45 protein-coding genes (1 of these 45 only partly in view) are annotated in these 48,648 nt (G+C 62.8%); 10 read left to right on the forward strand and 35 right to left on the reverse strand.

Annotated features, from left to right (window positions below; genetic code table 11):
• From JQ600_RS19450 to JQ600_RS19515, 14 genes are all read right to left on the reverse strand, one after another.
• Positions 1-713 carry the 5' end (the start) of a tannase/feruloyl esterase family alpha/beta hydrolase gene (locus JQ600_RS19450; RefSeq protein ID WP_212386468.1) on the reverse strand. 1,117 nt of this gene lie to the left of the window's left edge, so 713 of the gene's 1,830 nt are visible here — the first part of the coding sequence; the start codon lies at positions 711-713; its stop codon lies beyond the left edge, outside the window.
• 37 nt (positions 714-750) lie between these two features.
• Positions 751-1,491: an ABC transporter ATP-binding protein gene (locus JQ600_RS19455; protein WP_212268774.1), complete on the reverse strand. Its 741-nt coding sequence runs from the start codon at positions 1,489-1,491 to the stop codon at positions 751-753.
• A 22-nt stretch (positions 1,492-1,513) separates the two neighbouring features.
• Positions 1,514-2,257 carry an ABC transporter ATP-binding protein gene (locus JQ600_RS19460; RefSeq protein ID WP_212268773.1) on the reverse strand — a complete coding sequence of 248 codons (744 nt, stop codon included), beginning with the start codon at positions 2,255-2,257 and terminating at the stop codon, positions 1,514-1,516.
• Positions 2,254-3,252: a branched-chain amino acid ABC transporter permease gene (locus JQ600_RS19465; protein WP_212268772.1), complete on the reverse strand. Its 999-nt coding sequence runs from the start codon at positions 3,250-3,252 to the stop codon at positions 2,254-2,256. The genes JQ600_RS19460 and JQ600_RS19465 overlap by 4 nt, the downstream gene beginning before the upstream one ends.
• Positions 3,249-4,124: a branched-chain amino acid ABC transporter permease gene (locus JQ600_RS19470; RefSeq protein WP_212268771.1), complete on the reverse strand. Its 876-nt coding sequence runs from the start codon at positions 4,122-4,124 to the stop codon at positions 3,249-3,251. The genes JQ600_RS19465 and JQ600_RS19470 overlap by 4 nt, the downstream gene beginning before the upstream one ends.
• Before the next feature lie 169 nt (positions 4,125-4,293).
• A complete protein-coding gene (locus JQ600_RS19475; RefSeq protein ID WP_212268770.1) occupies positions 4,294-5,433 on the reverse strand; it encodes an ABC transporter substrate-binding protein in 1,140 nt (379 codons plus the stop codon).
• Between the two features lie 56 nt (positions 5,434-5,489).
• Positions 5,490-6,371 carry a shikimate dehydrogenase gene (locus tag JQ600_RS19480; protein WP_312010897.1) on the reverse strand — a complete coding sequence of 294 codons (882 nt, stop codon included), beginning with the start codon at positions 6,369-6,371 and terminating at the stop codon, positions 5,490-5,492.
• Between the two features lie 121 nt (positions 6,372-6,492).
• Positions 6,493-7,431, reverse strand: a complete 939-nt coding sequence (locus tag JQ600_RS19485; protein ID WP_212268768.1) for a LysR family transcriptional regulator — start codon at positions 7,429-7,431, stop codon at positions 6,493-6,495.
• Between the two features lie 87 nt (positions 7,432-7,518).
• Entirely contained in the window at positions 7,519-8,328 is an 810-nt protein-coding gene (locus tag JQ600_RS19490; protein WP_212386467.1) for a sugar phosphate isomerase/epimerase, read from the reverse strand.
• Complete coding sequence (locus tag JQ600_RS19495) at positions 8,328-8,981, reverse strand: hypothetical protein (RefSeq protein ID WP_212386466.1); 654 nt, start codon at positions 8,979-8,981, stop codon at positions 8,328-8,330. The genes JQ600_RS19490 and JQ600_RS19495 overlap by 1 nt, the downstream gene beginning before the upstream one ends.
• A 3-nt stretch (positions 8,982-8,984) precedes the next feature.
• Entirely contained in the window at positions 8,985-9,470 is a 486-nt protein-coding gene (gene aroQ / locus JQ600_RS19500) for a type II 3-dehydroquinate dehydratase (RefSeq protein WP_212268765.1), read from the reverse strand.
• Between the two features lie 33 nt (positions 9,471-9,503).
• Positions 9,504-10,784 (reverse strand): TRAP transporter large permease subunit, encoded by a 1,281-nt coding sequence (locus JQ600_RS19505; RefSeq protein WP_212268764.1) that lies wholly within the window; start codon positions 10,782-10,784, stop codon positions 9,504-9,506.
• A gap of 22 nt (positions 10,785-10,806) precedes the next feature.
• Positions 10,807-11,313 carry a TRAP transporter small permease gene (locus JQ600_RS19510; RefSeq protein WP_212035857.1) on the reverse strand — a complete coding sequence of 169 codons (507 nt, stop codon included), beginning with the start codon at positions 11,311-11,313 and terminating at the stop codon, positions 10,807-10,809.
• 73 nt (positions 11,314-11,386) lie between these two features.
• A complete protein-coding gene (locus JQ600_RS19515; protein ID WP_212268763.1) occupies positions 11,387-12,403 on the reverse strand; it encodes a TRAP transporter substrate-binding protein in 1,017 nt (338 codons plus the stop codon).
• A 249-nt stretch (positions 12,404-12,652) separates the two neighbouring features.
• Between JQ600_RS19515 and JQ600_RS19520 the strand changes: the two genes are divergently transcribed.
• Positions 12,653-13,309 (forward strand): GntR family transcriptional regulator, encoded by a 657-nt coding sequence (locus JQ600_RS19520; protein WP_249133691.1) that lies wholly within the window; start codon positions 12,653-12,655, stop codon positions 13,307-13,309.
• A gap of 19 nt (positions 13,310-13,328) precedes the next feature.
• Entirely contained in the window at positions 13,329-15,056 is a 1,728-nt protein-coding gene (locus tag JQ600_RS19525; protein WP_312010896.1) for an FAD-dependent oxidoreductase, read from the forward strand.
• On the opposite strand, the gene JQ600_RS19530 is transcribed toward JQ600_RS19525, so the two are convergent.
• The 4 genes from JQ600_RS19530 to pcaF all read right to left on the reverse strand — a co-directional run bounded on the left by JQ600_RS19530 (position 15,049) and on the right by pcaF (position 18,601).
• Positions 15,049-15,942, reverse strand: a complete 894-nt coding sequence (locus JQ600_RS19530) for a dioxygenase (RefSeq protein WP_212386465.1) — start codon at positions 15,940-15,942, stop codon at positions 15,049-15,051. The genes JQ600_RS19525 and JQ600_RS19530 overlap by 8 nt on opposite strands.
• A 33-nt stretch (positions 15,943-15,975) precedes the next feature.
• Positions 15,976-16,587, reverse strand: a complete 612-nt coding sequence (pcaG, locus tag JQ600_RS19535) for a protocatechuate 3,4-dioxygenase subunit alpha (RefSeq protein ID WP_212386464.1) — start codon at positions 16,585-16,587, stop codon at positions 15,976-15,978.
• Positions 16,588-17,289 (reverse strand): protocatechuate 3,4-dioxygenase subunit beta, encoded by a 702-nt coding sequence (gene pcaH / locus JQ600_RS19540; protein WP_212386463.1) that lies wholly within the window; start codon positions 17,287-17,289, stop codon positions 16,588-16,590.
• Positions 17,290-17,392: 103 nt separating this feature from the next.
• Entirely contained in the window at positions 17,393-18,601 is a 1,209-nt protein-coding gene (gene pcaF, locus JQ600_RS19545) for a 3-oxoadipyl-CoA thiolase (RefSeq protein ID WP_212386462.1), read from the reverse strand.
• A 337-nt stretch (positions 18,602-18,938) separates the two neighbouring features.
• Here pcaF and mutS point away from each other — a divergent pair, with 337 nt between their 5' ends.
• Together mutS and JQ600_RS19555 are read left to right on the forward strand one after the other, a co-directional pair.
• The gene (gene mutS / locus JQ600_RS19550) at positions 18,939-21,680 is read left to right on the forward strand and encodes a DNA mismatch repair protein MutS (protein ID WP_212386461.1); all 2,742 of its coding nucleotides are present in this window, start codon (positions 18,939-18,941) and stop codon (positions 21,678-21,680) included.
• Positions 21,677-21,970, forward strand: a complete 294-nt coding sequence (locus JQ600_RS19555) for a hypothetical protein (RefSeq protein WP_212386460.1) — start codon at positions 21,677-21,679, stop codon at positions 21,968-21,970. Before mutS ends, JQ600_RS19555 begins: the two co-directional genes overlap by 4 nt.
• Here JQ600_RS19555 and JQ600_RS19560 read toward each other — a convergent pair.
• The 7 genes from JQ600_RS19560 to JQ600_RS19590 form a co-directional block, all read right to left on the reverse strand.
• Positions 21,967-22,683, reverse strand: a complete 717-nt coding sequence (locus tag JQ600_RS19560) for a GrlR family regulatory protein (RefSeq protein WP_212386459.1) — start codon at positions 22,681-22,683, stop codon at positions 21,967-21,969. The genes JQ600_RS19555 and JQ600_RS19560 overlap by 4 nt on opposite strands.
• A 98-nt stretch (positions 22,684-22,781) precedes the next feature.
• Positions 22,782-23,714, reverse strand: coding sequence for a type I pantothenate kinase (gene coaA, locus JQ600_RS19565; protein WP_212268756.1), 933 nt, complete (start codon positions 23,712-23,714; stop codon positions 22,782-22,784).
• Positions 23,715-23,799: 85 nt separating this feature from the next.
• On the reverse strand, positions 23,800-24,594 hold the full coding sequence (locus JQ600_RS19570) for a hypothetical protein (RefSeq protein WP_212386458.1): 795 nt from the start codon (positions 24,592-24,594) through the stop codon (positions 23,800-23,802).
• A 187-nt stretch (positions 24,595-24,781) separates the two neighbouring features.
• A complete protein-coding gene (locus tag JQ600_RS19575; protein WP_192736401.1) occupies positions 24,782-25,291 on the reverse strand; it encodes an OsmC family protein in 510 nt (169 codons plus the stop codon).
• Between the two features lie 55 nt (positions 25,292-25,346).
• On the reverse strand, positions 25,347-26,132 hold the full coding sequence (locus JQ600_RS19580; RefSeq protein ID WP_212386457.1) for an ABC transporter ATP-binding protein: 786 nt from the start codon (positions 26,130-26,132) through the stop codon (positions 25,347-25,349).
• The gene (locus tag JQ600_RS19585; protein WP_212268753.1) at positions 26,132-26,983 is read right to left on the reverse strand and encodes an ABC transporter permease; all 852 of its coding nucleotides are present in this window, start codon (positions 26,981-26,983) and stop codon (positions 26,132-26,134) included. Before JQ600_RS19585 ends, JQ600_RS19580 begins: the two co-directional genes overlap by 1 nt.
• A gap of 191 nt (positions 26,984-27,174) precedes the next feature.
• Positions 27,175-28,149, reverse strand: coding sequence for an aliphatic sulfonate ABC transporter substrate-binding protein (locus tag JQ600_RS19590; protein ID WP_212490037.1), 975 nt, complete (start codon positions 28,147-28,149; stop codon positions 27,175-27,177).
• A gap of 199 nt (positions 28,150-28,348) precedes the next feature.
• On the opposite strand from JQ600_RS19590, the gene JQ600_RS19595 reads away from it, so the two are divergent.
• Positions 28,349-31,144, forward strand: a complete 2,796-nt coding sequence (locus JQ600_RS19595) for a [protein-PII] uridylyltransferase (protein WP_212490038.1) — start codon at positions 28,349-28,351, stop codon at positions 31,142-31,144.
• Positions 31,145-31,159: 15 nt separating this feature from the next.
• Here JQ600_RS19595 and JQ600_RS19600 read toward each other — a convergent pair whose 3' ends face one another.
• From JQ600_RS19600 to JQ600_RS19620, 4 genes are all read right to left on the reverse strand, one after another.
• A complete protein-coding gene (locus JQ600_RS19600) occupies positions 31,160-31,564 on the reverse strand; it encodes a nuclear transport factor 2 family protein (protein ID WP_192736396.1) in 405 nt (134 codons plus the stop codon).
• 203 nt (positions 31,565-31,767) lie between these two features.
• Positions 31,768-32,295 carry a methylated-DNA--[protein]-cysteine S-methyltransferase gene (locus tag JQ600_RS19605; protein WP_212386453.1) on the reverse strand — a complete coding sequence of 176 codons (528 nt, stop codon included), beginning with the start codon at positions 32,293-32,295 and terminating at the stop codon, positions 31,768-31,770.
• A complete protein-coding gene (locus tag JQ600_RS37405; protein WP_312010895.1) occupies positions 32,276-33,856 on the reverse strand; it encodes an AlkA N-terminal domain-containing protein in 1,581 nt (526 codons plus the stop codon). The genes JQ600_RS19605 and JQ600_RS37405 overlap by 20 nt, the downstream gene beginning before the upstream one ends.
• Positions 33,835-34,308: a PaaI family thioesterase gene (locus JQ600_RS19620; RefSeq protein ID WP_212268749.1), complete on the reverse strand. Its 474-nt coding sequence runs from the start codon at positions 34,306-34,308 to the stop codon at positions 33,835-33,837. Before JQ600_RS19620 ends, JQ600_RS37405 begins: the two co-directional genes overlap by 22 nt.
• A 175-nt stretch (positions 34,309-34,483) precedes the next feature.
• On the opposite strand from JQ600_RS19620, the gene JQ600_RS19625 reads away from it, so the two are divergent.
• Both JQ600_RS19625 and JQ600_RS19630 read left to right on the forward strand, forming a co-directional pair.
• On the forward strand, positions 34,484-34,846 hold the full coding sequence (locus JQ600_RS19625) for a DUF1304 domain-containing protein (RefSeq protein WP_212268748.1): 363 nt from the start codon (positions 34,484-34,486) through the stop codon (positions 34,844-34,846).
• Positions 34,847-35,195: 349 nt separating this feature from the next.
• The gene (locus JQ600_RS19630; protein ID WP_212268747.1) at positions 35,196-36,422 is read left to right on the forward strand and encodes an ABC transporter substrate-binding protein; all 1,227 of its coding nucleotides are present in this window, start codon (positions 35,196-35,198) and stop codon (positions 36,420-36,422) included.
• A gap of 63 nt (positions 36,423-36,485) precedes the next feature.
• Here JQ600_RS19630 and JQ600_RS19635 read toward each other — a convergent pair whose 3' ends face one another.
• Positions 36,486-36,911 carry a DUF1330 domain-containing protein gene (locus JQ600_RS19635; protein WP_212386693.1) on the reverse strand — a complete coding sequence of 142 codons (426 nt, stop codon included), beginning with the start codon at positions 36,909-36,911 and terminating at the stop codon, positions 36,486-36,488.
• Between the two features lie 139 nt (positions 36,912-37,050).
• Here JQ600_RS19635 and JQ600_RS19640 point away from each other — a divergent pair, with 139 nt between their 5' ends.
• Positions 37,051-39,309, forward strand: coding sequence for a penicillin-binding protein 1A (locus JQ600_RS19640; RefSeq protein WP_212386452.1), 2,259 nt, complete (start codon positions 37,051-37,053; stop codon positions 39,307-39,309).
• A 77-nt stretch (positions 39,310-39,386) separates the two neighbouring features.
• On the opposite strand, the gene JQ600_RS19645 is transcribed toward JQ600_RS19640, so the two are convergent.
• The 4 genes from JQ600_RS19645 to JQ600_RS19660 form a co-directional block, all read right to left on the reverse strand.
• On the reverse strand, positions 39,387-40,238 hold the full coding sequence (locus JQ600_RS19645; protein WP_212386451.1) for a M48 family metallopeptidase: 852 nt from the start codon (positions 40,236-40,238) through the stop codon (positions 39,387-39,389).
• A 197-nt stretch (positions 40,239-40,435) separates the two neighbouring features.
• On the reverse strand, positions 40,436-41,785 hold the full coding sequence (locus JQ600_RS19650; RefSeq protein WP_212386450.1) for a polyhydroxyalkanoate depolymerase: 1,350 nt from the start codon (positions 41,783-41,785) through the stop codon (positions 40,436-40,438).
• A gap of 126 nt (positions 41,786-41,911) precedes the next feature.
• Positions 41,912-42,730, reverse strand: a complete 819-nt coding sequence (locus JQ600_RS19655) for an ABC transporter permease (RefSeq protein WP_212268743.1) — start codon at positions 42,728-42,730, stop codon at positions 41,912-41,914.
• A complete protein-coding gene (locus JQ600_RS19660; RefSeq protein WP_212268742.1) occupies positions 42,727-43,518 on the reverse strand; it encodes an ABC transporter ATP-binding protein in 792 nt (263 codons plus the stop codon). The genes JQ600_RS19655 and JQ600_RS19660 overlap by 4 nt, the downstream gene beginning before the upstream one ends.
• A gap of 268 nt (positions 43,519-43,786) precedes the next feature.
• On the opposite strand from JQ600_RS19660, the gene JQ600_RS19665 reads away from it, so the two are divergent.
• Both JQ600_RS19665 and JQ600_RS19670 read left to right on the forward strand, forming a co-directional pair.
• Entirely contained in the window at positions 43,787-45,136 is a 1,350-nt protein-coding gene (locus tag JQ600_RS19665; protein ID WP_212386449.1) for an ActS/PrrB/RegB family redox-sensitive histidine kinase, read from the forward strand.
• Between the two features lie 85 nt (positions 45,137-45,221).
• Positions 45,222-45,776, forward strand: coding sequence for an ActR/PrrA/RegA family redox response regulator transcription factor (locus tag JQ600_RS19670; protein ID WP_192736382.1), 555 nt, complete (start codon positions 45,222-45,224; stop codon positions 45,774-45,776).
• A 31-nt stretch (positions 45,777-45,807) separates the two neighbouring features.
• On the opposite strand, the gene JQ600_RS19675 is transcribed toward JQ600_RS19670, so the two are convergent.
• On the reverse strand, positions 45,808-47,814 hold the full coding sequence (locus JQ600_RS19675; RefSeq protein ID WP_312010894.1) for an EAL domain-containing protein: 2,007 nt from the start codon (positions 47,812-47,814) through the stop codon (positions 45,808-45,810).
• Between the last annotated feature and the right edge of the window lie 834 nt (positions 47,815-48,648).

The raw sequence follows: 48,648 nt of genomic DNA on the forward strand, positions 1-48,648 counted from the left end.
GCGATCAAATAGCCATCGTAGAGTTCAGGGTACTCCTGGAAGACCTTCATGCCCTGCCGGCCGCCCTGGGAATGGCCGTCGTAGTAAGTGTATTTGGGCGCCTTGCCATAATAGAGGCTGGCCAGCGCCTTGGTCTTGTTGGCCTGCTCCACCATCGCGCGCACCGAGAAGTCGCGCAGCGACTCGGTATTGAGCTTGCCGTCGGAGAGGAATGTGAACGAGCCGTCCTGGTACCAGGGCTGCCCGGCATCGGTGGTGCCCGACGCATAGCCGATATTGGCGTTGACGATGGCCGGAACCTTGCTGCCGATCTGATCGGCATAGCGATGTCCGCCGCCGACCCATCCCCCGCCGCCATAATTGCGGATGCGCTCGTTCCAGTTGGCAGGCGCCGGTAGCCAGACCTCGATGCCGATGCCCTCGGAGTACGAGCGCGCGGTCTTGTCCTTTTCCGCGGTGGCGCCGGGGCCCACCAGCAGTTTCACCAGGCAGAGGTCCGCCGCCGCCGTCACCGGCTGCGGCGCATCGGGCGCCTTTAGTTCCTCGCCCTTCTTCACCTGGCGAACCGCCACGACCGTGGTGTCGGCGTCGGGCTTGAAGGCCGTCTTGATGCCATCGTCGCATGGAAGTTGCTGCGCCAAGGCCGGCGTTATCTGGCTGCAGGCGGCCAGCAGCAGGACCGCCCAAATGCGCTTGCCCGGTGTGATCGACATCGTTTTCGCTCCCCGTGATTTTTGTGTCGTTATCGCTTTATGCGGATGGCTGATCGATCGCGCCGCCGAGAAAGAGCTGGCCGACGCGGGGATTGCTGAGCACCTTGTCGGCCCTGTCCACCAGACGGGTCTGGCCGAGCTCGAGCACGATGCCGTAATCGGAGATCTCGAGCGCCGAGCGCGCGTTCTGTTCGATCAGCAGGATGGAAACGCCGCGATCGCGCAATTCCTGCAAAATGCCGAAAGTCTGCCGGATCAACAGCGGCGAGAGCCCGATCGACGGCTCGTCGACCAGCATCAGTTGCGGATTGAGCAACAGCCCGCGCGCGATTTCGAGTTGCTTCTGTTCGCCGCCCGACAGCGTCGACGCCTGTTGCGTCGCCTTCCGGCGCAGCACGGGGAATTGATCGAGCGCCGCTTCAATGCGTGCCGGCAAGTCCGGAATATCGCGCCCCGCGACCACCGCGCCGAGCTCGATATTGTGGCGCACCGACAATTCCGGGAAGATATTGCGGCCCTGCGGCACGTAGCAGATGCCTGATGTCAGCAGTTCGCGCTGGCTGAGGCCGGTGACGTCGCGGCCCTTGAACACGATCTTGCCTTCGCGCAGTTTCAGCAGGCCGAAGATCGCCTTGAACACGGTGGATTTTCCGGCGCCGTTCGGCCCGATCACCGTGGTGATGGTGCCTGCCGGCACCGAAAAACTTGTGCCGTTGAGGATGGTCATCTTGCCGTAGCCGCCGACCAGGCCTTTAACGTCGAGGATGGGTTCGCTCATCTGTGTTCCCTCACCCACCGGTTCAGTGGCCGAGATACGCGTCGATGACGGCGCTGTTGGCACGGATTTCAGCGGGCGTCCCGATCGCCAGCACCTTGCCTTCCGCCATCACCACCACGCGCGAGCACAGCGACATCACGAATTCCATGTTGTGCTCGATCACGACGAAGGTGGCGCGCTTCTCGCGGTTGATCTCGGCCAGCCGCGCTTTCAAATCGCCGAGCATCGTCAGATTGACGCCGCCGGCCGGCTCGTCGAGCAGCACCAGACGGGGGCCACCCATGAAGGCCATGGCGGCATCGAGCAGTTTCTGCTGGCCGTAGGACAATCCGCCGGCCAGTTCACCGGCGAGATGGCCGAGCTTGAAAAACTCGATCATCTGATCGGCCGCCTGGCTGAGGCCTGCATCGGATGGACCCAGCAGCCGCGACAGCATGTTGCCCTGGTGCTCCTGGCCGGCGAGGATGAGATTTTCCCGCACCGACAGTTTTGGAAACACCTGAAGCAATTGGAACGTGCGGCTGACGCCGAGCCGGTTCAAATCCGACGGCCGAAACCCGGTGACGACCTTGCCATCGACCTTCACCTCGCCGGCGCTCGGCTGCAACTGGCCGAGAATGCAATTGAACAAGGTCGACTTGCCGCAACCGTTCGGACCGATCAGGCCGAGGATTTCGCCTTCCTGCACGTCGAAGCTGACGCCATCGACCGCATTGATGCCGCCGAAGTTCTTCTTGATGTTGCTGATCTCGAGAACCGCGGTCATGGCGCCGGCTCCAGTCCTGATTTCGCAACCGCGCGCAGTGCGGAGGCGGCCTTGGTGCGGCGCTCGGTCAGATAGCGATCGAGAATGCCGAGAATGCCGGTCGGCGAATAGATCAGCAGCAGGATCACGGCAACCGCGTAGAGCATTAGATAATAACCCTGGGTGAAGCGCAGCCATTCCGGCAGCAGCACCGCGATCATCGCGCCCAGGAACGGGCCGAAGAAGAAGCCCGAACCGCCGACGATCACCATCATCAAGAGATCGAGCGAAAGCGACAGATTGAAAGGAACGGGATCAATGTACTGCGTCAGTGGCGCATACAGCGTGCCGGCGACGCCGCCGAGCGCCGAGCCGATCGCAAACGCCATCAAGGTGTAGCGCCTTGTATCGATGCCGAGCGAGAGCGCCCGCACCGGGTTTTCGCGCAAGGCCACGAAGGCGCGTCCCCAGGGCGAACGGATCAGCCACCAGGTCGCGAACGACACCAGGGCGAGCGAGCCAAGGCAGACATAATAGAATGGCAACGGCCGGTTGGTCGGATATCCCAGAATCGTCGGGCGCGGAATGTTGCTGATGCCGTAGATGCCGTTGGTGAGCCAGCTCTCGTTGCGGAACACCAGGAAGGCGAGCGTGGAAAACGCCAGCGTCACGAAGGCAAGATAATGATGCTGCACCCGCAGCGCCGGATAGCCGAGGATCCAGCCGATAGCGAAACAGAGGACGATGGCAACGCCGAGCCCCGCGATCAGCGGCATTCCGTTCGCGGTCATGATCGCCGCGGAATAGGCGCCGATGCCGACGAAGGCGCCCTGCGCCAGCGAGACCTGGCCGGCATAGCCCAGCGTCAGATTGAGCCCCATCGCGGCGATGGTCATGACAGCCCATTGGCTCAGGATGAACAGGCCGTAGCGATTGAGGTACATCGGCGCGATGATCAGGGCCGCGATCACGACCAGACCGAGCGCGACACGCCAATATCGATTGAGCAGGCTCATACCGTACGCTCCTCGGCGCGGCCCAGCAGTCCCTGCGGACGGAGCAGGATGATCAGGATCAAGAGCACCATCGGCACGGCCGCGCGATACTGGGTCGAAACATAGGCCGCCGCGAGATTGTCGACGACGCCGATCAGCAAGCCGCCGGCGATCGCGCCGCGCACCTGGTTGAACCCGCCGACGATTGCTGCGATGAACGCCGCCTGCCCCAGCACTTCGCCACTGGAAAATTTGGCGAGATAGATCGGCGTGATCAGCAGCGAGGCCAGCGCTACCAGAAAAGCGTTGATCAGGAACGTCAGCAGGATCATCCGCTCGACGGGAATGCCGATGATGCGGGCGACGGTCGGATTTTGTGCGGTGGCCTGCATCTGATGGCCAATGGACGTGCGGTTCAACAGCATGGTCAATCCGACCACCGCGGCGATGGCGAGCGCGAGCACGCCGACGCTTTGCAACGCGACCTGGCGGCCGAGGATCGAGATATCACCAGCCGGCACGATGGAGGGAAACGGCGAGGCTTCGGCGCTGAAGAACTGTTTCACGGCTTCCTTGATGCCGATCGCCAGCGCCATGGTCGCGATTGCCAGCGGCAACACGCCGTGGCGTAGCATCGGGTCGACCAGCAGCATCTTGAAGCCGAGGCCGAGCAGCAGCATCGACAGCAGCATGCCGATGACGATCGCGAGCCAGAACGGCGCGCCGACGTGCATCGCCGCCAGCATCAGGAACGCCGGCAGCATGACGAATTCGCCCTGCGCGAAGTTGATGGTCTGTGACGTCTGCCACAGCAGCGTGAAGCCGACCGCGACGATGGCATAGATCGCGCCCGTCGCCAGTCCCGCTATCAGAAGATCTAGCAGATTGGACATGCCTTTACCCTGACCTTTGCTCATCCTGAGGAGAGCGCTCCTGCGCGCGCCTCTAAGGATGGCCGCGATACCACCTTGCTATCCACCCTTCGAGACGCTTGCGGAGTTTATCATCGGGCCGCGCTTCCCGCGGACCCGGTGGCAAGCGCCTCAGGATGAGGCCCGTACCTTAGTTGAGCTTCGGCAGCACCTGCTTGATGACCTGCTTGCCATCGACGATCTCGACCAGGAAACCCTGGCGATCGATGTCGCCGTTCTTGTCGAAGGTCGCATCCATCAGGATGCCGGGCTCGCTGGCCGCCTTGATGGTGAGGCCATGGAGGTTATCGGCGAACGCCTTGGAATCGACCTTGCCCATCTTCTCGGTGGTGGCCTTGATCATGTAGATCGCCAGATAGCCCTTGAGGCCATTATGGTCAGGGACGTAATTGTACTTCTTGACGAACTTTTCCTTGAACGCCTTGATCAGGTCGACCGGGGCATCGGTGGTGAGGCCGACATGGCCGCGGGCACCGTTCGCCGCATCGCCCGCCAGTTCGACCACCTTCTGGCCGACCAGCGTGGTTTCGCCGATCAGGGGCACGGTGACGCCCTGACGCTTCAGCTCTTTCAGGATGCGGGCGCTTTCCTCTTCGTTCAGATAGATGAAGACCGCGTCGGGCGCGGCGGCCTTGATCTTGCTGACGTCGGCGGCGAAATCGGCCTGACCTGCTTCGGTGGAAAGATCGGCGGCGACCTTGACGCCGAGCTTGGCGAATTCCTTGGTGATGACGTCACGTCCGCCGCGGCCGAAATCATTATTCACCCAAACGATCGCAACCGATTTCGCCTTCACCTCGTCGTTGATGTATTTGGCGACCTTCGGCATCGAGGACTGCTGGCCGAACGAGGTGCGGAACAGGAATTTGTTGCCGCCCTGCGTCAGTTCGGCGGCTTCGCCGCCCATGATCTGGGCGATGCCGGCTTCGGCCGCGAGCGGCGCCGTGACCTTGACCGATCCGGAATAGCCGGGGCCGAGCAGGACGTAGGGCTCGCCGTCGAGCGCCTTCTGGACCTGGGCGCGCGCCACGCCGGGGTTGGATTGCGAATCGGCGTGGGTGACTTCCAGCTTGCGGCCGAGCACGCCGCCCTTGGCGTTGACTTCCTCGATCGCAAGATCGATGCCGTTCTTCCAGTTGGTGCCGACCGTGGCGCCGCCGCCGGACAGTTCGGCCACATTGGCGAGCTTGATGGGAGCACCGGACTGCGCCAACGCCGCCGCAGCCGTCATGGTCGCGAGCAGGATACCTGCCAAAATTCCTGATTTCATTTCCATCCCCTATTGTCTTGATCTTTTGATCTTGTCGACGCGAGCCTGGTGACCGGCTACGCGTCCGATGTCGCAGAGTAGCGCCTTGCCATCACGCCGTCGAATGCATTTCCCATTTCGACGATGGACGGCTTCATTCCCGTAAATAACTCGAAGGCGTCCGCGGCCTGGTGGATCGCGAGATCGCGCCCGGTCATGATTTCAGCACCCTTGGCTTTGGCCGCGGTCAGCAGCGGCGTCCAGAGCGGCGAATAGACCGCGTCGGCCACCCAGATGTCGCGGCGCAACAGCGCCTCCGGCACCGGCGTGCCGCGATCCGGCAGCATGCCGATCGGCGTTCCGTTGACCACGCCGACGGCACCGCGCAGCGCGTCTTCCACGGTTTGCGCAATCCGCACCGGTTGGCGGCCGCGCAACTGCGCCGCAATCTGTTCGGCCTTGGCGCGGTCGGTATCGAAGATGTTGAGTTCGGCGACACCGAGCGCCGCGAGCGCATGCGCAATCGCCTTGCCGACGCCGCCGGCGCCGATCAGGGCAACGGGGCCATGACCCGATGCCTTCACAAGATTGGCGACCGCACGCTCGAACCCCGTGGCGTCGGTATTGTATCCGACCAGCCGGCTGCCACTGACGACAACCGTATTGACCGCGCCGATCGCGCGCGCGGCCGGCGACAAATCATCGAGCAGCGGAATCACGGCTTCCTTGTAGGGAAACGTCACGTTGACCCCGGCAAAACCGATGCGTTTGATGCTGTCGAGCAACGTGCGCAATTCAGCCGAGCCCTGGCCCGCGACCTCGATCAGTTGATAATGACACCGGATACCCAGGGCAGCGGCCGCCTCCTCGTGCATCGCCGGCGACGCCGAATGCGCAATCGGGGCTCCGATCAAGCCGGTGAGAAACTTTTGACCGATCGAAGCTGGGCGTTTGGACACGTCGCTATGGTCTCGCAGTATCAACATGGATCGCGCGGCTTAGAGCACCAAAACCGCGCAAACGATACCGCCTTCGCCAGATAACACAATTACCCATTTATTCCACAAACATAACTTGATGTTATTTTTTCCGGCCGCGCGATGCCGCCGTCGCCGGACTTTTCCGGCTGGGCTCCAGCGCCCGCATTTCCGACCGCAGGCATTCGATGAAATGCTCGACATGCAGCGAAAGCGAGGCGCCTCTTTTCACCGCGATATACGTGTCGAACCTCGTGGGCTCCACGATCCGAAGCATTTCCACGCCGGGATAACCGCCATGCGCGACGGTAAACTGATCAATGACGGCAATTCCAAGCCCCGCCTTGACCAACGCGCAGACGGTGGTGCCGAACCGCGCCCGGATCGTGATGTCGTAGGACAATTTATTGCGCGCGAAGATCTCGGCCATGATGCGCCCGTAGGGGTCGTTGGGGTCGATGCCGATCAGGGGGTAGCGGATGATCTCCGCGGCGGTGACCTGTTTTCGACCCGCCAGTTCGTGTCCCTGCGGCACGATGCAGAACAATTCACCTGACGCCAGCGGCATGAAATCGAGGCCGGGGTGGTCGAGCCGATAGCTCATGGCGACGCAATCGCCCTTGCCGAGCAACAAATAGTCGATCGCCTCCTCGATCTTGAGGATGTTGATGTCGATGTGCAGATCGGGGTAGCGCCGACGGATGCGCTCGATCGCGCGCGGCACCATGATCTGGGAAATACTCGGCACCGAGCCGATGCGCAGTTCCGACAGCGTGCCGCGTCCGATCTTTGAAATGATTTCGGTGAGGTCGTCGACCTTCTTGTAGACGCCGTTGATCTGCTCGAAAATATTATGCGCTTCGGAGGTCGGGAAGTAGCGCCCGTTCTGGCGCTGGAAGAAGCGGATGCCGAGCGAGCGCTCGGTATATTTCACCAGCCGGCTGATGCCCGGTGCCGACACGTTGAGCAGTTTTGCCGCCCCGCCGATCGTGCCGGTGATCATCACGGCCCTGATAACCTCGACCTGGCGCAGCGTCATCATGTGCAGCAACTCCGAAGGTGAACCTGAGAGATACTCCCATGTTCGATCGGCGCAAATGACCTTATCAACGCCTTCTCAGGGTCGTTCTCAGAGTTTGGCCGCTGCGATCACGGCCTTGGCAGCATCCAGCGCGCGCTGGGCGCGATCCTTTGCTCCCATGGTCTTGGCAAGCTCGGCGGTCGGGACTTCGAGGCTGACGGTGATATCCGCCGGCATGGCGCGCGCCAGCGAGACGAGGTCGATGCCGCCCTCCCCGGGAAACATCCGCTCATGGCGGGCGGCATGGATCAGTTCGTCGTTCGTGGTAGGCCGCTCGGCCGGCCCGTCGCATAACTGCCAATAATGCAGCCGGTGGACGGGCACGCGCGCAAGTTCGGCGGTGGAACTCCTCGACCGGTCGAAATGCAGCGCATCGACCAGGATGCCGGCATTGGCCTGCCCCATCGGCGCGACGATGCTGTTGGCCGTCGCCAGATCCGGGACATAGGTCCAGGGCATGAATTCGAGATCGGCCGTCAGCCCATATGGGGCGGCGGCCTCGCAAAACCTCGCAAAGCTATCCCTGAACCGGGCGAGATCAGGATCGTAACCCGCGACCAGGATGTGCTTGGCGCCGAGCCGCGCACCGGTCTCGAAGAAGGCGGAGAAGCCGGCAATCCCGGTTTCGGGCCTGAGCGCGACCACTTCGAGGTCGGCTACCTTGATGCCGGTCGCGTCCAGCCGGGCCAGCGTTTCGTTCAGGCTCGCTTTGTCATCCAGCGGATAGGCGATGCCGCCGGGCATCGCGGGCAGCAGGCGAATTCCGACGGCGTCATAGCCGCAGCTAGCGGCAATTTCGATCAGCGCAGGAGGCGCCAGGTCGAGGACGGTCAGCGCGGCGAGCGAGAACGACGGCATTATTCAAAGTCTGCGATACGGGCGTCGAGTGCGAACATGCCCTGATAGACCTCCGGCTCACCGCCACTGAACAAGTCCGGCGCCATTTCAGTTGCTCGACGCAATGCGCCACCAAGCGCCGTCTCGTCAAGCGCCTCGATGATCAGGAGGCCGGCAAAGATGCCCTCATCCTTCCGCATGCCCTTCTCGACCGTCGGCACCGAGGTGCGGGCCAGATCGGTCACCCCGATCTGCACCGCGGCAATGCCGTCGAGCGCGACGAGCGCGTCGGCGAGTTGCCGGGGATTCTCCGGCAGACGTTCGATGCGCAGTGCGGCGATGGTCGATCCCTCGCCGCGACCCGCGCGGGCGGTCATGACGCCGCCGCCGCGAATGAAATTGCCGAGCCGGGGCATGGTGCGTTGCGACCACGGCGTCGGGGCGTTGAGCCGCGCCAGATAAGCCGGGCCGTCGAGCACCTCGGGGGCTTCAAGTTCGTAGAGAATGAAGAACCTGGCGATGTCAGTTCGCGCGGCGCGGAACACGCGAACGCCCAAAAATCCCTTGGTCGTCACACGCTCGGTGGTGTGCTCCCGCGTCAACCAGTGCCGGTAGTCGGTGAGATGGTCGGGCTCGACATCGCTCCAGATTGCCAGAAAGCCTGCGCCGCGCATGCGCTATCTCCCCTTGAGGCCATGCAACGAGGCGGGAACGGCATCCGGCAGCTTGCCCAGCTTTTGAACGGCCGCCAGCATCGCCGCGATGTATCCGTAAGGACCGAGACCACAGATCACGGCGGTGGACGCGCTCGACGTGATCGAATGCCGGTGCAATTCGTCCCGCGCATGAATATTGGAGATGTGGACCTCGATCTTCGGGCCTTCGAATATTTTCAGCGCGTCGATCAGCGCGATCGAGGTGAACGAATAGGCCGCCGGGTTCATGATGATCGCATCATAATTGCCGTGCGCCGACTGGATCCAGTTGACCAGTTCGCCTTCGAGATTGGACTGGTGAAACGAGACCGTGACCCCGAGATACTTTGCTACTTCCTCACAGCTTGCCTGGATCTCCTTGAGCGTGGTCGGGCCGTAGATGTGAGGCTCCCGAATTCCGAGGAAATTCAGATTGGGTCCGTTCAGGATCATGATCTTGATGGCCATCGAGGCTCCCTCTTTTCGCTTGATATGCCGCTTCTAGCCGGCAAGCCACTTGGCCGGGACCGTCACCAATGCCGGGAACAGCACCAACAGAAACAGCACGATAAGCTGGGCGATCATAAACGGCCAGACGCCCTTGATGATATCTTCCATGCTGATCCTGGAGACGCCGCAAACGACGTTCAGCACGATACCGACCGGCGGCGTAATGAGGCCGATGGAATTGTTGATGATGAACATCACGCCGAAATAGACCGGGTCGATGCCGGCCGCCTTGATGATCGGCATCAGGATCGGCGTCAGGATCAGGATCGTCGGCGTCATATCGAGCGCCGTGCCGACGATGACCACGATGACCATGATCGCGAACATCAAAAGCGTCTTGTTGGCCATGAAGGGCTTCAGGAGGTCGACCACCTGGGCTGAAATCTCCGACACCGTGATCAGCCAGGAAGAGACCAGCGCCGCCGCCACCAGGAACATCACGATACTGGTGGTCAGGGCGGCGGAGACGAAGACGCCGTACAGCTGCGAGAATTTCAGCTCGCGATAAATGCAGGTGGTCACGAACAGCGAATAAACCGCGACAACAACGCCGGCCTCGGTCGGCGTAAAGATGCCGAAACGCAAGCCGACGATGATTATCGCCGGCAACATCAGCGCCCAGAAGCCGTCGATCACGGCGTGGGCAACTTCCTTGAACGATGCCCGCGGCGGCGGCGTCAGGTTTTCCTTGTGGACCACCCACCACCAGGCGACGCACAAGCCGGCACCAATCATCAGCCCGGGAAAGATACCGGCGAGAAACAGCTTGGAGATAGAAACGCCGGCGGCGACGCCGAAGATGACGAAGCCGATGCTGGGAGGAATGACGGGACCGATCACGCCGCTCGCAGCCACAAGTCCTGCCGCGTAGATCTTCTTGTGTCCGGCCGCCACCATCATCGGCACCAGCACGGCTGCGAGCGCGGCGGCATCGGCCGCGGCCGATCCCGATAGCGATGAGAGGATACAGGCCGCGAGGATCGTCACATAGCCAAGGCCGCCGCGGAAATGTCCGACCGCAACGAGGGCGACATTGACGATGCGCCTGGCCAGCCCTCCCTTGTTCATGATCTCGCCGGCGAGCATGAAGAAGGGAATGGCCATCAGCGGGAAACTGTCGGCGCCATTGATGATGTTCTGCGCCACGATCTGGGAATCGAACATGTTGATCGTGCTCATCAGCGCGACCCCGCAGATGAGTAGCGCAAAGGCGATCGGCATGCCGAGCGCCATGGCGCCGAGCAACGAGAAGGTGAAGACCGCGATGGTCATGTGCGGCGCCCCCGCGATGCCATCAGATGTCCTCCTCCTTGACGGCGACCAGCTCGGATTCGCTGGCCTGGCCGGAGACGACGCGGAACAAATCATAGAGCAGCATGATCCCGACCGAGACGCCGAAGATCACGCCGACGAAATAGAAGATGCCGAGCGACAGACCGGTCGCCGGCGCGCGATCGTCGATGTTGATGATGGTCTGGCGCCAGCTACCCGCCAGCAGCAGCCAGTCGGCATACAGCATCAGGCAGTAGCTGATGACGAAGCAGATGCGTTTTCCCAGGGGTCCCAGCATCCGCACCAGCGTATCGACGCCCAGATGCGAATGCTCGCGCACGGCGACGATGGCGCCCAGAAACGTCAGCCAGACCAGCATCCAGCGTGACAGTTCCTCCGAAATCGTGATGCCGGAATTGAAGCCGTAGCGCAGCACGACATTGCCGAACACCAGCACCACCATGACCGCGAGGCACAGCGCGATCACGCCCTTGAGCAACGCGCAATAGAGGTCGAGTATCCGTCCCATCGGCGCCGTCTGGAGCTGGAGTTCGTGCAGGGCCGCTGGATACCGGCCCTGCTTCGCCGATATCAGCGGCGCGTCACTTGACCTCTTTGCGGACGCGATCAAGCTCCGCGTTGAACAACTTGACCGTATCAGGCTTGAGGGCCGCAGAAATCTTGTCGACCACCGGCTGGACGGCTTTGCGCATGCGCTCCAGCTCTTCCGGCGCCACCGCGTTGTACGTCATGCCCTTGGCCTGCAATTCGGAGAGCGCCTTCTCGGTCTGCAGCCGCGTCTGTTCCTTCTGGTAGGCGCGGCTTTCGTTGTAGGCTTCCTGCATCATCTTCTGTTCGGCCGGCGACAGCTTGTCCCAGAAAATCTTGCTGACGATGATGATGTTCTCGGTGAAGGTGTGGCCGGTGGCGGAGACGTATTTCTGGACCTCAAAGAACTTGTTGGACAGGATCACGGTGTAGGGATTTTCCTGGCCATCGACCGTGCGCGTTTCCAGCGCCGAGTAGAGCTCACCGAACGCCATCGGGATCGGGTTGGCCTTGAAGGCGCTGAAGGACTCCAGATAGACCGGGTTGGGGATCACGCGCAGCTTGAGGCCGGCGAAATCTTCCAGCTTGGCGATCGGATGCTTGCTGTTGGTGACGTTGCGGAAGCCGAGCCCCCAATAACCGAGCCCGACCAGTCCGCGCTGCGGCAGCGCGTCGATCATCGCCTTGCCGAATGCGCCCTGGACCAGCGCATCGGCCTGGTCGGTGGTGTTGACGATGAACGGGAAGTCGAGCAGGCCGAATTCGGGAATGACGGTCGCGAGCGAGGTCGTGGACGCCGACAGCATCTCCTGCGTACCGCCGCGCAGCGCCGATTGCTGCTGCAGCTCGTTGCCGAGCTGGGATGAGGCGAACTCGCGGACTTTCAACTTGCCGCCGCTCTTGGCGAGCAGGATTTCCGCGAATTTTTGCACGCCGAAGCTGACGGGATGATCGGTGTTGTTGAGGTGTCCCCAGCGGATGGTCCGCTCCTGGACCTCCTGCGCGGATGCGGTGCCGACCAAAAGCGCCCCGCCGAACACGGCTGCGGACAGAACTGCAAACAGCTTCATCTCATCCTCCCCTAGCGATCCGGTGCCCAGCCGCGGCTTGTTGCTGCGATTTTTGGTGTCTGGCCGGTCCTTTTCGGTGGAAACCATATAACGAAATGATTGTCAAATGATAGTCATGGAAATATATGATGTTATGTAATTCACCATGTGATTTTAGTTTGCGGCAAGGGGCCGCCATTCGCGGCTATGCTCGCCGGCGAGTCGCGTCAGCCTTTGCAGGCCCAAAAAGCGGGATAGACATTGACGATCATGGAGCAGCAGCAGACCCCGATGTCGGCCGGCGACAGCGGCTATCACCGCATTCGCTCCGACATCATCTTCGGCGTGCTCAACCCGTCGGGACGGCTCAAGCTCGACTCGATGAAGGAGGATTACGGCCTCAGCGTTTCGACGCTGCGCGAGATCCTCAACCGGCTGGCCTCGGAAGGCTTTGTCGTTGCCGAAGGTCAGCGCGGCTTCGAGGTAGCTCCCGTCTCGATCCAGAATTTGCGCGAACTGGCGCAGCTGCGAATCCTGCTCGAACATCATGCGATGACCGAATCGTTCCGGGCCGGCGACATGGAGTGGGAAGGCCGCGTGGTGTCAGCGCATCACAAGCTGGCGGCGACCGAGCGCGCTATCCTCACCGCGGGCGACGATCCCGAACTTCGCAAGCGCTATGACGGTGAATTCCACCAGGCCCTGATCTCGAGCTGCGGCTCGCGGGAGTTGATGCAGACTCACTCGGTCGTGTTCGACAAGTACTTCCGCTACGCCCTGCAGTACCGCGGCAGCGCCACCATCGCGCAGCACCAGGCGCTGCTCGATTGCGCGCTGAAGCGCGACGTCGAGGGCGCGAAATTGATCCTGACCGATCATATCAACAGCTGCGTGGCGCACGCGCTGTCGATCGGGACGCTGAAATGAGCCGTTCGGTCGAGTTGTTGTGACCGGCCGCCAAACAGATAATCGCCGGTGGGATGCCGAGATCGATCTATTGGTGATCGGCGCCGGTGCCGCGGGCATGACGGCAACTCTGGTCGGTGCGCTCGAAGGCCTCCAGGTCATTCTTTGCGAAAAGTCCGGCATGGTCGGCGGCACCACCGCGACCTCGGCCGGAACGGTCTGGATACCAGGCAGCCGGCAAAGCGGGGCGGCCGGCGTGCCCGACAGCGTCGCATCAGCCAAAACCTATCTCACCGCGATATTGGGCGATGACGCCAACGATGCGCGGCTCGCCGCCTTTCTCGCGACCGGGCCCGCGATGCTCGATTATTTCCAGCAGAAATCCAGCGTGGTTTTCGTGCCGCCACCGGTTCATCCCGACTATCACGCCCAGCCCGGGGCCGCGCTTGGCGGCCGGGCGCTCGGCGTCGTGCCGTTCGACGGACGAAAGCTCGGCGATGACTTTGCGCGGGTGCGGCCACCGCGCCGTGAATTCATGGTGCTCGGCGGCATGATGGTCGGCAAGACGGATATTCCGTCCTTGCTGCACCCGTTTCGCTCCTGGGCTAATTTTTCGAACGCGACGCGCCTGCTGACGCGGCAGGCGCTGGACCGGATCAAGCATCCGCGCGGCACCCGCCTGATCATGGGCAACGCGCTGGTGGCGCGGCTGCTCTACAGTTTAAAGCAACAGGCCATCGACATCCGTTACCAGACGCAGCTCAGCGAGCTGATCGAGGACGACGGCAGAATCATCGGCGCGGTGTTCACGACAAACGATCGCGACATCAGCATTCGCGCGCGACGGGGCGTCGTGCTGGCGGCCGGCGGCATTGGCTGGAGCAGCGAGTTGCGCAACCGACTGTTTCCGGACGACACCCAGCGCTATTCGATGTCGCCGGATAGCAACACCGGCGACGGCATTCTCGCCGGCGAACGCGCGCACGGCACTCTCGCGCAGGACATCAGGAGCCCGGCATTGTGGATGCCGAGTTCGGTGATGCCGCAGGACGACGGCCACCTCTCGGTGTTTCCCCACATCATGCTCGATCGCGCCAAGCCCGGGTTGATGGCGGTCAACAGATCAGGCGTACGCTTCGTCAACGAAGCCAATTCGTATCATGACTTCGTCGAGGGGATGCTGCGGGCGCATCAAACGGTGCCCAGCATCCCGTCCTATTTGATCTGCGACCGGAGTTTCGTCGGGGATTACGGCCTTGGCCTGATCCATCCCGGGACCCGCGACCTCACGCGCTTCCTGAAGTCGGGCTATCTGTTCCAGGGCGACAGCATCGCGAAACTGGCGCAGGCCATCGGCGTTGATGGCGGCGCGCTGGCCGGCACCATCGAACGGTACAATCGCTTTGCCGAGACCGGTGTCGACGAGGATTTCGGCCGCGGCACCAGCGACCTCAACCGTTTCAACGGTGATCCCACGAACAAGCCAAATCCCTGCCTGCGCAAGATCGGCCCCGGTCCGTATTTCGCAGTCGCAGTCTGGCCTTCCGACCTCGCCAGCAGCGCGGGCCTGCGCACGGACAGCAACGGCCGGGTGCTGACATCTACAGGACAGCCGATTCCCGGCCTCTACGCCGCTGGCGCCGACGCCGCCTCGATTTTCCGCGGCACCTATCCCGGTCCGGGAACCATGATCGGCCCGGCCATGGTGTTTGCATGGCGCGCGGCGATGGATATCGCGGGCAAGTCGAACGAGCTGGGTGCTACTTGATCGGCGGCCGCGGCAGCACGGCCTCACCTGCTTCCATCCGGTAGACATAGTCGAGCGAATACCAGGGCGAGCCGACATCGGTTGCAGTCGGATGCGCCTCGTCATGCCGCACGAACTCGCCGATCAGCGCCTTGGTCACACCGAACTGCACGTCGCTGTCGATATGCGGATCGGCGGGATCATAGACCTGGGAAATCAGCACCTTGAATCCCGGCTTGAAGATCAGCGCATGCAGATGCGCCGGCCGGTAGGGATGCCGGTCCTGCGCCTTCAAGAGCCGCCCGACCACGCCATCGGTCGGAATGGGATAGCCGACCATCATCACCGAACGAAACGCGAAGCGCCCGTCGGCGTCTGACGTGAACTTGCCGCGCAAATTCATCTCGGCCTGTTCAGGATCCTGGTTCTCGTACAGCCCGACCGGCGAGGCGTGCCAGATATCCACCTCGGCGCCGGCAATCGGATGGCCGGCGTGGTCAACGACGCGGGCGGTGACGAACAGCGCCGCGCCCGGCGTGTCGGACCGGACGATCGAGCCGCCGTTTGCAACGCGCGGAGAATTCAGCCGCCAGAACGGCCCGAGCAGCGATTGCGCCGTCTCGGTGTTGCCCTGATCGCCATTGTTGAGCAGGCACACCAGCGAGGAAACGCCGAGCGAGCCGGCTATCAGCACGACTTCATTGTGGGTGTCGGTCGATTGCTTGCCGAGTTCAGCCAGAATGGCAGTGGCTTCGCGGAATTCGGCTTCGGTCAGCCTGACGTCACGGACAAACCCATGCAGATGCTTGACCAGCGACAGCATGATCTCGCGCAGCCGCGGATCGGAGGTCCGCTCCATCACGGCAGACGCTGCAACCGTGACATCCTGCTCGCGCCCGATGATCATTCCGCGCTCCTTGCGGCCGCGACGGCGCCGCGCTTAGACGTCGAAGAACACGGTCTCGTCATCGCCCTGCAAATGGACGTCGAGCCGATAGACTGCGCTGGGATTGCAATTCGCACGCTGGGCGATCAGCGTGGCGCGGCGGTCGATCGGTACCAGCGCCAGCACGGGATCGGCGGCATTGGCCGCCTCGCCGTCGAAATAGATCCGCGTGTAGAGATGCAGCAGCATGCCGCGCGCGAACACCGCGAGCACGAGATGCGGCGCCTGCGGCTTGCCATCGGGATCAGGCACCGTGCCCGGCTTGATGGTGTCGAAGGCATAGCCACCGTCGGCATCGGTGCCGCAGCGGCCGAATCCCTTGAAGGATGAATTGGGCAACGCCCGCTTGTCCTGCGGATCGGAGAAGCGGCCTTGCGCGTCGGCCTGCCAGATCTCCAGCATGCAATCCACCATCGGCTTGCCGTCGCCGTCGAACACCCGGCCCTCGACGCGGACGCGTTCGCCTGACGTATCCGCCGTCACGAGATTGTTCGAGAAAGCGTCGTTCCAGTCATACTTGCCGTTCGATGTCAGGCCGTAGGCGAAATACGGGCCGACGGTCTGTGACGGGGTAACGCCTTCCGGCTTGTTCTGGGCCTTGGACACTTACTTGGTCTCCATCGGCGTGGCGTTGCGCCCGCGCAGCACAATGTTGAAGCGGTAGCACAGCGCCCAATCCGGCTTGGTGTTTTCCAGGTCGAAGTCGGACACCATCCGGTTACGCGCCTTCTCGTCGGTCACCGAATTGAAGATCGGATCGAACGGGAATAGCGGATCGCCGGGGAAATACATCTGCGTCACCAGCCGCGAGACGAAGGAATGCCCGAATACCGAGAAATGGATATGGGCCGGGCGCCAGGCGTTGTGATGGTTGCCCCAGGGATAGGCGCCGGGCTTGATGGTGACGAAGCGGTAATAGCCTTCGCCGTCCGATTGGGTGCGGCCGGCGCCGGTGAAATTCGGATCGAGCGGCGCCGGATGCTGATCGACGACATGGATATAGCGGCCGCAGGCATTGGCCTGCCACAGCTCGACCAGCGTATTGGGCACCCCGCGGCCGTCTTCATCCAGCACATGGCCGTGCACGATGATGCGCTCGCCGAGCGGCTCGCCCTTGCCCTGGAGCGTGAGGTCGTTGTCGTTTTCGCGCACCGTCTCGTGGCCGTAGACCGGTCCGGTCAGTTCCGACAGCGTATGCCGCATCGGGATCAGCGGCTTGGTGGGCGAGCGCTTCACCGTGCTCTTGTAACCGGGCGACAGCCGCGGCGGATGCGCCGTCAAGCTTTGCAGCGGATAGGATAATGTCATGACGAATTCCTCCCTGGCCTAGCCGGTGAACCTGCCGCCCAGATCATTATATGACATAACTAATTCGGGGAAGGGTGTTTTTGCACCCTCCCAACCCATTGCATCAATTGATCTTTTCGATCGCCATCGCGACGCCCTGACCAACGCCGACGCACATAGTTGCCAAGGCAAGCTTGCCGCCGCGCTTCTCCATGCCGTGCACCGCCGTCATCGCCAGCCGCGCGCCGCTCATGCCGAGCGGATGGCCGAGCGCGATGGCGCCGCCATGCGGATTGACGAAATCGGCATCGTCCTTGACGCCGAGTTGCCTGAGCACGGCGATGCCCTGCGAAGCGAAAGCTTCATTGAGTTCGATCAGATCGAAATCGCTGATCTTGATGCCGAGCCGCTCCATCAGCTTGCGGGTCGCCGGCACCGGGCCGATGCCCATGATGCGCGGCGGTACCGCGGCCGAAGCTAACCCAAGGATGCGCGCCCGCGGCGTCAGCCCGTGCTTCTTCACGGCGGCTTCGGAGGCGAGGATCATCGCGGCGGCGCCGTCATTGACGCCGGACGCATTGCCGGCCGTCACCGTGCCGGGATTGCGCACGATCGGCTTCAGTTTTGTCAGACCTTCGAGCGTGGTTTCCGGACGCGGATGTTCGTCCTTGTCGACGGTGATCGGACCGGCCTTGCCGCCGGGCACGGAAACCGGGGTGATTTCTTCAGCGAAATAGCCGGCGGCGATCGCAGCGCCCGCACGCTGCTGCGAGCGGATTGCCATCGCGTCCTGGTCGGCGCGCGACACCTGGAATTCCTCTGCAACGTTCTCGCCGGTCTCCGGCATCGCGTCGACGCCGTATTGCGCCTTCATCAAGGGATTGATGAAGCGCCAGCCGATGGTCGTGTCGAAAATATCGGCAGAGCGTGAAAACGCTTCCGGCGCCTTGCCCATCACGAACGGCGCCCGGGTCATCGATTCGACGCCGCCGGCAATGGCGAGATCGATCTCGCCTGCGCGGATCGCGCGGCCGCCGGCACCGACCGCATCGAGGCCCGAGGCGCAGAGACGATTCAGCGTCTGGCCGGGAACCGAGTCCGGCATACCCGCGAGCAGCAGCGCCATGCGCGCCACATTGCGGTTGTCCTCGCCGGCCTGATTGGCGCAGCCGAAAAACACCTCATCGACCGCTTTCCAGTCGAGATTGGGATGCTTGGCCATCAGCGCCTTGATCGGGACGGCTGCCAGATCGTCGGCGCGCACCTTGGCGAGCGAACCGCCAAAACGGCCGATCGGTGTCCGTACGGCATCGCAAATGAACACATCACGCATTGAATCTCTCCCTGAACGCCGCGTTTGGGCCGTTGACCCCACTGAATTGATGGCGAGTTTTAGGAGCGGTGCCGCGAGAGGTCAATTGACACTCGTCGTCCCGGCGAACTCAGATGCGCAATTGCGCATCGGGGGACCTATACTCTGCGGCGGAAATTGTTGGAAAATGGCGTCTGCCACCATTTTCCCACCGAGAGGCCGCGGCGTATGGGTCCCCCGATGCGCAATTGCGCATCTGAGGTCGCGCTTCGCTTGCCCGGGACGACGGGGGAAAACGTGGATTCTCGGGGCAAAGCGATAGGATCGGACGGCAGAATTTTGTAGTTTGCGCCCCGCAATGACGATCCAGCAAAACATCCCCGCACCCCCGCCTCCCGAGGCAACTCCGGCCGCCGACGCGCCCGCGCGCGTCACGCCGATGATGGAACAATACCTTGAGATCAAGGCCGGCCATCCCGGGCTGCTGCTGTTCTACCGGATGGGCGATTTCTATGAGCTGTTCTTCGAGGACGCCGAGATCGCTTCCAGGACGCTCGGCATCGTGTTGACAAAACGCGGCAAGCATCAGGGCATGGATATCCCGATGTGCGGCGTGCCGGTGGAGCGCTCCGAGGATTATCTGCATCGCCTGATCAATGCCGGTCATCGCGTCGCGGTGTGCGAGCAGACCGAGAATCCCGCCGCCGCACGCGCGCGCGGCAACAAGAGCGTGGTGAGCCGCGGCGTGGTGCGGCTCGTCACACCGGGCACGCTGACCGAAGACACCCTGCTCGACGCCAAGACCAATAATTACCTGCTGGCGATCGCGCGGGCGCGGGGATCAAGCGGCGGCGACCGCATTGGCCTTGCCTGGATCGATATCTCGACCTCCGAATTCATGGTCACGGAATGCTCGACCGCCGAGGTCGCAGCCACCTTGGCGCGGATCAATCCGAATGAAGTCATCGTCACCGACGCGCTCTACGGCGATGCTGATCTCGGCGCCCTGCTGCGCGAACTGCCGGCGGTGACGCCGCTGACCCGCGACGTCTTCGACGGCGCTACCGCGGAACGACGGCTGTGTGATTATTTCGCGGTCGCCACCATGGACGGCCTTTCCGCCATGTCGCGGCTGGAAGCGACCGCGGCGGCCGCCGCCGTGACCTATATCGACCGCACGCAAGTTGGAAAGCGTCCGCCGCTGTCGCCGCCGTCGCGCGAAGCCGCCGGCACCACCATGGCGATCGATCCGGCGACGCGGGCCAATCTTGAATTGACGCGTACGCTGGCGGGCGAGCGGCGCGGCTCGCTGCTCGATGCAATCGACTGCACGGTCACCGCGGCGGGATCACGGCTGCTGGCGCAGCGCCTTGCGGCCCCGCTGACCGACAGCGCCGCCATCGCGCGGCGTCTGGACGCCATCGCCACCTTCGTCGCCGACAGTTTTGCGCGCGAGGATATCCGCACCACGCTGCGCGCGGCGCCCGACATGTCGCGCGCGCTGGCGCGATTGTCGGTGGGCCGCGGCGGCCCGCGCGATCTGGCTGGGCTGCGCGACGGCATCCTCGCCGCGGACCAGGCGCTGGCGCGACTGGCGCAACTGGATGCGCCGCCGGCCGAGATATCAGCCGTAATGGAGGCGCTGCGCCGACCCTCGCGCGATCTTGCGCGTGAATTCGAACGGGCGCTCGCCGAACAATTGCCGCTGATCAAGCGTGACGGCGGCTTCGTCCGCGAAGGCTATGAGCCCGCGCTCGACGAGAGCCGCAATCTGCGCGATGCCTCGCGTCTCGTCGTGGCCGCGATGCAGGCCCGCTATGCCGACGACACCGGCATCAAGGGCCTGAAAATCCGTCACAACAATGTGCTGGGCTATTTCGTCGAGGTGACGGCGCAGCACGGTGACAAGCTGATGACCGCGCCCTTGAACGCGACCTTCATCCATCGCCAGACGCTGGCGGGCCAGGTGCGCTTCACCACCTCCGAGCTCGGCGAGATCGAAGCCAAGATCGCCAATGCCGGCGACCGCGCGCTCAACCTGGAATTGGAAATCTTCGAACGGCTGTCGGTCATCGCGCTTGCCGCCAGCGACGATCTGCGCGCCGCGGCGCACGCGTTTGCGCTGCTCGATGTCGCAACCGCGCTGGCAAAACTTGCGGTCGACGACAATTACGTGCGGCCCGAGGTCGATGGCTCGCTCGGTTTTGCCGTCGAGGGCGGCCGCCATCCCGTGGTGGAAGCCGCGCTGAGGCGCGACGGCCAGCCGTTCATCGCCAATGCCTGCGATCTTTCGCCCGGGCCGGGCCAAAAATCCGGCCAGATCTGGCTGATCACCGGCCCGAACATGGCGGGTAAATCGACCTTCCTGCGCCAGAACGCACTGATCGCCCTGCTGGCGCAGATCGGCAGCTACGTGCCGGCCTCGCGCGCGCGGATCGGCGTCGTCGACCGGTTGTTCAGCCGCGTCGGCGCCGCCGACGATCTGGCACGCGGGCGTTCGACCTTCATGGTGGAAATGGTTGAGACCGCCGTGATTTTGAATCAGGCCAGCGAGCGCTCGCTTGTGATCCTCGACGAAATCGGCCGCGGCACCGCGACCTTCGACGGCCTGTCGATCGCATGGGCCGCGATCGAGCACCTGCACGAAAGCAACCGCTGCCGTGCGCTGTTCGCGACGCATTATCATGAGCTGACCGCGCTCTCAGCCAAGCTGCCGCGGATGTTCAACGCCACGGTGCGCGTCAAGGAATGGCAGGGCGACGTCGTGTTCCTGCACGAGGTGCTACCGGGCTCGGCGGATCGTTCCTATGGCATCCAGGTCGCGAAACTCGCCGGCCTGCCGCCGGCCGTGATCGCGCGCGCCAAATCGGTGCTGGCAAAGCTCGAGGCGCAGGACCGCGGCCAGACCGCGCGCGCCTTGGCCGATGATCTCCCGCTGTTCGCGGTGCCCTCGCGCGCCGCAGCCGAACCCGCACCGCCGAGCGAGGCTGAGCAATTGCTCGCCGCCGTGAAGGCGCTGCATCCGGATGAGATGTCGCCGCGCGAAGCGCTGGATGCGCTCTATCGGCTCACGACGCTGGCGAAAGAACGCAAGGCTTGAGGCGCGCCGCGAAAGCGTTCGCATGGATTGCGCTGGTGTACGGCGCGCCGCCCGCGCTGCTGTTGATCTCCGCGCTGTTTGAAGGCGGCTGGCGGATAATCGTGTTTCTCGGATTGATCGCGCTGCCGCTGTTGCCGCTGATCCTGATGCAGGATTCACGCAACTGGCGGACGCCACCGCCCGGCGTGCCGCTGGCGGTGGCATTGGTCTCGCTGGTGGCGACAACGCTGCTGTATTTGCGCCTGTTTGGCGTCATTCAGTGGAGACTGCCCTGGGGCGCAGCGGGCTAGCGGCCCAATTCGGCGAACGGCTGGATCAACTTCAGCGTGGCGGCGAGGCGGATGCTGCGCTTGCCGGCCAATGCGGTTGCCTCCATTTCAGCACCGTTGGCGTCGCAGCGCCCTGAGAAACCGATGCCGACTTCATAACCGCCGAACAGCGGATGCTCGGCCTTCGCCGGGGTATGTTCCTGATTGACGAACTCGCCCTTCCAGCTGCCGTTCGCCGAACTATAGGCCCCGAGATAATAGAAAAACGCGTCGCCGCCGAGAATGCGACCGTCATGCAGCAGCATCACCCCGGTATGCCCGCCGGCCAGGCCGTCCAGCATCCGGATGTCGATCGAGTAGAGTCCGCTGACGATACCGCCGTCGCCGACCATACCGGGCGGCGGAACGTCGTCATTGCCGAGCGGCGTCATGACGGCGCGAAACACCGAGCCGGCGTCCTCCACCACTTCACCCGCGAAGCGATAGGCCTGGCCCTCTGCCCTGCCGCGTATGCTGAGCGTGACCTGGTCGGAACTGACCAGCGACCTCGGGCGTGGCGACGCGCTGTGACGCCGGGTCCTGAGCCTGGCGACGATGACGCCGTCCACGATCTGGTAGCTGCCGAAATGGGCGAATGCCGTATTGCCGCCGAGCATCGTTCCGGCATTGGCGTACAGCACGCTGCGGCCGGAGCCCTCGTTGATGTCGTATTCGACCTTGTACAATCCCTCCACCGCACGCCCCAGTTCTGCTCTGCCAGCAACCTAGCGGGTCTGCCGGTGGCGGTAACCATCAATCTTCAGTTCAGCGACGAAATGCCTGATACCGCCGCCTATGTCTCTCGCAACCAGACCTCACCAACTGAGTGATCGGAACGCTTGCGGAGCACGACATCGGCACGTGTGCGGGTAGGCAGAATGTTCTCACGGAGATTTGCGCGATGATGCTCACGCCACAGCCTGTTCGCGACCTCGCGCGCATCGCTTGGTGGCAGATCCCTGTAGTGGTGGAAATATGAGGCGGGCTGCTGGAAGGCGGTCCGCTGCAAACTGAGAAAGCGCTCGACGTACCACGACTGGATATCGACCTCGTCAGCGTCCAGGTAGATCGAAAAGTCGAAGAAGTCAGAGACGACCATGGGCGCCGTGCCGCGCGCATGCAGCACGTTGAGGCCCTCAAACATCAAGATGTCCGGATGCCGAACGACCTGATGCTCCGAAGGCACGATATCCCCGATCAGATGCGAGTACCCTGGCAGTTCAAGATCGCCCCTGCCCGCTTTCACCGCCGACAGGAACCGCAGCATTCTCGGCAGGTCGTAACTCTCAGGAAAGCCCTTCCGCCGCATCAGCCCTCGTTCCTCCAGAACCCGGTTGGCATGCAGGAACCCGTCAGTGGTAACGAGTTCGACCCGGCGATGGTCCGGCCACCGCGCCAAAAGCGCGCAAAGCACGCGGGCAAACGTGCTCTTGCCAACGGCAACACTGCCCGCCAACGCGACGATATAAGGCGCGCTGTGCGGTGCACGACCCAGGAACGCACTCTTGACATGTGCAAGGCTACGCGCCGCGGTGAAATGAAGGTTCAGCAGCCGAGCTAGCGGCAAGTATATGTCGGCGACTTCGTCTGACGTGATCGGCTCGTTCAGGCCGCGAAGTGCCGTGAGGTCCGCTTCGGAGAGCGTCAGCGGTGTGTTGAAGCGTAACGCTGCCCACTCGCTTCGTCCGAAGGTCATATATGCCGAAAGCTCCTCGGATTGGCTCATCGGTTCCGCTCTCGGCAAAGGTGGACGCACTCACCAATTTGGCCGCAGTAAATCCATGTTGCAACTCGGATTACAGAAGGGATCGTCACCGCACAGCCTTCCGCCGTCCCTTCCACCACAGCGCCAGATTCCACGAGACGCAGGTCGCGAGCCCGAGGCTCAGTCCGATCACCGAGCCGAACTGCAACGCGGCGACGTGCAGGACCGCAATCGCAAGGCCCAAACCGATCAAGCCCCAGGCGCTGTTGGCGAGCACGGCTGCGGTCGGTGGGCCGCCGATGCGCGGGTGCAGGATCAGCATCATCGAGGTGAACACGATCGGAAACAGCGCGATGATGCCGCTGATTTTTGGGCCGACCCAACCTGACGTCGTGACCACGGTAGCGACCAGGGTTGCAACCAGCGAGGCGCGCAGGGGAATGTCGTACCAGCGCCGCGTTACCGGCGGCATCTTGACGTGACGGTAGCGCGCGAGCAGCGGCACGCAGACTGCAAAGGCGATGGCATTGACGACCAGGCCACTGGCCAGCGTCCAGGGCACCGAGCGAATGATCGAGGCAAGTGCGATCCACACCGCGACCGCGGAAAGGCAACTGACGACCGCGCTCCGGCGCTGCGCCAGCACGACATAGGTCAGCCCCATAAAGATCGTCGCGGCGTTGATCGGCAGGCTCGCCAGCGCACCTTCGGCGATAAAGGCCGCGTCATGATCGAGCGCGAGAAATACGTAGGACGGCCCCGCCGAAATCGGCAATGTCGCGATCAGCGCGCCGATCACCGGGCCTGACTTCTCGGTGATGATGGACGCCGTCACCACGAACGCCGCTGTTATCACCATGCGCAGGACGAGCGTCAGGAGGAAGATGGATTCGGGAGACATTTAAAGCCGGGCCGCTTTCTTACCCTCCCCTGGAGGGGGAGGGTCGGCTCACATGGAGCGTAGCGAAGTGTGAGACGGGGTGGGGTGACGGTCTCTCAACTTGGCGACCGCTCGCGTGGAGAGACCGTCACCCCACCCCCGCCGCTTCGCGTCGACCCTCCCCCTCCAGGGGAGGGTGAAACGAGGCTCACACCCGCTTCATCGACACCGCGACCTTCGGGCCGTTGCGGATGGTTTGATAAACCACGCAATAGCGCTCGGTGAGCTTTAGCAGGAGATCGAGCTTGTCCTGCGGGGCGTCGGTCTCGACGTCGAAGCGCAGGCGGATTTCGGCGAAACCGACCGGGGCTTCCTTGTCGACGCCGAGCGTGCCGCGAAAATCCAGATCGCCCTCGGCGATGACGTGGCCGGACTTGAGCGGAATTTCGACTGCGGTCGCGACCGACTTCAGCGTCACGCCGGCGCAGGCGACCAGCGCCTCCAGCAGCATGTCGCCGGAACATAGTTCGAGCCCGGAACCGCCGGTGGCGGGATGCAGGCCTGCAACGGCCAGCGCACGGCCGGTTTCGACCTTGCAGGTAAGGCCTTCATTGTCGATCGAGCCCTTGGCTTTGAGCGTAATGACGGCGGCTGAGGGATCGGACTTGTAGCGCTCCTTGATCGGGGCCTGCATCGCACGAAGTTCGGCGGCGTCCATTTTTTTCTCCCGGCTGTTTTTGTACGTCCGGATTTAATGCCTTATGGAGCCGATGTCACCACCACATCGCCTCGCCGGTGGTCGATTTGGCATCGGCGTCAGGCACATTGCGGTCGAGCGAACGATCCAGCGCGGTCAGCACGCGGCGCTTGAAATTGTCAAAGTGCGGCGAATTGCGGTCGCGCGGCCGCGCCAGATTGATTTTGATCTCCTCGAATAGCCGCCCCGGCCGCGGCCGCATCACAAGCACGCGATCCGCCAGCACCACGGCCTCATCGACGTCATGCGTCACCAGCATGAGCGTGGGACGGGTATCGTTCCAGAGATCGAGCAGATGGTCCTGCAGGTCCCGCCGCGTGAAGGCATCGAGCGCCGAAAACGGCTCGTCCAGCAGCAGCACTTCCGGCTGCGGCACCAGCGCGCGCGCGATCGCGACCCGCTGCGCCTGCCCGCCGGACAGTTCGCGCGGCCAGGCATTGGCCTTGTCGGTGAGGCCGACCCGCGCCAATGCACGCGCGACCTTTTCGCGCCTGATGGCGGCAGGCAGGTCGGAGAGACCGAAACCGATATTGTCAGCGACGCTGAGCCACGGCAGCAGCCGCGGCTCCTGGAAGATGATGCCGATCTTGGCGTGCGGGGCAGTAATTGCAATGTCGTCCAGCGTCACCGTGCCCGTGGTGGCGCGGTCGAGGCCGGCGATGGCCCGCAGCAAGGTGGATTTGCCGCAACCGGAGCCGCCTATGATGGCGATGATCTCGCCGAGTTGGATGTCGGCAGAAAACCGCTCCAGCGCGTGGACGCCGTTCGGATAGGTCTTTCCGACACGATCGAGCGCGAGCATCAGGCCGCTCCGCTCTTGCCGCCGAACGCATCCTGCCAGCGCAGCAATGGCGCGGTGGCGATCTCGATCAGCCAGTCGGTGGTCTTGCCCAGTATGGCGAAGATCACGATCGCGGCGACGATCTGCGCCGGCTTGCCGAGTTGCTGGCCGTCGATCAAGAGATAGCCGAGCCCTTCGGAAGCGCCCATGAATTCGGCCGCGACGACGAACATCCATCCCAAACCAAGGCCGACGCGCAGCGCCACGACATAGGCCGGCAGCACCGCGGGCAACAGGATGCGGCGGATCATCGCCGGGCCACTGAGCCGGAACGTGCGGCCGACCTCGACGATCTTGCGGTCGACCGAGAGGATCGCGCCCATCACGCCGAGATAGACCGGAAAGAACACCCCGACCGCGATCAGCGCAACCTTCGAGGTTTCGAAAATACCGAGCCACAGGATGAACAGCGGCACCCAGGCGATCGACGGTATAGCGCGCAACGCCTGCACCGTCGGATCGAGCAGCCGCCGCGCCAGTCCCCAATAGCCGGAGATCGCGCCGAACAACGTGCCGGCGACGACACCGATGACAAAACCCGAAGCGACCCGGCTCAGCGTCGCGATGATATGGCGCGAGAGCTCGCCGCTCCTGGCGAGTTCCACCATGGTGGCGAAGATTTTGGTCGGCGGCGGCACCAGCCGGCCGTTGGAAAAGCCTGCCCAGACCGCGATTTCCCAGGCCAGCGCGAGTCCCACCGGCAGCAGCAGCCCCAGCGCCGGCCCCGCATAACGCCGCAGGCGCGCCGACGACGCTTTTGGCGTCATCGCATCGGTCCGTTCCAGCGCTGGCAGTTCAACGGTCATGGCCATAGCAAGAACGCGTCTTTCGAGGGATTGCAAGGTGGCGGATGGGAGGGCGTGAACTCATGTCCCCGTCGTCCCGGCGAAGGCCGGGACCCATACGCCGCGGCGGAAATTGTCGAAAAAGGAAACAACGACCGGCGCGCACAAACAATGTCCGCTGGTGGTTATGGGCCCCGGCCTTCGCCGGGGCGACGATGCTAATTCGTCGGCAGCGGGACCTGATCGTCGATCAGCGCATCCAGCGTCGCCTTGACGTCGACGGTGGCGGCAACGACCCCGGCCTGCTGCAAAGCGAGGCCAGCGGCGAGGATGGATTCGCGCTGCGGTGCGCCGATGCGGCTGTGGGTCAGTTCGGTGCGCTCCTTGAGCTGCTTGTCGACGACCGCGTCCGGCAGCTTGGTGATGCCGATGAAAGTTTTCTTCAGGTCGTCGTAATTGGCCAGCGAGTATTTGCGCGCCTCTTCGTATACCGCGAGCACGCGGCGAACCGCGTCCGGATGGTCCTTCAGGAACTGCTCGCGCACATTGAGGATGCCCCAGGTGTTGGCGTCGGGCTTGCGGAAGAACAGTTTGGCGCCCTCCTCGACTTCGGCCTGCGCCATCATCGGATCGAGCCCCGCCCAGGCGTCGACGTCGCCGCGGATCAGTGCGGTCTTGCCGTCGGCGTGCTGCAGCAGCACCGGGGTGATGTCTTTTTCGGAGAGGCCCGCGCCGAGCAGCGCACGCACCAGGAAGATGTGCGGATCGGTGCCGCGCGTCACCGCGACGCGCTTGCCCTTGAGGTCGGCAATGCTGGCGATCTTGGAATCCTTTGATGTCACCAGCGCGGTCCATTCGGGGCGCGAATAGACATAGATCGACTTGATCGGATTACCGTTGATCTTGGCGACCAAAGCGGCCGAGCCCGCGCTCGATCCGAAGTCGATCGATCCGGCGTTGAGGAATTCGAGCGCCTTGTTGGAACCGGCCGACTGCACCCAGACGACGTTGATGCCGTCCTTGGCGAACTCCTTTTCCAGCAGGCCCTTCTGCTTGAGGATCATCGACACCGGGTTGTAGGTCGCCCAGTCGATGCGAATTTCCTTGAGCGGGTCGGCGGCGAAGGCCGCACCGGGCAGCAAGGTCGAGGCTGCGATAACAGCAGCAAACGCGCGCCGTGAAATCCTGGACATTCCCTGGTCTCCTCTTATCCCAAAAAAAACTGTCTTTTATTTCAATGAGTTAAACCGCAAGGTCAACCAGAAAATAGCTGCCGCGAAAGCTGCGCCCTGGGAACAGGTTTGCCCAAAGCAACGCGAATCCAGCATAGAACTACTGTTGCCTCACAATCATCCGTGACAGCGTCTGCGCCGTCCGATATCGGGATAGATCATGGACAGCGTTGTGACCGAGGACCGCCCTGTGGCGGATGATCGTTTTGATACCGCGCGGATCACCGCCGCGATCGATGCGCTCGCCGAAAAAAATGCCGGGCGCGAGGACGTGTTTCGCTCGGCGATGGCGCAATTGCTCAAGGCCGAGATGATCGCGGCGCGAAAAACCGCGCAAGCCGTGCTGCTGAAGGACCGCCACGGCCGCCGCTGCGCGGAGCGATTGTGTTTCGTGCAGGATGAAATCATCCGCATTCTCTATTCCGCCGCCACGCGGCACCTCTATCGCTCGCATGTCCGATCGGGCGAAGAGCGCATGTCTGTCGTCGCCACCGGCGGTTATGGCCGCGGCCTGATGGCGCCGGAATCCGATATCGATCTGCTGTTCATCCTGCCCTACAAGCAGACCGCCTGGGGCGAGCAGGTCGCCGAAGCCATTCTCTATTGCCTGTGGGACATGGGACTGAAGGTCGGCCACGCCACGCGTTCGGTCGATGAATCGGTCCGGCAGGCGCGCGGCGACATGACGATCCGCACCGCCATCCTCGAAACCCGGTTCCTGACCGGCGACCAGCCGCTCTACGACGAACTGGTCGCGCGCTTCGACAAGAACGTGGTGCAGGGCACCGCGGCTGAATTCGTCACCGCCAAGCTCGCCGAGCGCGAAGAACGCCATCGCCGCGGCGGGCAGTCGCGCTATCTGGTCGAACCCAACGTCAAGGACGGCAAGGGTGGCCTCCGCGACCTGCACACGCTGTTCTGGATCGCGAAATATGTCTATCGCGTGCGCGAGACCGATGAACTGGTCGAGCGCGGCGTGTTCGACGCGCAGGAATACCGCACCTTCCGCCGCTGCGCCGACTTCCTGTGGTCGGTGCGCTGCAATTTGCATTTCGTCTCCGGCCGCGCCGAAGAGCGGCTGTCGTTCGACATGCAGCGCGAGATCGCGGTCCGCCTCGGCTATACCTCGCATCCCGGCATGCAGGATGTCGAGCGCTTCATGAAGCACTACTTCCTGGTCGCCAAGGACGTCGGCGACCTCACCGCGATCCTGTGCGCCAAGCTGGAAGACGAGCAGGCCAAGCCGGCGCCGGTCTTGAGCCGCGTCGTGGCGCGGTTCAGGCCCAGCATCAAGCGTCGCCGGGTGCCCGACAGCGACGATTTCATCATCGACAACAATCGCATCAATCTCGCGGCGCCCGACGTCTTCAAGCACGATCCAGTCAATCTGATCCGGATCTTCCGTCTCGCACAGAAGAACAACCTCGCCTTCCATCCCGACGCGATGCGCACGGTGACGCGCTCGCTGAAGCTGATCAACACCGGCTTAAGGGAAAATCCGGATGCCAACCTTCTGTTCATGGAGATCCTGACGTCCGACAACGCCGAGACCGTGCTGCGGCGCATGAACGAGACCGGCGTACTCGGTCACTTCATCCGCGCCTTCGGCAAGATCGTGTCGATGATGCAGTTCAACATGTACCACCATTACACGGTGGACGAGCATCTGATCCGCTGCGTCGGCTTCCTGCAGGACATCGAGCGCGGCGGCAACGACGAGTTCACCGTCGCCAGCGACCTGATGCGCAAAATTCGCCCCGAGCACCGCGCGGTGATCTACATCACCACGCTGCTGCACGACATCGCCAAGGGCCGGCCCGAAGACCATTCGATCGCCGGCGCCAAGGTGGCGCGGCGGCTGTGCCCGCGGCTCGGCTTCAACGCCGCCGATACCGAGACGGTAGCGTGGCTGATCGAAGAGCATCTGACCATGTCGACGGTGGCTCAGTCGCGCGACCTGTCGGATCGCAAGACGATCGAGAATTTCGCCGCCGTGGTGCAGTCGGTCGAGCAGATGAAGCTCTTGACGATTCTCACCACCGCGGACATCCGCGGCGTCGGTCCCGGCGTTTGGAATGGCTGGAAGGCGCAATTGCTGCGCACGCTGTATTACGAAACCGAGCCGGTGCTGACCGGCGGCTTCTCCGAAGTGAACCGCGCTCAGCGTATCGCGGTGGCGCAATCCGAATTCCGCGCGGCCTTCACCGAATGGCCGGAGCAGGAACTCAACGCCTATATCGCGCGGCATTACCCGGCCTATTGGCTCAAGGTAGAGCTACCGCGAAAAATCCGCCACGCGCGTTTCCTGCGGGCCAGCGAACAGGCCGGCCACAAGCTTGCGATCAATGTCGGCTTCGACGAAGCGCGCGGCGTCACCGAACTGACGATCCTGGCGACCGACCATCCCTGGCTGCTGTCGATCATCGCCGGCGCCTGCGCGTCGGCGGGCGCCAACATCGTCGACGCGCAGATCTACACCACCACCGACGGGCGCGCGCTCGACACCATCGCCATCTCCCGCGAATACGACCGCGACGAGGACGAGGGCCGCCGCGCCACGCGAATCGGCGAGATGATCGAGCAGGTGCTGGAGGGCAAATTGCGCCTGCCCGAAGTGGTGGCGCGCAAGGCGGCCGCGCGCGGCAAGGTGCGGCCCTTCGTGGTCGAGCCTGAAGTCACCATCAACAATCAATGGTCGGACCGCTACACCGTGATCGAGGTCTCCGGCCTCGACCGCCCGGGTCTGCTGTACCAGCTGACGACGGCGATCTCGAAGCTCAACCTCAACATCGCCTCCGCCCATGTCGCGACCTTCGGCGAGCGCGCCCGCGACGTGTTCTACGTCACCGATCTGCTCGGTGCGCAGATCACTGCGCCGACGCGGCAGGCCGCGATCAAGAGCGCGCTGCTGCACCTGCTCGCGAGCGAGGACAACGCCGCCCAGCCGGCGGCGTGATCCGTCACTCTTCTCTCAGAACTGGGTGATCGGCTCCAGCTTCTCGCCCTTGCGGAACGCGCGCAGCGGCGCCGTGTCGGTATAGACCCGCTCCTCGATGATCTTGCCATTTTTGATGCGGAACTTGTCGACGCCGCGCCACTCGAACCTGACGCCGCCTACGTTGCGCGTGGTCTGCCATTCGATGATCACGACGTCGCCGCGCGAGGTCCAGTCCAGCAATTGCCAGACGAAATCCGGCGCCGCCGCGGTCTGCACTTCCATCAGCCGGTCGAGTTCGTTGCCCGCCACGCGCCGGCCCACCAGCGGCGTATGCAGCGAGCCTTCGGGGTGCCAGAGATCGAGAAAGGCTTTTCCGTCCCGCGCCGCCCAGGCGGCGGCAAATCGCGTCACAAATTCCTGAATTTCTGCGTCCGTCATTGGTCGTCTCCTTGTTGGAATGTGGGGAGACGCTAGGGGCGTCGCGGCAGACTGTCTGGCGGTTTACGGACCTGACATGTCTCCGTCATTCCGGGGCGCGCGTAGCGCGAGCCCGGAATCCATAACCCCGATCGGGAGTATGGATTCCGGGCCTGCGCCAAGAGGCGCATCCCGGAATGACGCGTTGAGAGATTGCACGCCCATTACGCGCCGATCACTACACCCTCATGCTCCAGCAACCACCGCTTCCGCTCGAGGCCGCCGCCATACTTGACCAGCGCGCCGTTGGCGCCGATCAGGCGATGACAGGGCACGACGACGCTGATCGGGTTGGAGCCGTTGGCATGACCGACCGCACGCATGGCTTTTGGCGCGTTCAGTTGGGCTGCGAGCGCGCCGTAGCTCATCGTTGTGCCGGCAGGTATCTTCGGCAATGCAGTCCAGACCTTTTGCTGGAACGGCGTACCCGCAACGCGCCACTTGATCGCGTTGAGGCGATCGAGATCGCCTTTGAAATACGCCGTTAGCGCCGACCTCAGCTCTTTCGGTGATCGCGCCTCCTCGAGATCGACCAGACCATATTGCAGCCGCAGCAACTCCTTCATGCGCGGCCCGTGCTCTTCCCAATCCAGCGCACGCAGCACGCCGCCGGAATCGGTCACCAGCAACGCGGTTCCGATCGGCGTTTGCAGCCGGTCGAGATTGAAGGTTTCAGGCGGCTTCGCGCTCATCGATTTTTCCGGACAAGGCGGGATGCGGTACACCCGCGGCCCACAGATGCAACGCCGCATAGGCGCGCCACGGCCGCCAGCGCTCGCTGCGCGTCAGCAATTCCGCAGGCGACGGCCGCCGACCTTCGCCGTCGGTCATCGCGCGGAGCAATCCAATGTCGGCGGCGGGGAACGCATCGGGTTCGCGGAGCTCGCGCATGGCGATGTATTGCGCGGTCCATTCGCCGATTCCCGGCAGCGCCCTCAATTTCACGATAGCATCCTCAAGGCTGGCGCCGCGGCTGAATATCGCGGGATCGGCCGAGATCGCCTGCGCCAGCGAGGTCACCGCCATCGCCCGCGCACCGGGCATCCCGAGCGTTGTCAGATCGGAGCTAGCAATCCGCGCCGCAAAGGGAAACAGATGGCTGAGACCCTCGCTGTCTGTCATCGCAGGCGGCAGCGGATCGCCAAAGGCCTGCACCAGTTTGCCGAGCAGTTTGGTCGCGGCAGGAACCGTGATCTGCTGGCCGAAGATCGCGCGCACCGCGAGTTCGAAACCGTCCCATGCCCCAGGGACTCGCAAGCCCGGCCGCGCCGCGACCAGCGGCGCCAGCCTCGGGTCGAGCGCGAGATGCGCGCCGATCGTATCGGGATCGGCGGCGAGATCGAACACCCGGCGGACCCGCGCGATGACCTGCGGCAAGGCCGCCATCTCGGGGAAGCGAACGCGGACGTCGATCCGGTTCTTCGGCGCGGGCACGACGCTGATCACGCCGCACTTGCCGCCGATCGCAATCGTGCGGCGATAGCTATCGCCGGCAACGATCTCGACACCGGGAATGGCGCGGGCGCTGAGGAACGACAGCATCGCGTCCCAATCATAGGGCGGCCGATACGGAAGACGAACCGACAGCGCACCGGCTTCACGCCTGGTCTTGTCGCGGGAACGCCGCAACGCGGCCGGCGGACGTCCGAACAGTTCCAAAAAGGTTTCGTTGAAGCGGCGCACGCTGTTGAAGCCGGACGCCAGGGCGACCTCGGCCATCGGCAGCGGCGTTTCGTGGATCAACTGCTTGGCAAGCAGCACCCGTCGGGTTTGGGCCACCGCAATCGGCGAAGCGCCGACGTGTTGACGGAACAGCCGCCGCAATTGCCGCCCGCCGACGCCGAGCCGATTAGCCAGACCTTCTACATCGTCACCATCGAGCCCGCCGGATTCGATCAATGCCAGCGCGCGCGAAACCGTGTTGGAGCTGCCGCGCCAGAACGCGAGGTCAGGCGACACTTCCGGCCGGCAGCGCAGGCAGGGACGGAAGCCGGCCTCCTGGGCTGCGGCCGCCGAAGCATAGAACGACACGTTCTCGAATTTCGGGGTGCGCGCCGGACAGATCGGCCGGCAATAGATGCCGGTGGTTTTTACACCGACAAAAAGCCGCCCGTCGAACCTGATATCCCGGGTCGAAATCGCGCGGTAGCAAGCGGTACGGTCCATATCCATCAGGAAATCATCCACCATCGTGCAGGGCATGTCCCGCGCTTTGCGCGCGGATGCGCGGCTCAGTTCTCGAAAATCAGGCAAGTCGTGGTGCCCTGGGCAAGCAAACGTCCCTTGCTATCCGTGATGCGTCCTTCCGCGGTGCCGACCCGCCGGCCGCTGCTGAGCACAATGCCCTCGGCCCTGATCGTGCCGGTCTCGGGCGTAATCGGTCGAACCAGCGAAATCTTGAACTCCAGCGTCGTCGATCCCAGACCTTTCTCCAGGGTCGACTGAATGGCCAGCCCCATGCAGCTGTCGAGCAGCGTGGCCGAGAAGCCGCCATGCACGGTGCCGGCTGGATTGAGATGGTCGTCACTCGGTTCGGCGGTGATGACCACGCGCCCGCTCGCGGCTTCGGTGACATCGTAGCCCAGTGTGCGTGCGATCGTGTTGAGGGGCAGCGTGCCATCCGCGAGCCCCTGGACAAATTCCAGGCCGCTCATTTCCTTGCGCCTGATGACGCTGACGGTGCCGTATGTTCTGTCGGTACGCATTCCCATTGATTCCTCGCGCTGTCGCTCGATCGAAGCATCTGATATCGCGTCCCGCCTGTCTCGCGGTTTTCGGACCTCATCATTCTCTGCAAAATATCGGCACGCCGCCGCACTTTTCACGCTGAGCGTGCTAGCGTCCACCCGAATTCCGCTGTCGGTTTTGGGGGGCCGCCACATGACGCTTTTCGCCAATTGTCTGGTCGCGGTGGTCGCCGCGCTGCATGTCTATTTTCTGGTGCTGGAGATGTTTCTCTGGACCAAGCCGCTGGGGCTGAAGACCTTCCGCAACACGATCGAGAAGGCAACGGAATCGGCGGTGCTGGCCGCCAATCAAGGGCTCTATAACGGCTTCCTCGCCGCTGGCCTGGTCTGGGGCCTGGTCCATCCAAACCCGGGCTTCGCGTTCCAGATCAAGGCATTCTTTCTGCTCTGTGTGATCGTGGCAGGCAGCTACGGCGCCGCGACCGTCAGCCGTCGGATCTTGTATGTGCAGGCGGCGCCCGCGGCGCTCGCATTGATCCTGCTCTGGTTGGCGTAAACGCCTGGCCGTTCTGGCTGGGCCGCTTCGTTCAGAAAGGAACTGGCGCTGCCGTGTTCCGCACGGCATCGTTGTCCGTTTTCGGTATCCCGTGCGGGCTCCAATGCCCAATGCGGTGTCATTCGGAACGTGCACATGTCGATTGGATTCTTTTTGGGCAGACAGCAATTGCTGCCCTCGAATTAACCTTGCCCTCGCCAGCCAGAAATCCAGGACCGTTTCAACTTGCATCGCCTTGCATTGCAGCATCCGTTCCGCCACTATTGCAACCAGCGATGGCGTCCACCGGGTCATATTAGGTCCCAAGACAAGATCATCGGCTCAATCAACACATGAGGAAACGAGCAATATGAGGAATGGTATTTTCCATTTGATCACCGGCACGGCGCTCGCGATTGCCCTGTCGGCTTCGTCGGCCTACGCGCAGAAGAAGTACGACACCGGCGCGACCGATACCGAAATCAAGATCGGCCAGACCGTGCCGTTCTCGGGCGCCTATTCCGTCTATGCCAATATCGGCAAGACGCAGGCCGCCTACATGAAGATGATCAACGACCAGGGCGGCATCAACGGCCGCAAGATCAATTTGATCCAGTATGACGACGCTTACAGCCCGCCGAAGACGGTCGAGCAGATCCGCAAGCTCGTGGAGAGCGATGAAGTCCTCCTCACTTTCCAGGTTATCGGAACCGCGGCAAACGCCGCCGTTCAGAAATATCTCAACGGCAAGAAGGTGCCGCAGCTGTTCGCCGCCACCGGCGCCTCGAAGTTCACCGATCCCAAGAACTTCCCCTGGACCATGGGCTACAACCCGAACTACTTCGTCGAGGGTCGCATCTACGGCAAGTACATTCTGAAAGAACATCCGGATGCCAAGATCGGCATCCTCTACCAGAACGACGATCTGGGTAAGGACTATGTCAACGGGCTGAAGGCGGGCCTGGGCGACAAGGCGGCTAAGATGATCGTGGCCGAGTCTTCCTACGAAGTCTCCGACCCGACCATCGATTCGCAGGTGTTGAAGATCAAGGACGCCGGCGCGACCCTGTTCTACAGCGCCTCGACGCCGAAGCAGGCGGCGCAGGCAATCCGGAAGATCCACGAACTCGCCTGGAAGCCGATCCACATCCTCGACATCAACGCCAGCCCGGTCAGCGCCACGCTGCAGCCGGCAGGCCTCGAAGCGTCGAAGGGCGTGATCAGCGTCAACTATGGCAAGGATCCGGCCGATCCGACCTGGAAGGGCGATCCGGGCCTGCAGAAGTATCTCGACTTCATGGCGAAATACTTCCCGGAAGGCGACAAGATGAACACGGTGAATACCTACGGCTATTCGACCGCTCAGCTGCTCGTGCAGGTGCTCAAACAATGCGGCGATGACCTGACCCGTGAAAACGTCATGAAGCAGGCGGCCTCGTTGAAGGACGTCGTACTCGACCTCGGCCTGCCGGGCATGAAGATCAACACCGGCCCCGACGACTACCGCGTCAACAAGCAGTTGCAGATGATGAAGTTCAACGGCGAGCGTTGGGAACTGTTCGGCCCGATCCTCGAGGACGCCGGCCCGGCGGGCTAGCCTCAGCTTCCATCGATACGAATGATCGGCGGTCCCTCGGGGTCGCCGATTTTTTGTGCGTTGTTATTTCGGGATTTCCCCAAACGTCTTTCCGACCGGCAGCACCGCGTGCCGGACCAGCCGCGAATCCTCCACCGCCGCCTGGCGGTGCTTCACCGCCTCGCGATACGCAGGGTCGCGGATCATCTCGGCGAAGGCGGCGACACTTGGATATTCGGCGATGAAGCAATGATCCCAGCGCTCTTCCGCCGGCCCGATCAGCATCAGTTCGAACCGTCCCTGCCAGACGATCCGCCCGCCGAGCCGTTCGAACACCGGCCCGCTTTCCCGTCCATACGCCGCATAGGCTTCAGCCCCTGACGCCTTGCGGCCGTCGGGATAGGCAGCTTGTTCCCGCAGACGGACCAGATTGAGCATGTGGATCGGGCCCGGCCGGTCATTGGCCCGAAATTGCGCGAACACTTCCTTGGTCGGATCGATGTGGCCCATGGCGGCTTCCCTTGCTGACATATGCTGTTCCTTTAGCACGCGCCGCCGCACCTCCTAATCCCGCGTTAACCTCTCCGTAACCGCCCCTTAAACTGCGAACGTTAGCTTGCGGCGGGCGGGATGTGAGCAGCGTTTGCGTATGGCGTGGGGACGGAAAAAGAGCGGCGGCCGCAAGGAACCGCAATTCGGGCTCGCCGCCGCGCTGAGCGAATTGCGGCTGTCGCCGCAGGACCGCGTCCCGTCCGGCGACGACAAGCCGAAAAAATCATCCGCCAAGCGTAAACCTGAAAACGATGACGACGAGCCGCCGCGCGAGCGCAAGCCGCGCGCTGGCCGCAGCGGCGCCAAGCGCCGGTCGAAATCACGCGGTGGATTCCGCATCGGCCGGCTGTTCTATTGGGGCGCGGTGCTCGGCCTGTGGGCTGCGATCGCGATCGTCGGCGTCATCATCTGGGTCGGCGCGCACCTGCCGGCGATCCAGTCGCTGGCAATTCCAAAACGACCGCCGACCATCCAGATCGTCGGCCTCGACGGCAGCGTGCTGGCCTCGCGCGGCGAAATGGCCGGCGCCAATGTCTCGCTGAGGGATTTGCCGCCCTATCTGCCGAAAGCGTTCATCGCGATCGAGGACCGCCGCTTCTATTCGCATTACGGCGTCGATCCGATCGGCATCGCGCGGGCGGCGGTCACCAACGTCATGCATCGCGGCGTCTCGCAGGGCGGCTCGACACTGACCCAGCAGCTCGCGAAGAACCTGTTCCTGACCCAGGAACGCACCATCGCGCGCAAGCTGCAGGAAGTGGAACTCGCGATCTGGCTGGAGCGCAAGCATTCCAAATCGGAAATCCTCGAGCTCTATCTCAACCGCGTCTATTTCGGCTCCGGCGCCTATGGCGTCGAGGCCGCGGCGCAACGCTATTTCGGCAAGTCCGCCAAGAACGTCACGATCGCGGAAGCGGCGATGCTGGCGGGCCTCGTCAAGTCGCCGTCGCGGCTGGCGCCGAACCGCAATCCGGAAGGCGCGGAAGCGCGCGCCCAGATCGTGCTCGCGGCGATGGCGGATGCCAAATTCATCACCGACGCGCAGGCCCAAGCCTCGATCGGCCACCCGTCCTATAATGTGAAGCCGGTCGGCGCCGGTACCGTCAATTACGTCGCCGACTGGATCGGCGAAGTGCTCGACGATCTGGTCGGCCAGATCGAACAGAGCATCGTGGTCGAGACCACGATCGATCCCAAACTGCAAAGCGTGGCGGAAGCCTCCATCATCGACGAACTCGCCGCCAAGAGCGTGAAGTTCAACGTCACGCAGGGCGCGCTGGTGGCGATGACGCCGGATGGCGCGGTCCGCGCCATGGTCGGCGGGAGGAATTATGCCGAGAGCCAGTACAACCGCGCGGTTACCGCCAAGCGCCAGCCCGGCTCGGCCTTCAAGCCGTTCGTCTATCTGACCGCGATCGAGGCGGGATTGACGCCTGAGACGATCCGGCAGGATTCGCCTGTTGATATCAAGGGCTGGCGGCCTGAGAACTACACCCATGAATATTTCGGATCGGTGACGCTGACCCAGGCGCTTTCGATGTCGCTCAACACGGTGGCGGTGCGGCTCGGCATCGAAGTCGGCGCCAAGAGCGTGGTGCGGACCGCGCACCGGCTCGGCATTTCCTCGAAGCTGGACGCCAACGCCTCGATTGCGCTCGGCACCTCGGAAGTCTCGGTCATCGAGCTGGTCGGCGCCTTTGCGCCGTTCGCCAATGGCGGGCTCGGGGTTTCCCCGCATGTCGTGACCAAAATCCGCACCAATGAAGGCAAGGTGCTGTATGCGCGGCAGCCGGATCAGCTGAGCCAGGTGATCGAGCCGCGGCACGTCGCGATGATGAACACCATGATGCAGGAGACGCTGCTGTCGGGCACCGCGCGCAAGGCGGAGCTTCCGGGCTGGATGGCCGCCGGCAAGACCGGCACCAGTCAGGATTTCCGCGACGCCTGGTTCATCGGCTACACCGCAAATCTCGTTACCGGCGTCTGGCTTGGCAATGACGACAACTCGCCGACCAAGAAGGCCACCGGTGGCGGCTTGCCGGTCGAGGTCTGGACCCGCTTCATGCGATCGGCCCACCAGGGCGTGCCGGTTGCGAACCTGCCGAAATCACAAGCCGGCGGCGGTGGCCTGCTCTCAAATCTGTTCCCCGCCTCGCAAGTCAACGCGCCGCCACAGCCATCGTATCAGCCATCCGCGCAAGCGCCGGTGCCGCTTGCACCGATCCCCTCAGGCGGCGGCTATCGCCAGCCACCGACGCGCACATCGGCGCCACCGCCCAATCCATCGGCACGCCCGGAGGCGGCCGCGGGACTGGATGGATGGCTGATGGACCGAGTGTTCGGCGGAAATCGCTAGACCGCAGGCCGCAGGCCGCAGGCCCAAAATCGCGAAAACAACCCCATGCAAAGTAGAATGGGGCCCGGTTCTCCGACTTAGTCCTCGACCCCGTAACGGTGCAGGTCGTTGCCGTGGGTATCGAGCCAGGACTTCGCGCGCTCGACATGGCCGCAGACTTTCGCGACGACCCGCCAGAACCGCGCCGAATGGTTCATCTCGACCAGATGCGCGACCTCATGGGCGGCAAGATAGTCCAGCACAAAGGGCGGTGCGAGGATCAGCCGCCAGGAAAACGACAATGATCCGGCCGAGGTGCAGGAGCCCCAGCGGCTCGATTGATCGCGGATCGACACCCGCTTGACCCTGACGCCGAGTTCTTCCGCATAGGCCAATGATGCCTTGTGCAGATCCTTGCGCGCTTCACGCTTGAGGTAATCATGGACGCGGCGGTCCATGTGGTCGGCGCCGCCGGCGACGCAGAGAACTTTCTCGCCGCTGTCGCGGGTTTCGGTCCACACCGTGCCGCGCTCGCCGGCACGATGCACGATGCGGTGCGGAACACCGCGGAGCGGTACCACTGTGCCAGCATGAAACGGTGCGGCCTTCGGCAGGCGACCGAGACGTGCGGCGATCCAACCGCCATGAAGCTGCGCAAAATCCTTTGCTTCCGCCAGCGTGCCGCGCGGCGGCATGGTCAGGATCGCCTCGCGATCGGTCGGATGAATGCGTAACGTGTAACGGCGCGCGCGGCGGTGCCGACGCAGCCGAATCGCAAAGAATTGCGAGCCGTGTTTGACCAAAAGAGTCGCGGGTTCGGCGGGCCGCCGATAGAGGAGGGCGCGAGTAGCCATGTCTGACAGTCCGGGGGGCAAGAGTTCGCCCGGATTCTGCCATAACCGCTGCCACTCAAGCCGCCACTGAAACCGTTCGGCGCAAAAACAAATCATTTGCCCAATATACAGGGGCTGGACTCTATTCCGCCCCTACCGGCAGGGGCTGGAACCAAAAATTTTCGGCTGAATCCAGCCTCACTCCTCGTTGAAAAAATGAAATGTTACTCATTCCTTCAGCACTGCGCGAATCCAGATTCTTTTAATTGATTCAGCAACTTAGTTGAGCCGCAAAATCGATGCTGGAATCGACACTATTCAGCAGCCCCAACCAATTTATCTGATGCAGCGACCAATTTCGGCTTGGTATTGGCCGAAGACAGCATGAAATCGGAAATGCGCGGCACGATTTCGGAGCGGAACCGCGAACCGTTGAACACACCGTAGTGCCCGACGCCCTTTTGCACGTAATGCACGCGGCGATGATCGGGAATCGACGTGCACAGCGAGTGCGTCGCTTCGGTTTGTCCAAGACCGGAGATGTCGTCGTTCTCGCCTTCGACCGTCATCAACGCGACGCGACGAATCTTGGACGGATCGACCAGCTTGCCGCGATGGATCATCTCGCCCTTGGGCAGCGCATGCTTGACGAACACGACGTCGACGGTCTGCAGGTAATATTCTGCGGTCAAATCCATCACCGCGAGATATTCGTCATAGAATTCGCGGTGCTTGTCGACCAGATCGCCGTCGCCCTTCACCAGATTGCTGAACAGCGCCTTGTGGGCGTCGGTGTGACGATCGAGATTCATCGTGATGAAGCCCGAAAGCTGCAGGAAGCCAGGATAGACGTCGCGCATCACGCCGGGGTGTGGGAACGGCACCTTGGTGATGACGTGGTTGCGGAACCATTCGATACCGCGCTCGGCGGCGAGATTGTTCACGGAGGTCGGATTACGGCGGGTGTCGATCGGGCCACCCATCAGCGTCATCGACAGCGGCACGAAGGGATCGTTGGCGCCTTCCATCACGGAAACGGCTGCCAACACCGGCACCGAGGGCTGGCACACCGCGATGACATGCATGTTGCCGCCGAGCACGTGCAGCATCTCGATCACGTAGTCGACATAGTCGTCGAGATCGAAGCGGCCTTCCGCCAGCGGCACCATTCGCGCGTCGGACCAGTCGGTGATGTAGACTTCATGCGTCGGCAGGAAGGCTTCGACGGTACCGCGCAGCAGCGTTGCGTAGTGACCGGACATCGGCGCCACGATCAGCACCCGCGGCTGCGGACTGCGCAGCGGCCGCGTCAGCTTGCGATCGAAATACAGCAAACGGCAGAACGGCTTTTCCCAGATCGAGCGAACCTCGACCGGGGTGCGAACGCCGTTCACTTCGGTCGTGTCGAGGCCCCAGTCGGGCTTGCCGTAACGGCGCGTGGTGCGCTCGAACAATTCGCAGGCCGCGGCGATCGATTTGCCGAATTCGGTGTGCGACCACGGGTTAAGCGGGTTCTGAAACAGGATCTTCGTGGCATCAGTCACGGCGCGGGCCGGATTGAGCGACGCGTGGCCCATTTCGTACATCCAGTACATCGGCGTCGTAAGTGCCGGACTGCCTTCGGCCACCAGTGGCGGTGCTCCGCCAAACTCACCAATCGGCATTGAATTCTGATCCCTCTTTTGCGCCGCAACACAGTGCCGAATGCGCAATAATGCGTCAATGCACACCTCCGTATATATACGTAGAGAAATGGCCAAAAACCTCAGAAATACACGGGAATTTGTGACTTATTCGCCACCCCCGAGCAAAGAACCGTGGTGTTTGGCGCTGCGCAAAAGGGCAAGAAAGATCGCAAATGACGCGATAAACAGCACCGCGTTGATCGCGAGCGACCACACCATCAGGTCGGTCCGGAACACGTGGTCGATCAACAGCGCGCGCATGCCCTCGAACACGTAAGTCGGCGGCAGCGTCCAGGCGAGATATTGCAGCCAGACCGGCAGCACCGACACCGGGTAATAGATGCAGGCGAGCGGCATCAGGCCGAACATCAGGGTCCACACGATGCTCTCGGCGCCGAGGCCATTGCGCAGCACCAGACCCGACACGAAGATCCCGATCGACCAGCTGGTGAAGATCAAATTGCAGAAGAACGCGATCAGCGGCAGGCCGATGGCGAAAAAATTGAAGTCGAACCAGAACAGCGCCAGCAGCGTCATCGGGATCACGCCGATCGCAAGCCGGATCAGGCTCATCACCATCAGCGAGATCAGGAACTCGATCGGCTTCAGCGGGCTCATCATCAGATTGCCGATGTTGCGCGCCCACATCTCCTCGAGGAACGAGATCGAAAAGCCGAGCTGGCCGCGGAACAGGATGTCCCACAGGATGACGGCGCCGATCAGCGAGCCGCCGGCCTGAGCGAAAAAACTCGACGTCTGTGAAATGTAGTTCTGCAGGAAACCCCAGGTGATGATCTGCAGCACCGGCCAGTAGATCAGCTCCAGAAGCCGCGGCCAGGACGACATCAGCAAATACCAATAGCGCAGCACCATCGCGTTGATGCGGTGCACCGAAATTCCGTGATGAACGGCAACCCCGCTCATGGCGCGCCTTCCCTCACCCGCCCGCGTGCGACGTCGAGGAAGACTTCTTCCAATGTCGCACGGTTGTAGCGCGCCATGATCTGATCGGGACTGTCGTCATCCTCGATCCGGCCGCGTTTCATGATGATGACGCGGTCGCACAGCCGCTCCACTTCCAGCATGTTGTGCGATGCCAGCAATATCGTCGCGTCATGTGCCTTGCGATAATCCTGCAGATGCTGGCGCACCCAATCGGCCGTATCCGGATCGAGCGAGGCCGTCGGCTCGTCGAGCAGCAACAGTTGAGGCTGATTGATCAGCGCTTTCGCCAGCGCAACGCGGGTCTTCTGGCCAGCGGAAAGTTTGCCGCTGGCGCGGTCGAGGAATTCCTCGAGATCAAGATCGGCGGCAAGCTGAGCGATGCGCTCGCGCAGGTTCTCCACCGCATAGAGCCGGCCGAAGATGGTGAGATTCTGCCGCACCGTGAGCCGCATCGGCATGTCGACATAGGGGCTTTCGAAATTCATCCGGCCCAGCACCTCGGCGCTTTGCTCGGGCATCGGATGTCCCAGCACCTGGATGCGGCCCGACGTCGGCAGCACCAGCCCCATGATCATCGCAATCGTCGTGGTCTTGCCGGCGCCGTTGCCGCCGAGCAGGCCGGTGATACTGCCGCGCGCGATGCGAAACGAGACATTATCCACCGCGCGGGTGGTCTTGTAGAGTTTGATCAGATGCGCGACCTCGATCGCGGATCCTGCCGGATCGACTGCGGGCAGCGGCATTGGCGCGGCGTCATTATTGACCATTTGGCCCTGTTCATTGGGCTATTGCAGCGGCTAGTGCAAGAAGGTCGTCATGGCCGGGCGTAGCGGTCCGAAGGACGGCGTCGCTTCCGCTCGCCTATGTCCCGGGCATCCACCACTTTCTTTCTTGCAGCCAAGACGCGGATGGCCGGGGATAGGCGAGCGAAAGCGACGCCGTCCTTCAGACCGCTACGCCCGGCCATGACGGAGAAATACCGACGGAATCGGGCGCGAATTTGTGATCGCGGCGCCACGCGGCTAAAGTTGCGGAATGACTGAAATTTCCAGCTCCGATTTTCGCCATCCACTCCGCCACGTCCGTCTCGATACGATATTGCGGCTGCGCTGGCTGGCGGCGCTCGGCCAGCTCAGCGCGATCTTCATCGTGGCGCACGGGCTGGAATTCGACGTTGCCATTATTCCTTGCGTCGCCATTGTCGGCCTCTCGGCGCTGGTCAATCTCGCACTGCAGATCGCGTTCAATCCGATGCAGCGGCTGGAACCGGTCTATGCGGCCGCATTGCTTGCGCTCAACATCGTCGAACTTGCGGCGCTGCTGTTCCTCACCGGCGGGCTGCAAAATCCGTTCTCGTTCCTGTTCCTGGCCCCCGTCCTGATCTCGGCGACGGCGCTGCCGATCCGGCTGACCATTGCACTTGGTGTGCTCGCGGTTGCCTGCGCCTCCGCACTGGTGTTTTTCCATCTGCCGCTGCCGTGGGACAGCGACGATCCGCTGGTGCTGCCGCCGATCTACCTGTTCGGCGTCTGGCTCTCGATCCTGGTCGCGATCGGCGTCACCTCGCTCTATGCGTTCCAGGTCACCGAGGAGTCCCGGAAACTGTCTGACGCACTGGCCGCCACCGAACTGGTGCTGACCCGCGAGCAGCACCTTACCCAGATCGACGGCCTTGCCGCCGCAGCCGCGCACGAACTCGGCACGCCGCTGTCGACGATCTTCCTGATTTCGCGCGAACTCGAAAAGACGGTTGACGGCAACGAACAGCTCGCCGGCGACCTCAAAACCCTGCGCGAGCAGGCGCAACGCTGCCGCGAAATTCTGGCCAAGATCACCCAGCTCTCCTCCTCCGGCGCACCGTTCGATCGGATGCCGCTGTCGACGCTGATCGAGGAAACGGTTGCACCGCACCGCGATTTCGGCGTCGCCATCAAGGTGCGGCTAGCGGTCGCAGCGACGCGTGAACCGGTCGGCGCCCGTAACCCCGCCGTCCTCTATGGCGTTGGCAATATTCTGGAAAATGCGGTCGATTTCGCCCGGACCACGGTCGAGGTCAACGCCTGGTGGAACGCCGATACGGTCGAGATGATCATTTCCGACGACGGCCCGGGCATCGCCCCCGCCATGCTGAAACGCATCGGCGAGCCCTATTTATCGCGGCGGCGCAGCACCGATGAGGACCAAAGCGCGCGGGCCGGCCTTGGGCTCGGCATCTTCATCGCCCGTACCCTGCTGGAGCGCACCGGCGCCAAGGTCTCGTTTACCAACCGGACCTTTCCCGATCACGGCGCTGTGGTACAAATCGTCTGGCCGCGCGAACGCTTCGAAGCGGACGACACGGCGGCCGATAATGCCTCCTGGAACGGTTCCAACGACCGGGAATGACACCCTGATCGACTATTGAGGGCCTTGGCAGCGCCGTCTGGTAGCGCCATATCTTGTTGAACCTGCAACCGGGGGATACCCGACCTTGAACGCCATCACCGAACTGAACGACCTCACCGACCGCTCGCTCTTGATCGTCGAGGACGACAAGCCGTTTCTGGAGCGCCTGTCGCGCGCGATGGAAAGCCGCGGCTTCGCCGTGACGTCGTGCGATACCGTGTCCGACGGTCTCGCCCAGATCGGCCGTTCCGCGCCGGCTTTCGCCGTGGTGGATCTGCGGCTCGGCGACGGTAACGGGCTCGACGTGGTATCGGCGCTGAAGCGCAAGCGCCCCGAGGCGCGCGCGATCGTGCTGACCGGTTACGGCAACATCGCCACCGCCGTCACGGCGGTGAAGATGGGCGCGGTCGACTATCTCTCGAAGCCCGCCGACGCCGATGACGTGGTCGCCGCGTTGCTCGCCAGCGGCACCGAGAAATCCGAACTGCCGGCGAACCCGATGTCGGCGGACCGCGTGCGCTGGGAACACATCCAGCGGATCTATGAAATGTGCAACCGCAACGTCTCGGAGACCGCGCGGCGCCTGAACATGCACCGCCGTACCCTGCAGCGCATTCTGGCCAAGCGCGCGCCGCGGTAATTTGCCGGCAGGGATCGGCGGCTTCGGTCCTTCAGGCTACTTCTCGATGAGGAGCATCCGCAGGCAGCGGATACATGTCCTTGAACGGCGACGGCTTCCCGATCGCATACCCCTGCGCATAGTCGACACCGACTTCGCGCAGGGCTGGGAGTATCTCGTCGTTCTCGACGAATTCGGCAACCGTGCTCTTTCCCATCACCTTGGCGACGTGAACGATCATTTCGACCATCGCCCGGTCCATCTTGCTGTTCAGCATTTCCCTGACGAAGCTGCCATCGATCTTGATGTAGTCGACCGGGAGGTGCTTCAAGTACGAGAAGGACGACATACCGGTGCCGAAATCGTCAAGTGAGAAGCGGCAGCCCAATTTCTTCAACGCCTCGATAAACCGTTTGGCGCTGTGCATATCGGCGATCGCGCTGGTTTCGGTGATCTCGAAACAGATCATTCCGGGCGGCACCCGGTAAATATCGAATTGCCGGCGTACATATTCAACGAAATCATCGTCGCCGAACGTCGCGCCGGAGAGATTGATGGCGCAGCTCGATAGTTGAGTCGGTTCGGAGCAACTCAACCGTTCGGCGATCAAGGCAAATGCGTTTCGGATGACCCAGCGATCGATCAGCGGCATCAGGCCGTAGCGCTCCGCCGCCGGCATAAAGCTGCCGGGCTGGACCAATTTTCCGTCTTCGTCGCGCAACCTGAGCAGCAACTCGACATGGGAACGATCCTGCTCAGCCTTGTTGAGCGAGCGAATTTCCTGCGCGAACAGACAGAACCGTTGTTCGTCAAGCCCGTTCCTGATCCTCTGCACCCAGGCCATTTCACCGACGCGTTCGACCAGTTCAGCATCGCTGGGATGGTAGACCTGAATGCGATTGCGTCCCTTCTCCTTTGCCATGTAGCAGGCCATATCGGCCGCCCGCAGCGTTGCCTCCATGGCATTGGCCTCGGCGACATGCACGAGACCGACGCTGACGCTGATATTGAAGGAGCATGCATTCCAGACGAACCTCAACTCCTGCACGGCAAGCCGGAGGCGTTCCGCAATCGCGACCGCCGAACCGGCGTCGCAGTCCTGCAACAGAACGCCGAACTCGTCGCCGCCCAATCGCGCCAGCAGGCCGGCGCCGCGAAGATTCTCCTGCAGCAAAGCCGACGTATGTTTTAGCAATTGATCCCCGGCGGCATGACCACAGGTGTCGTTGACGACCTTGAACTGGTCGAGGTCGAGGAACATCAGGGAATGTTCGCTGGGCTGATCGGACAGCCGGTCGAGCGCCACTCCAAGGCGGGTTTCAAATTCGCGACGATTGACCAGGCCCGTCAAGGCGTCATGCGATGCCTCCCAGGACAGCTTTGCGAGGAACTCCTGTTCGGCAGCCTCGAAGCGCATTCGTTGCTTCAGCATTTTGCGCGTATGCCAGACAATCAGCGAAACCAGCGACATTGCCGTCAGCAGGTTTGCCACCGTCAGCACGGACTTGAGAAACCGCGAGCCTTCTCCAAGATTCTCCGAGAAGGCGCTTGCATGGGGCGCGAGCCGCCGATCGATGAAATCGATTTGCTCCTTGTGGAAGGCTGCACGCCCGCCGACCGCGGGACCGCTGGACAACTCCTCATGCAGGAGGTCGCCAAGCGACACCAGCTGATCCAGAAATGGATCTGTCCCTCTCCAGTGCCGGATCGCCGTTTTGACATATGGGCCGTGCTGGAAATAGCGGAAGAGCCGGATCATTCCTGGAATATCGGCGGGATGATTTCCGCCTCCCAGGAGGCCGTCCCGGGCGGCATCCAGATCGGGGGTCGGCTGCTCCAGCGCCCGTCGTGCGACCCGGTCGCTGAGCGGAACGGCGATCGCCTTCCTGAACCGGTCGAAGGACTCTTCGTCAGCGGTCTGGGAATAAACCGAGAGAAAGTGGATGGCGTCTTTTTGGCTCTTCGACCACATGCCCTCGCCGCCGACAAAGGCGCGAACCGACGAGAGCAGCTCCAGACTAAGGCCGGCCAGAAGCCCCTGAAAAATCACAACCGCCACGAAGGGCGCTACAAGCCGCAAAAGGCGATTTTTGCCGCGCGTGGGACCCATCATTTGCGGTGCCTGATCTGTCCTTACGCGCGAAACCGCGCGACGTTAGGGCCTGCTTTCGTTTGGGCCCGATTGCGTTGCCTTTTGTCTGCTGACCGCGCCGGTGTGGCGCTCAAACACCTGATGTCCGCAGTACCGGCAGGCTGTACTATTGGAGTAGGATTGGCGGCTTAAGATCGCGTGCGGCAGGCCCCACGCGCGATATCTAAGATCGATCGTAGTGAAGGGCATGTGAACATCTCGATATCCAATTGCATTTCAGTTTCATCGAATGCCTTTGCCCGCGATTGCGGCGATCAGAGTTCCACCAGCGGAACTTGATGCGCATTTCGATTCAATCTTCAAAGAGCAGACATGACTTCGCGATCTCGCCGCTGCTACGCGCGAAGTTTTGCAAGAGACCTTTCGCCATCTGAAAACAGAGAGGGCGCAGGGAAGACCGGGTGCGCGCTGCACCCGCGGTCTCGTGTGCGGTTTGCACAAAACAAAGTGCACACGAGCATACAGGGCAGCGGAGAACACCCGGCCTTCCCTGCGCAATGGCTTTACGGCTTATGCCGTGATCTCCCCGGAGACGAGTTCTTGGTTGACTCCGTCGCTGCCGTTCCCGCTTGCGCTTCTCCGACAGCTTGACGCCTGCCACGGGCGCCAGGACCACACGGTTTTGCCGTACGCTTATCCACGCCGTCGTCGAGGCGTAAACCAGCGTCCACCGCAACCCGTCCAACGTCCGTGACGACGGCCGACGCCCTTCTGAGTAGGACGGGATGGGCGAATATATGC

The organism is Bradyrhizobium sp. AUGA SZCCT0176 (genome assembly GCF_018130145.1).
In the GTDB taxonomy this organism is placed as follows: domain Bacteria; phylum Pseudomonadota; class Alphaproteobacteria; order Rhizobiales; family Xanthobacteraceae; genus Bradyrhizobium.

Excerpts from the sequence above, each read along its gene's own strand:
- JQ600_RS19455 (WP_212268774.1), bottom strand. The coding sequence starts at position 1,491 with ATGAGCGAACCCATCCTCGACGTTAAAGGCCTGGTCGGCGGCTACGGC.
- JQ600_RS19460 (WP_212268773.1), bottom strand. The coding sequence starts at position 2,257 with ATGACCGCGGTTCTCGAGATCAGCAACATCAAGAAGAACTTCGGCGGC.
- JQ600_RS19465 (WP_212268772.1), bottom strand. The coding sequence starts at position 3,252 with ATGAGCCTGCTCAATCGATATTGGCGTGTCGCGCTCGGTCTGGTCGTG.
- JQ600_RS19470 (WP_212268771.1), bottom strand. The coding sequence starts at position 4,124 with ATGTCCAATCTGCTAGATCTTCTGATAGCGGGACTGGCGACGGGCGCG.
- JQ600_RS19475 (WP_212268770.1), bottom strand. The coding sequence starts at position 5,433 with ATGAAATCAGGAATTTTGGCAGGTATCCTGCTCGCGACCATGACGGCT.
- JQ600_RS19485 (WP_212268768.1), bottom strand. The coding sequence starts at position 7,431 with ATGATGACGCTGCGCCAGGTCGAGGTTATCAGGGCCGTGATGATCACC.
- JQ600_RS19490 (WP_212386467.1), bottom strand. The coding sequence starts at position 8,328 with ATGCCGTCGTTCTCGCTCGCCGCGCTGACCGTCCTCGACCTGGCGCCT.
- JQ600_RS19495 (WP_212386466.1), bottom strand. The coding sequence starts at position 8,981 with ATGCGCGGCGCAGGCTTTCTGGCAATCTGGAGCGATGTCGAGCCCGAC.
- aroQ (WP_212268765.1), bottom strand. The coding sequence starts at position 9,470 with ATGGCCATCAAGATCATGATCCTGAACGGACCCAATCTGAATTTCCTC.
- JQ600_RS19505 (WP_212268764.1), bottom strand. The coding sequence starts at position 10,784 with ATGACCATCGCGGTCTTCACCTTCTCGTTGCTCGGCGCCATGGCGCTC.
- JQ600_RS19510 (WP_212035857.1), bottom strand. The coding sequence starts at position 11,313 with ATGGGACGGATACTCGACCTCTATTGCGCGTTGCTCAAGGGCGTGATC.
- JQ600_RS19515 (WP_212268763.1), bottom strand. The coding sequence starts at position 12,403 with ATGAAGCTGTTTGCAGTTCTGTCCGCAGCCGTGTTCGGCGGGGCGCTT.
- JQ600_RS19520 (WP_249133691.1), top strand. The coding sequence starts at position 12,653 with ATGGAGCAGCAGCAGACCCCGATGTCGGCCGGCGACAGCGGCTATCAC.
- JQ600_RS19530 (WP_212386465.1), bottom strand. The coding sequence starts at position 15,942 with ATGATCATCGGGCGCGAGCAGGATGTCACGGTTGCAGCGTCTGCCGTG.
- pcaH (WP_212386463.1), bottom strand. The coding sequence starts at position 17,289 with ATGACATTATCCTATCCGCTGCAAAGCTTGACGGCGCATCCGCCGCGG.
- pcaF (WP_212386462.1), bottom strand. The coding sequence starts at position 18,601 with ATGCGTGATGTGTTCATTTGCGATGCCGTACGGACACCGATCGGCCGT.
- mutS (WP_212386461.1), top strand. The coding sequence starts at position 18,939 with ATGACGATCCAGCAAAACATCCCCGCACCCCCGCCTCCCGAGGCAACT.
- coaA (WP_212268756.1), bottom strand. The coding sequence starts at position 23,714 with ATGAGCCAATCCGAGGAGCTTTCGGCATATATGACCTTCGGACGAAGC.
- JQ600_RS19570 (WP_212386458.1), bottom strand. The coding sequence starts at position 24,594 with ATGTCTCCCGAATCCATCTTCCTCCTGACGCTCGTCCTGCGCATGGTG.
- JQ600_RS19575 (WP_192736401.1), bottom strand. The coding sequence starts at position 25,291 with ATGGACGCCGCCGAACTTCGTGCGATGCAGGCCCCGATCAAGGAGCGC.
- JQ600_RS19580 (WP_212386457.1), bottom strand. The coding sequence starts at position 26,132 with ATGCTCGCGCTCGATCGTGTCGGAAAGACCTATCCGAACGGCGTCCAC.
- JQ600_RS19585 (WP_212268753.1), bottom strand. The coding sequence starts at position 26,983 with ATGGCCATGACCGTTGAACTGCCAGCGCTGGAACGGACCGATGCGATG.
- JQ600_RS19590 (WP_212490037.1), bottom strand. The coding sequence starts at position 28,149 with ATGTCCAGGATTTCACGGCGCGCGTTTGCTGCTGTTATCGCAGCCTCG.
- JQ600_RS19595 (WP_212490038.1), top strand. The coding sequence starts at position 28,349 with ATGGACAGCGTTGTGACCGAGGACCGCCCTGTGGCGGATGATCGTTTT.
- JQ600_RS19600 (WP_192736396.1), bottom strand. The coding sequence starts at position 31,564 with ATGACGGACGCAGAAATTCAGGAATTTGTGACGCGATTTGCCGCCGCC.
- JQ600_RS19605 (WP_212386453.1), bottom strand. The coding sequence starts at position 32,295 with ATGAGCGCGAAGCCGCCTGAAACCTTCAATCTCGACCGGCTGCAAACG.
- JQ600_RS19620 (WP_212268749.1), bottom strand. The coding sequence starts at position 34,308 with ATGCGTACCGACAGAACATACGGCACCGTCAGCGTCATCAGGCGCAAG.
- JQ600_RS19625 (WP_212268748.1), top strand. The coding sequence starts at position 34,484 with ATGACGCTTTTCGCCAATTGTCTGGTCGCGGTGGTCGCCGCGCTGCAT.
- JQ600_RS19630 (WP_212268747.1), top strand. The coding sequence starts at position 35,196 with ATGAGGAATGGTATTTTCCATTTGATCACCGGCACGGCGCTCGCGATT.
- JQ600_RS19635 (WP_212386693.1), bottom strand. The coding sequence starts at position 36,911 with ATGGGCCACATCGATCCGACCAAGGAAGTGTTCGCGCAATTTCGGGCC.
- JQ600_RS19640 (WP_212386452.1), top strand. The coding sequence starts at position 37,051 with ATGGCGTGGGGACGGAAAAAGAGCGGCGGCCGCAAGGAACCGCAATTC.
- JQ600_RS19645 (WP_212386451.1), bottom strand. The coding sequence starts at position 40,238 with ATGATTTGTTTTTGCGCCGAACGGTTTCAGTGGCGGCTTGAGTGGCAG.
- JQ600_RS19650 (WP_212386450.1), bottom strand. The coding sequence starts at position 41,785 with ATGCCGATTGGTGAGTTTGGCGGAGCACCGCCACTGGTGGCCGAAGGC.
- JQ600_RS19655 (WP_212268743.1), bottom strand. The coding sequence starts at position 42,730 with ATGAGCGGGGTTGCCGTTCATCACGGAATTTCGGTGCACCGCATCAAC.
- JQ600_RS19660 (WP_212268742.1), bottom strand. The coding sequence starts at position 43,518 with ATGGTCAATAATGACGCCGCGCCAATGCCGCTGCCCGCAGTCGATCCG.
- JQ600_RS19665 (WP_212386449.1), top strand. The coding sequence starts at position 43,787 with ATGACTGAAATTTCCAGCTCCGATTTTCGCCATCCACTCCGCCACGTC.